This window comes from Stenotrophomonas sp. Steno-C15 (genome assembly GCF_056393265.1).
On the sequence record NZ_JBWJPF010000022.1, the window covers coordinates 1 to 57,091 of the forward strand.

A 57,091-nucleotide genomic window follows, 5' to 3' on the forward strand; every position below is an offset into this window, starting at 1 on the left:
GCTTCAGTGTCTCGGCATTGCCGTCGTTCGGCGCGGCTGGAACCCGCAGCAGGTGCGCCAGCAGCGGATAGACATCGACGTTGTCGAAGCCGTCGATCAGCAGCCCTTGACGGAACGACGGGCCGCTCGCCACGAACACCGCACGCATCGACGGCAGCGCCGGATCGTAGCCGTGCGAGCCGCCGTCGCGACGATCGCGCCTGGCGATCCAGTCCCGGGTCAGCGCGTCCCAGCCTTCATCCATCTGGCAGACGATGGCGGGTATGCGTGGATGCGTGCCGTAATGCCAGCGCGCAGGCAGGTTCTCCTTCTTCCAGCATTCGTAGTGGGCATGGCGGCCGAGCAGGGCACGTTCGGCCTCGGCTTCACGCCCCGCGACCGGCGCGAAGCCGACCGACTGGCCCTGGCTGACGTTGCGTGCGATGGCCGGGTCCACCATCGACTCGGTGGCGATCACCTGGCCGTCGCCCACCGCGGCCATGCCGTGATCGGAAACCACGATCACATTGGTGGTGGCTGCCAGGCCACGCTGCTGCAGTCCGTCGAGCACCTGGCCGACAACCTGGTCGGCCCGCACGATGGCTGCCGTGTACTGCTGCGACTGCGGCCCATGGTGATGCCCGGCCTTGTCGACGTGTTCCATGTACAGAGTGGCCAGGCGCGGCGCCTCGGCATCGCTGCGTGCCAGCCAGCCCAGTACGGTCTGCACACGTTGCTCGAACGGTTCCTTGTCGTTATACGCCAGCCACTGGCTGGGGCGCACGCCCTTGATCTCCGCTTCGCTGCCCGGCCAGGACCAGGTCGCGGAACGCACGCCGGCTTTCTCCGCGCTGACCCAGATCGGCTCGCCGCCCCACCAGTCGCTGCGGGTGACCGCCTCGCGGTTGCTCAGCGCGAAACTGCCCAGCGATGCGTCGTCCATCGCATTGTGGATGATGCCGTGATGGTCAGGGCGCAGACCGGTCACGATGGTGTAGTGGTTGGGGAAGGTCAGCGAGGGATAGGAGGGCGTCATCCAGCGTGCGCGCACGCCGCTGTCGATCATCCGCTGCAGGTTCGGAGTCAGCCCGCGGTCCAGCGCGTCGGCACGCAGGCCATCGATGGAGATCAGCAGCAGCTTCGGCGGTGCGGCCGTTGCCGCAGGCGTAGGGACGGTGGCGGTCGGGGCGGGTGCGGTGGTGCAGGCGGCCAACGGCAGCAGCAGCGCCAGCGCGCAGGTCAGGCGTACGGAAGTCATCCGCCCATCATAGTGCGAGGTAATGACGTGCCCAAGACACGGCGCGCCAGGACCGTCCGCGGTCAGATCCCTTTCCCACGGGAAAAGGGATCTGACCCCGATCTCCCATCAGGCGAACAGCGGTACCTGGCGTTGCTCAAGCCGCAGCAGTGCTGCCTTGGTCTCCAGTCCGCCGCCGAAACCGGTCAGCGCTCCGTTGCTGCCGATCACGCGATGGCAGGGCAGGATGATCGGCAGGGGATTGCGGCCGTTGGCGGCGCCGACCGCGCGCGTCGCGCTGGGCTGGCCCAGGTGCTGCGCCAACTGCAGGTAGCTCCAGGTCTGGCCGAACGGGATCAACGCCAGGGCGTGCCACACGCGCAGCTGGAACGGAGTGCCGCGCGGTGCCAGCAGAAGATCGAATGTGCTGCGTTCGCCGTGCAGATACTGCAGCAGCTGCTCGCGGGCCTCGGGCAACGCGCTGGGCGCATAGTGCCAGTCGCTGCGTCCGCGCGCGGGGTGGCGGTTTTCAGGAAACAGCACGTGGGCCAGGCCACGTTCGTCGCCGGCGATGGTGAGCTCGCCGATCGGGCTGTCAAAACGGTCGAACAACAACGTCATGTCGGTTCTCCAACGAACGTGCCGGACAGATGCCACAGATGCAGCACCGCATACGAGCGCCAGGGGCGCCAGTGCTGGGATCGCGCTTCGGTGGCGCGTTCGCTCAGGCGCTGCCCCTGGGCATGGCCGAGCACCTGCTGCAGCACCAGGTCACCTGCCGGAAACGCGTCGGGCTGGCCCAGGCCGCGCAGGGCGATGTACTGCGCCGTCCACGGGCCGATGCCGGGCAGTGCCACGCAGCGGGCGACGAATTCCTCCAGTGCCTGGCCGGGCCCGAAGTCGAGCTGGCCATTGACGCAGGCTGCGGCCAGTGCGCGCACGGTGGCGGCGCGGCTGCGTGGCAGACCGATCGATTCCAGAGGGGCGTCCGCCAGTACGGCGGGAGAGGGGAACTGGCGGTCGAACTCCGTCGGCATGCCCGGCAGGTGCGCGCCATGCGCGTCGACCAGACGGCGCGCGAAGGTGGTCGCCGCCGCGACGCTGACCTGCTGGCCGAGCACGGCACGCACCGCCACCTCGAAGCCATCCCAGCCGCCCGGCACGCGCAGGCCAGGGCGTTCGGCGATGCCGCGCGCCAGCAGCGGCTCTTCACCGAGCGCGGCATGCACCTGCTGCAGGTCGGCATCGAGATCGAATACCCGCCGCACGCGTCGCACGATGTCCGGTATCAGCCGCGGATCGACCGCACCCAACTGCAGGCGCAGTTCCGGCCGCTTCGGATCAGCCGTCACCCGCAGCAGGGTGGGTCGTTCAGGCGTGCCGAGCACGCGCTGGTAGCTGTCGTCGCCGATCAGTTCGATGCCCGGCAGGCTGCGCTTGCGCAGGAACGCCAGCATGCGCGGAAAATCCAGCGGAGGCCGGTAGCCCAGGCGCAGCACCAGGCCACCGTCATCGGCGGCCAGCGGGACGTGTTGGCGGCGCAGCGTGGTCGGTGCCATCCCGCAGCCCTGCAGGAAGGCGGTGTTGAAGCGGCGCAGGCTGTTGTAGCCCGCCGCGAGCGCAACGTCGGTGACCGGCAGGGTGGTTTCGGTCAGCAGCTGCTTGGCCAGCAGCAGGCGGTGGGTGGCGTGGATCTGGCCGGGCGTGGCGCCCAGGTGTTCCACGAACAGGCGCTGCAGCTGGCGTGCGCTGAGGCCGACCTTCGCAGCCAGGCCGGCAACCGGCTGCTCCTGCAGGAAGCCGCCGTGGATCAACGCCAGCGCCCGCTGCACGGCCTGGCCGGCCAGCGCCTGCTGTGCCTGCGGTGCCAGTTCGGGACGGCAGCGCAGGCAGGGCCGGTAACCGGCGGCAGTGGCTGCGGCCGCGCTCGGGAAATAGGTGATGTTGCGCGGCTTCGGCGGCGGCGCAGGGCAGACCGGCCGGCAGTAGATGCCGGTGCTGCGCACGGCGGTGAAGAACACGCCATCAAAGCGCGCGTCGCGGGCGAGGCGGGCACGGTCGCAGGCAGCGGTGTCGAGGACGAGGGCGGTGTTCATGCGCCCAGTCTAGGCCGCTCATGTCGCGGATACTCGCCGGATTCGGACATGGATGCAGCGGGTCGCGATCCGGGGTCAGAACCGGTTCAGTGCCACGTGCTGAATGCGCGCGCCGGGCAGGTAGACTGTGATCCTTGTTCCTGCGAAATCCGGTTGCCCGATGTCCGCCTTGATCCGCTGGTTGCCCCTTTTGTGCCTGGCCTTTGCGGGCTGCAGCCAGTTGGAGAATCCGGGCAACGTGACCGCGGCTGACAAGGCGGCACGGGCTCCGGCCAGTGATGGCGACAACATGGTGTCGATCAATGCCGCCGACGCCCCACCGCCGCCGTCCCCGCCGCGCAGCCGCGCGGATCGGCCGTGGCCGCAGGCGCAGCTGGAGAACGGCCGGGCCTGGGTCAGCTGCAGCACCGATTACGCGGCCGAAGGCGGCGACGGCGTGGAGCTGGAAGGGCTGCAGCGTGAGCAGATCAGCCAGGCGCTGCAGCCGTGTGCCGAACGGGGTCTGCTGCGGGTGCGCTACAACGGCAAGATCAATCCCGGGTTCGCCGAAATGATGTGGCGCCTGGCCGTGGTGGCCGACGCGCTGGAGATCCACAAGCGCATCCTCGATCTCGACTCCAGTGGTGGCCAGGTCGAATCGGCGATCATTGCCGGCGACAGCATCGGCGAATCGGGCTGGACCATCTGGGTGCGCGAAGGATCGATCTGCCACAGCGCCTGCGTGTTCGTACTCGCGGCCGGCGACAACCGCCTGCTGACCGGAAAGGTCGGCATCCACCGCATGATGCGCATCAGCTCCAAGGCGACCTCGCGCGCCGAGCTCAACCGCGAGCTGCACGAGGTCTACGACAACGTGAAGGATTATCTGCAGCGCAACGGTGTGGCGGTAGGCGTTGCTGATCTGATGATGACCGTGCCCAACCGCAGCCTGCGCCTGCTGACCCCCGAGGAACTGCGGCAGTTCGGCCTGGATGGCACCAATGCGGTGCAGGACGACCTGGAACGGATCAAGCAGATGCGCGCGTGTGGCGACGATTTCGTGCAGCGCAAGGACGCGTTCCTGATCGCCTTCGACCAGCAGTGCAAGCGCGACGGTGCGGACATGGAATCGATCAACAGCTGCGGCCAGTCGCTCAAGCAGCGGTTCGGTTTCCCCGATCCGGTCTGCCCCGAGGAGAGCCCGCTGTCGGAGATCGACGTGGCCACGCTGCCACCGTCTCCTCCGCCGCAGGTTCCGGTGGCGGAACAGCCGGCAGTGGAGACGGAGACCCAGGCCTCACAGGCCGATGCCGAAGCAACCCAGGGCAGCGTGCCGCTGCGCTGACAAACGCCTCACCCGGCTGGCGTAGACTGCGGTTCCTTCCGATGAACCGGTGGTGTCCATGAAGCGCGCGCTCCTGCTGCTGTCCCTGTTGCCGCTTGCTGCATTCGCCCAGGTGCCCGCGCCCGCCACGCCGGCTCCGGCGCCGGCGCGCCCGGCGCCGAGTGCGCCGGCCGCCGCGCCACCGGCGACAGCGGCACGGCCGCCCGCACCGGCCCTCAGCCCGGCACAGCAGGCGCAGGTGCAGAAGCAGGACGCGGAGATGGGGGCGGCCGCACTGAGGGCCGCGCAGATGGTCGACGCCAACCGCGCGGGCGAGTTGTGGGATGGCGCATCAGCCGTAGCGCGGCGCGCGGTGACCAAGCCGGCCTTCATCAGCCAGCTGACCGCCGACCGCACCCGTCTGGGGGCCTTGAGTGGTCGCGGCCAACCGTCCATTACCCGGGTGAAGTACGCGGCCGGCGCCGTCGTGCCCGAAGGCCTGTACATCAATGTCAGCTTCCCGACCCGCTTCGCCAACAGTGCGCAGCCCGTGCGCGAACTGGTCTCGTTCCGCTTCGATGAGGACCAGGTCTGGCGCCTGGCCGGTTACAGCCTGCGCGCACCCGGACCCTGAAGGAGAACAGCATGGCGGCCGAACTGACACTGCTGGCGTGGTCGACGCTGCTGGGGTTTGTCTACATCTTCGCCACCTCCACGGTGGTGACCCGCGAGCGGGGCATGAAGTGGAACGCGTCGGCACGCGACGAACAGGGCCGGCCACTCAGCCCGCTGGCAGGGCGGCTGCAACGGGCCCAGTCCAACTTCCTTGAGACGTTCCCGTTCTTCGCCGCCGCCGCGATCGCGGTGGTGGTGGCCGGTCGCAGCAGCGACACCACGGCACTGGCCGCGCAGGCGTACTTCTGGGCACGGGTGGTCTACCTGCCGCTGTACGCCGCAGGTGTGCCCTACGTGCGCAGCCTGGTGTGGCTGGTGTCGCTGCTGTCGATCCTGGCGCTGGTGTTCGCACTGCTGTGAGCCGGGCCTGATCCAGATCAAGGCCGGTCAGCTTTGCGGCGCTATGCTGGCTTCGACTGGATCGATGGCGGGAGCCGCGCATGCGCAGGATGGATGTGGTGGTGGTCGGCGCGGGGCCGGCAGGACTGTGCTTCGCACGCGCGCTGGCCGGCAGCGGGCTGCAGATTGGGCTGATCGAAGCGCAGCCACGCCAGGCGCTCGCCGAAGCGGCGTTCGACGGCCGCGAGATCGCGCTGACCCACGCGTCGCGGCAGAGCCTGGAGCAGCTGGGGCTGTGGGCACGGCTGCCGGAGGCCGAGATTTCCGAACTGCGCGATGCCAAGGTGATGAACGGCGGCTCGCCGTTCGCACTGACCTTCGCCAGCAGCCAGGTCGATGGTCAGCCGCTGGGTTGGCTGGTGCCCAACCATCTGATCCGCCGTGCGGCGTGGGACGCGGCGCAGCGCCAGGACGGCCTGGAGCTGTTCGACGGGCGCAAGGTGCAGGGCGTGCAGGCCGATGCGCAGGGCCATGTGGTCGCGCTGGATGACGGCAGCAGGCTGCATGCGCGGTTGCTGGTGGCCGCGGACAGCCGCTTCTCCGCAACCCGGCGCATGCTCGGAATCGGTGCGCAGATGCGCGACTTCGGCAAGTCGATGCTGGTGTGCCGCATGCACGTCGAACGCGACCATCACCACACCGCGTGGGAATGGTTCGGCTATGGTCGTACGATGGCGCTGCTGCCGCTCAATGAAGGCCAGGCATCTGCGGTGATCACGCTGCCCCCGCGTCGGATCGAGGATCTGCTGGCGATGGATGAGGTGGCCTTCGGTGAGGCCATCAGCGGCTTCTTCGAGCATCGGCTGGGGGGCATGCAGCCGGTCGCCACGCCGCAGGCCTATCCGTTGGTGGGTGTCTATGCACACCATTTCGCAGGCGAGCGCTCGGCGCTGATCGGCGATGCCGCGGTGGGCATGCACCCGGTCACCGCCCATGGCTTCAACCTGGGCCTGGCCAGTGCCCAGCGCCTGGCGCGGGGCATCGCCGGCCAGCAGCGCCGCGGCGCAGACATCGCTGCGGCCGGCATGCTGGCCAGCTACCAGCGTGGCCATCGGATGGCGGCGCGACCGCTGTACGAGGCGACCAATGCGATCGCCAGCCTGTACACCGATGATCGGCGCCCGGCGCGGCTGCTGCGTGCAGCGGGCCTGCGCGTCGCCCAGGGCGTGGCGCCGTTCAGGCAGCTGATCGCCTCGCACCTGACCCAGCGCGTGGCCTGAACAGGGTCAGATCAGCCGGCCGCCAGCACCCGGATCTGGCTGTCGGCGAATTCGACCACCTGGCCTGCGCGGATCTTGCAGGCCTTGCGCAGTTCAACTTCGCCGTCGACCCGTACCTGGCCCTCGCTGATGACCATCTTGGCCTCGCCGCCACTGGTGACCAGGTCGGCCAGCTTGAGCAGCTGCTTGAGTTCGACGTAGTCACCGTCGAGGTCGAATTCGAGAATCTGCATGGAGCGGGGGTTCCTGGGAAGGGGCGCAGGCCAGCGGCCGGGCCGGGAAGAGGGCGCGTATTGTGCGCCAGCACGGGGCCTGACGGCACGCGAAGGGAAAAACTGTACGCCTCGTTCAGGATCAATGCGGTATCATTCCGCTCTGAGCGAGTGAAATCTCCTCCGACCGAGCAGCGCCAGGGCACGCGATAAGAAGGGCGCCCAAAGCGCGGACCATCACCTTTTTTATCGCACTGCCAGGAAGACGGCAGTGCCTTCGGAGTTCCCCATGTCCCAAGATTCCCAAGCGCCGCTGCAGTTCGCGCAGCTCGGCCTGTCCGAGCCCGTGATGCAGGCGGTCACCGCCATCGGCTACGAAACCCCGTCGCCGATCCAGGCCGCCACCATCCCGGCGATGCTGGAAGGTCGCGACGTGCTGGGCCAGGCGCAGACCGGTACCGGCAAGACCGCCGCTTTCGCACTGCCCGTACTGTCCAACATCGACCTGCAGCAGATCAAGCCCCAGGCGCTGGTCCTTGCGCCGACCCGCGAACTGGCCATCCAGGTCGCCGAAGCGTTCCAGTCCTATTCGTCGAAGATCCCGGGCTTCCGCGTGCTGCCGGTGTACGGCGGCCAGCCGTATGGCCAGCAGCTGTCGGCCCTGCGCCGCGGCGTGCACATCGTGGTCGGTACCCCCGGCCGCGTGATCGACCATCTGGACCGCAGCACCCTGGACCTGTCCGAGCTGAAGACCCTGGTGCTGGACGAAGCCGATGAAATGCTGCGCATGGGCTTCATCGACGACGTCGAAGCCGTGCTGAAGAAGCTGCCGGAGCAGCGCCAGGTGGCCCTGTTCTCGGCCACCATGCCGCCGCAGATCCGCCGCATCGCGCAGACCTACCTGCAGGACCCGGTCGAGGTCACCATCGCGGCCAAGACCACCACCTCGGCCAACATCCGCCAGCGCTACTGGTGGGTGAGCGGCATGCACAAGCTGGACGCGCTGACCCGCATCCTGGAAGTCGAGCCGTTCGACGCGATGATCATCTTCGCGCGTACCAAGGCCGGTACCGAAGAACTGGCCAGCAAGCTGCAGGCCCGGGGCCTGGCCGCTGCCGCCATCAATGGCGACATGCAGCAGGCCCAGCGTGAGCGCACCATCGCCATGCTGAAGGAAGGCAAGCTGGACATCCTGGTGGCCACCGACGTTGCCGCCCGCGGCCTGGACGTCGAGCGCATCAGCCACGTGCTGAACTACGACATTCCGTACGACACCGAAAGCTACGTGCACCGCATCGGCCGTACCGGTCGTGCCGGCCGCAGCGGCGAGGCGATCCTGTTCGCGACCCCGCGCGAGAAGGGCATGCTGCGCCAGATCGAGCGCGCCACCCGCCAGCCGATCGAAGAGATGCAGCTGCCGAGCGTGGAAGCGGTCAACGATACCCGCATCAACAAGTTCACCTCGCGCATCAGCGAAACGCTCGGCGCCGGCGGCCTGGACTTCTACCGCCAGCTGCTGGAGCGCTTCGAGAACGAGCAGAACGTGCCGGCCATCGAAATTGCTGCCGCGCTGGCGAAGATGCTGCAGGGCGACACCCCGTTCCTGCTGCAGCCGCCGGTGCGTGCCCCACGGGAAGAGCGTGCGCCGCGCGAGCGCTTCGACCGGGGCGACCGTCCGGAGCGTGGTGATCGCTTCGACCGCAACGAACGTGGCCCGCGCTTCGAGCGTGGTCCCCGCCGTGACGACGCCGAAGGGGGTTTCGAGCAGCGTCCGCGCCGTGAAGTTCCGCCGCGCGGTGCGCCGGAGCAGGGCATGGAGACCTACCGCATCTCGGTCGGTCACCAGCATGGCGTGAAGCCGGCGAACATCGTCGGCGCCATCGCCAACGAAGCCGGCCTGGAAAGCCGTTACATTGGCCGCATCGACATCCACGACGACTTCTCGCTGCTGGACCTGCCGGCGCAGATGCCGCAGGACGTGCTGACCCACCTGCAGAAGGTGTGGGTGTCCGGCCAGCAGCTGCAGATGCGTCCGCTGGCTGCCGGTGAAGAGATCAATCCGGCACCGCGTCCGTTCAAGCCGCGCTTCGACAAGCGGGGTCCGGGTGGCCCGGGTGGCCCGCGTCGTGGCGGCCCAGGTGGCCCGGGTGGTCCGGGTGGCGACCGTGACGGCCGTCCGCCGCGTCGTGATGGCTTCAAGCCGCGCGGCCCGCGCAGCTACTGAGCCAGACCTGCCGTGATCGACAACGCCAGCCCCCGGGCTGGCGTTGCTCGTTTGTGGACCCCGGTTTCGCACCGCCCACACATTCAGGGTCATAGGCTGGGCCGGTTCGAAGGGAGGTTGTCACCGCAGCACATTCGGGGGGATCCGGGATGGGTAGGAGTGGCACGGACATTCACAGCCGCCGGGTACCCATGTCCCGTGGGCTGGGGCTGAGGTTTGCGCTGTTGACGGGCATGGCGATCGGGCTGGTCGCATTGTCGGCGCTGATCCAGGAACTGCAGGCGGCTTCGACGGCGTGGATCGCCGGCCAGGGCTACTGGTCGCGTGGCCAGCAGGACGCCACGGCCGCTCTCAGCCGCTACCTGGCGCGGGGGGATGCCCGCGATCTGGAAGACGCCCGCCAGGCCCTGCGCGTGCCGATGGGGGACCTGCAGGGACGCCTGGCGCTGGAGCAGCCGAGACCGGATATCGAGCGTGCCCGACAGGGCTTCCTGCAGGGCGGCAACGCGCGTGCCGATGTGCCGCGGCTGATCTTTTCATTCCGTCACGCCCGTGACCTCGGCGCCTTCCGTGAAGCGACCGCCCTCTGGCGGGCGACCGACGGCGACCTGATGGCCGTGCACCGGCTGGTCGATGAACTGCAGCATCGTCATGCCGACGGTCCACTGCCGGTCGCCGCGCGCGACCGGTACCTGCAGCAGCTCCGTGATCTCGACCGGCGGCTGCAGGTGCAGGCGCAGGCGTTTTCGCAGGCGCTGCTGCGGATGGCTGCCGCTGTAAGGATGGCGACCCTGGTTGTCGGCGGCCTGTCGGTGCTGGCGATCAGCCTGATGGCCGTCGCCCTGGCGCGACGGGTCGGCAAGGATCTGACGGAGCATGAAAGCCGCTTCCGCGCAGCCTTCTACCAGGCCAATGTCGGCATGCTGAAGCTTGATGCCGGCGGCCGGGTGCTGGAAGCCAACCAGGCGATGGCGGACATCCTCGACCATCGCCGTGACGCGCTGTTGCAGATGTCGCTGGGTGACCTGCTGATGGAAGGAGAGCTGGTCATCGACGGTGTTGGCCGGATCGACTGGGAGCGGCAGCTGCGGCCGAGCGAGCTGCGCTTCCGCCGTCGCGACGGCAGCCTGGTATGGGGGCGCTGGAGCGGTACCGGCGTGCGCAACACCGGTGGCGGGCTGTCGGTGTTCGCGATTGTCGAGGATGTCAGCCAGAACCATGCGCTGGCCCGCGAGATCGAACACCACGCCAGCCACGATCCGCTGACGGGCCTTATCAACCGGCGCGAGATCGAGCGCCTGCTCGAGCGTGCACTGCTGCAGGTGCGCAGCGAGGGGGGCACGCATGCGTTGTGCTACATCAACCTGGACCATTTCAAGCTGGTCAATGACAGCTTCGGCCATGCCGCTGGCGACCAGATGCTGCGCGGTTTCGCCGACTATCTGGTCGCCGCCGTGCGCGAGGGCGACTGGGTTGGCCGGTTGGGCGCCGACGAATTCGCGGTGTTCCTCGCCCATGCGGGCCAGGATGAGGCCAAGCGCGTGCTGCAGCGGGTGATCCGCAATCTTGGCCAGGCCACGTTCCCGATCAGCGAAGGCAGCCTGCAGCTGAGTTGCAGCATCGGCGTGGTCGAGGTCAGCCAGGAGGCACCCGATGTCAACTGGCTGATGAGCGCAGCCGACAGTGCCTGTTACGCAGCCAAGCAGGCCGGTCGCAACCGCGTGCACTGTTTCAACGAGGACCGCATGGCGCTGGACGAACGGCGGCTGGAGGCCGAGCGCCTGCAGGGCGTGAGCCGGGCGATGGCCGAGAACCGCATGCTGCTGTACGCGCAGCGCATCGCCCGGGTGGGTGACCCGGGCTATCTGCACTACGAGGTGCTGGTACGCATGCGCGACAGCGACGGTACGCTGCATCTGCCCGGCCAGTTCATGCCGGCGGTGGAGCGCTACGGCATGGCGGTGACACTGGACCGGCATGTGCTCGGCCTGCTGTTCCGGCACCTGCAGGTGTGCCCGGCGCATGTGCGCCAGCTCGGCCTGTGCAACGTCAACGTGTCTGCACAGTCGATCGCCGAACCCAGCTTCCTGGCTTTCGTCTGCGATCTGCTGGAGCGCAACCGCGTACTGGCGTCCAAGCTCTGCTTCGAGATCACCGAGACGGCCGCGATCAGCAATCTGAGCCAGGCGCGGGCGTTCATCGATGCGGTGAAGGCGCGTGGCTGCCGGCTGGCGCTGGACGATTTCGGCTCGGGTCTGTCCTCGTTCGGGTACCTGCGCCAGCTGCCGGCCGACATGCTGAAGATCGACGGCGCATTCGTGCGCGACATGGATGTCGATCCGGTCAGCCATGCGACCGTGCGCGCGATCACCGAACTGGGCCGCGAACTGCAGATGGAGGTCGTGGCCGAGTGGGTGGAGAGCAGCGAGGTGGCGGGGGCGCTGACCCGGCTGGGCGTGCAGGGGCTGCAGGGCTATGCGATCGAGCGGCCGCAGCCGCTGGAGCGGATGACCCTGACCGACCTGAGGCCGGTCAGGCTGAAGGCGGTGAAGGGCCCGCCGGCCGCAGGCTGAACGCTGGTCCGCGACGATTGTCTACACCTGCATGCCACGGACGGCTGCGATAATGCACGCCAGGGGCGACGCGCAGTGGGCGCGGGCGTAAGCAGAACAGGATGTGGCGTGGTCGTCAGGCAGTGGCAGTACGGAACTGGGGTGGTGCTGGTCGTGCTGCTGGTGTGGTTGGCAATGCCGTGGCCTGCGCAGGCCGGTGCGGCGATGCACGGTCGCGACTACCTGCTGGTGGGCGTTGCCACCGCCGAGCCTACGCCCCATCGCGCCTGTACTGCGCAGATGCTGGCCGGGCCACGCCAGCAGGTGCGGGTGCCGGCGCCGCCGGCGGGCTGGTCGGGCGAACCCCAGGCGCTGGATGTGTTCAATGTGTTCGCGGGCGAGGTCCAGGTACGGCACGGCGACCGCGAGATCTGCGGGGACATGCATGACGCGCGTACCCGCGACTCGCGTTTCCGTGCCGGCGTGGGCCTGGTTGCCGTGCCGCCGGCCGGCAGTCACGAGCCATTCCTGGTCTCGTGGCAGACGCCGCTGAAGGATCGTTGGGTACCGACGCTGCGGCTCGGCGCACCCAGCCCGGTGCAGCAGAACGACACTGCGCGGCTGCTGGTCCGCGCGGCCTGCATCGCGGTGGCGCTGGCCTTGGCGCTGTCGGCGCTGATGGCCTATCTGACCACCCGTGATCGCAGCTTCCTGGTGTACATCGCGGGTACCGGCGTGCTGGTGCTGTGGCAGGCCATCCTCGGGGGCCTCAGCGGCTATCCGGAGCCGTGGCTGCCGGTCGGCACGCGTGGCGCCTGGTGGCTGCTGGCGCTGACGGCAGCAAGCCAGGCACTGGTGCTGCCGGCCCTGTGGTGGCTGAACGGTGGCGACCGGTTGTGGCCGAAGTCACGCCTGCTCCAGCAGATGGTCCTGTGCGCCCTGCTGGGCGTAGCCGCGCTGGTGCCGTGGCTGCGCTGGGATCAGCTCGGATGGGTCGCGCAGGGGCTGCAGGTGACCTACCTGGCCGGCTGCGGCGTCTCCCTGCTGATGGGGATAGGGGCGCGGTGGCGTGGCGACCGCTGGGCACTGGCTGGATTGGCGGCGCTGGCGCCGATGCTGGTGCTGATCGGCGCCGACGCCTGCGCTGCGGAGTGGCTGCTGGAGTACCGGGTGGAGGCGCTGCAGCTGGCGATCACCTGGCTGCTGATGATGGCGGCCTACGCCCTGAACCTGCGGCTGGGACGCCTGCGCCAGCAGCGTGACGAGATGCGCCAGCTGGCCGAGACCGACGGCCTGACCGGGCTGCCCAACCGCCGCGCCGGTCTGCGGCAGCTCGGCCATCATCTGGAACGGGGGGATCGTGAGCGTGGCCCGATGGTGATCGGCTTCCTCGACATTGATCTGTTCAAGGACATCAACGACCGCCACGGGCATGAGGTGGGTGACCAGGTACTGGTCGCCGTGGCCCGTGCGCTGCGGGCCGCCGTGCGCAGCCAGGACCAGGTGGTGCGGATGGGCGGCGAGGAGTTCCTGCTGCTGATGCCGGGCATGCCGCGCGAGGCGGCGGCGGCGCGGCTGGATCGCCTGCGCCAGCGCATCACCGAGGCCTGCCAGGCCCTGCAGGTGCCGGGGCTGGAGGTGACCGCCAGCATCGGCCTGGCCCAGTGGCGGCCGGGCGAGGACGACCTGGCCGCGCTGCTGCGGCGGGCCGACCATGCCATGTACGTGGCCAAGCGCGCGGGCCGCAACCGGGTGTTCGACGGCGAAGAACTGGATCCACCCGCACCGGCATGAACCTGACAGGGCGGCGATGCCGGATAATAGGGCGATGACCACCCGACTCAACAAACATATCGCCGATACCGGCTTCTGCTCCCGTCGCGAGGCCGACCGCCTGATCGCCGCCCGCCGGGTCACCGTCAACGGCCATCCGGCCGGCACCGGTGCCGTGGTCGGCGAGGGCGACCAGGTGCTGGTCGACGGCCAGCCGCTGCGTGCCCGTACCGCACGCAAGCCGGGGGCGCGCCGCCACGTCTACATCGCGCTGAACAAGCCGGTCGGCGTCACCTGCACCACCGAAAGCTCGGTGAAGGGCAACATCGTCGACTTCGTCGGCCACGAGCAGCGCATCTTCCCGATCGGCCGCCTGGACAAGGAGTCGGAAGGACTGATCCTGATGACCAGCAATGGCGACATCGTCAACCAGATCCTGCGTGCCGAGAATGGCCACCAGAAGGAGTATCTGGTGGCGGTGAACAAGCCGGTCACCGACGAGTTCCTGCGCGGCATGGCCCGTGGTGTGCGCATCCACAATCAGATGACCCTGCCTTGCCGCACCTCGCGCATCGCCAAATTCGGGTTCCGCATCACCCTGGAGCAGGGCCTGAACCGGCAGATCCGCCTGATGGCGGCGGAGTTCGGTTACCGCGTCACCCAGCTGCGCCGCGTCCGCATCGACAACATCAAGATCGGTGCGCTGAAGCCGGGCCAGTGGCGCAACCTGACCGAGCAGGAACTGCACGGCCTGCTGCCGCAGCAGCAGGACTGGTGAACGACAGCGGTCGGACGTCGGCCCGGCCGCGCATCGGATAGACTCCGCCGAGACCTGCCGGAACATGACGCTGCATGATCAAGCCCGACAAGCCCGCCAATGAAGCGCTTCGCCTGGAAGCGCTGTACCGCTACCGCATCCTTGATTCGGAACGCGAGAGATCGTTCGACGATCTGGTGGTGATCGCCAAGGCGGTCTGCGGCACGTCGATGGCGGCCGTCACGCTGATCGACGTTGAACGGCAATGGTTCAAGTCGATCCAGGGCATCGATGCCACCGAGAACCTGCGCAGTGAATCGATGTGCGGCCATGCGATCCTGCAGCCGCAGGAGGTGATGGTGGTCGAGGACGCACTGCAGGACGTGCGCTTCCATGACAATCCGGTGGTGGTGGGCGATCCGCACATCCGCTTCTACGCCGGCGCGCCGCTGATCAGCTCCGACGGACTGCCGCTGGGGACGCTGTGCGTGTTCGATGCGCGCCCGCAGCATCTGGAACGGGCCAAGGCCGAGGCACTCAGTGCGCTGTCACGGCAGGTGATGCTGGTGATGGAGCTGCGCCGCTTTGCACTGGACATCCAGAAGCACATGCTGGAACGCGATGACTACGAACGCCTGTTGTCCGAGTATCACGATGTGCTGCTGGCACAGAACGCGGATCTGGCCGAACAGAGCCGTACCGATGCACTGACCGGGCTTCCGAACCGGCGGGCGATGGCGGTCGCGCTGGAAGAGTCCCTCGCCGATGCCGATGGCCAGCCACGACAGGTTTGCGTGGCATTGCTGGACATCGACCACTTCAAGAGCATCAATGATTTCCACGGGCATGCGACCGGTGACCGTGTGCTGGCCGAACTGGGGGCATTGCTGCGCGCGCATTTCGCCGGCGGCGGAACGGCGGCGCGGTATGGCGGCGAGGAATTCGTGGCGGTGATGCCGGACACGGATCTCCACGCGGCAGGCGTGCAGTGCGAGTTCCTGCGTATGGCCGTGGGCAACCTGCCGCTCGGCTTTCCGGTTACGGTCAGCATCGGCGTGGCCATGCATCGCGCCGGCGACAGTGTCGACCAGACCCTGGCCCGTGCCGACGCGGCGCTGTACCGGGCCAAGGGCAACGGACGCAACCGCGTGGAGTTCGCGGACTGAGCCGGCCGCCCGCAACCGGCGGCCCCATCGCTGCATGGCGCCGGGTCGCAGCGGGTGCGAATGCTCCGGGTCACCATGGTTGCCTTGTTTCCAAGGATGACCACCATGCTGCAGACCCTGGCCGTCGCCAATTATCGCTCGCTGCATACGCTGGTGCTGCCGTTGCAGCAGCTGAACGTGATCACCGGCGACAACGGCAGCGGCAAGTCCAGCCTGTATCGGGCGCTGCGCCTGCTGGCTGAAACCGCCCAGGGCGGGGTGGCCTCAGCGCTGGCGCGCGAGGGTGGGCTGGGCTCGGCGCTGTGGGCAGGGCCCGGCAGGATCGACCGCCGGGTAGCTGCAGGCGAGATTCCGCTGCAGGGAGGGCCGCGACAGGAGCCGGTAGGCCTCAGACTGGGTTTCGCCACCGATGACTACGGCTACGCCATCGACCTCGGTTACCCGCCGCCCAGCCTGTCGGCATTCGCCCTGGACCCGCAGATCAAGGTCGAAGCAATCTGGGCCGGTCCCTTCCTGCGCACAGCCAGTCAGCTGGTGGATCGCCGGGGCGGGATGGTGCGGCAGCGCCATGCACGTGGCTGGGATGTGCTGGACGACCGGTTGTCGCTGTTCGACAGCCTGTTCACCCAGGTAGCTGATCCGCAGCGCATGCCGGAGACCTTCGCCCTGCGCGAGTACATCCGGCGCTGGCGCTTCTACGATCACTTCCGCAGCGATGCCGATGCCCCGGCACGGCAGCCGGCGATGGCCACGCGTACCCCGGTGCTGCACCACGATGGCCGCGATCTGGCCGCAGCGTGGGTGACCATCCTGGAAAACGGTGACCCGGTCGCGCTGGCTCGCACGGTGGACGATGCCTTTCCCGGGGCTTCGGTGGGATTCGAGGTGCTGGATGGACGGATGGTGCTGCGGTTCCACCAGCCCGGCCTGCTGCGGCCGCTGTCGATGGCCGAACTGTCCGACGGCACGCTGCGTTTCCTGCTGCTGGCTGCTGCCCTGCATACGCCGCGGCCGCCGCCGCTGATGGTGCTCAACGAACCGGAAACCAGCCTGCATCCTGACCTGCTGCCTGCGTTGGCGCGGCTGATCGTGGCGGCCAGTTCACGCAGCCAGGTGTGGGTGGTGTCGCACGCCAGCCGCCTGATCGCCGCTCTGGAGCAGGCGCCCGCATGCCATTCCGTGCATCTGCACAAGGAACACGGCCGCACGCTGCTGAGCGGGCAAGGCCTGCTGGACGCGCCGGCATGGCACTGGCCGCGGCGGTGACGTGCCCGCTCAATCGGCGACGTTGCGGGCCTCCGCGGTGCCGAGGATTTCCGGATGCTGCAACGGCTTGCGGCGGTTCAGCAGCGGATGCAGGAAGACCGCACCGACGATGATCGCCACGCCCAGGTAGAACCAGGGAGTGACTTCGTGCTGCTCGCGCAGCAGCAGTACCGCCAGCAGCACCGCATACACCGGTTCCAGGTTGGTCACCAGCTGCACGGTGTAGGCGCTGAGGTGGCGCAGCGCGACCAGGGCGAGGGCGAACGGCAGCAGGGTGCAGATGCCCGCCAGTACCAGCAGCAGGATGCCGTCGTGCAGGTCCGGCACCACCCACAGCGGGCTGGCCAGGGCCGGCAGCAGGTAGGGCATCAGCGGCGCAAGCAGGGTCAGCGTCAGGGTGCCGGCCCCCAGTTCAAGCGCAGTCACCGTCAACGGATCGGCGTGGCTGACCATGCGCTTGTTGAGCGAGCCGAACACCGCCACCAGCAGTGCAGACAGCGCGCCAACCAGAACCCCCAGCCGCATGCCATCCGGCACGCCCCCCACCACCAGCGCCACGCCCGGCAGAACTGCCAATCCGAAGGCCAGTTCGCGCAGCTGGAACGGACGCTTGGCCACCCACGGCTCGATGATCGAGGTGAACACCGGCGCCAGCGCGATGCAGGTCGCCGCCACCGAGGCATTGGCCAGTTTCACCGCACCGTAGAACGTCAGCCAGTGCAGGGCAACCAGCGCACCGATGCCGGCGTATCCGGCCACCACCCGCAACGGCAGCGTGCGCAGGCCGCGCCACACCCGTGGCAGCAGTGCCAGCATCGCCGTCACCAGCAGCATGCGCCACCACACCAGCGGCAGCGCCGGCAAGGTGATCAGCTTGCCCAGGATGGCCGTGACGCCCCACAACAGGACACAGAAGTGGATCTGCCAAAGTGCTTTGCGGGTGTCGGGCGTGCTCATCCGCCTATTGTGCGGCAAGGCGGTGACCGCTGGGCGTCGGCAGCTCGATCCTGGCCGCGTTTACCGCCCCTGAGACCCGAGCAGGTCGTCCAGCCGCCGCTGCAGGGCCATCGCCGCGGCCGGATTGCGTGCCTTGCCGGCACCGATGCAGAGCAGGTACACCTCTCGTGGCGTCGATGGGGCGGATCCGGCAAGGCATGGCAGGTCGTCGACCGGCTCGCCGACGGCCCAGCGCCGGGCGCGTTCGGCCCAGCGCTGCTGCGTGGCGGCAGGCAGCCCCTGCAGCAGACGGGCCTGGCTGCGCTTGATGCGCGCGTAGACGAAGCTGGCGGTGACGTCGCCGTGCAGCGGGGCTTCGTCGCTGTCTTCGATGACCAGCGCCACCCCGTGCCTGCGCGCGGCAGTGACCAGGGATGCGCTGTGCACCTGCGGATTGCGGATTTCAACAGCGTGCTGCAGCGCCACGCCATCGAGCTGCTTCGGCAGCTGGGCCATCAGCGCGTCCAGTGCCCCGGCATCGGCAGGGTGGCGGGGATCGAACTGCCACAGCAGCGGCCCGAGGCGGTCGCCCAGGGCGATCGCTGCCTGCAGGAACGGCGCGGCGGCCTCCACGGTGCCGGACAGGTCGCGACGCTGCACCAGATAGCGGGGTGCCTTCAGGGAGAAGCGGAAGCCGGCCGGAGTCTGCGACGCCCACTGCGCACACTGGGCCGGGGTCGGCGTGCGATAGAAGGTGCCGTTGATCTCGATGCAGCGCAGGGCACGGCTGGCGTGCGCCAGTTCCTCCCGCTGCGGCAGGCCGGGCGGATAGAACATGCCGCCGCGCCATTCCGGAAACATCCAGCCGCCGATGCCGCAGCGGATGGGGGCGGGTGCCGGCGCGGTCACTGGCGGTGGTCCGCGCGCCAGGGATCGTAGCTGCCGAACCACCACACGTAGCCTTCCGGATCGGCACAGGCGTAGCCACGGCCGCCATACGCCTGGTCAGCAATGTCGATCACGATGCGCGCGCCGGCCGCCTTGGCCCGCGCATAGTGCGCGTCGGCGTCGCTGACGATCACGCAGGCGCTCTGGGTCTGGCGGTCCCCTGTTTCGTCAGGCATCACCGCCAGCTTCGACCACGCGCTGTCGTTGCTGGTCGAACCCAGCATGATCATGCCGTGCCCGAACACCAGCTGCGCGTGGAACACCACGTCGCCATCGGCGTACACCGCCTGCGCCTGGAAGCCGAACGCGCGCTGCAGCCAGTCGATCGCCGCCAGCGCGTCGCGGTAGCGCAGGCACGGAATGATGGTGGATCCACTGCTTGATCGGCCGTTCTCGTCCATGGCACCCCTCCTATGGCACAGGGCACGATGCGCCGGCGACCGTTACCATCCCGCGAAACCCCGGTGATGGCCTGCACATGGCCGCGACCCCTGCTCGGAGATGGTTCTGGATGAATACCTGGATTGGAGGAGCCGTGCTGCTGGCCTGCACGACCATGGCGAATGCTGCAACGCCCCCGCAGCTGCAGGATCTGGATGCGACCGTCGAGCGCGTGCGTGCGCAGTTCGACGTGCCGGGCATCGCCGTTGCCGTGGTCAAGGACGGCAAGGTGGTGCTGGAACGCGGCTGGGGCGTGCGTGAGCAGGGCAGGCCGGATCCTGTGCAGGCCGATACCCTGTTCGCGATTGCCTCCAATACCAAAGCGTTCACCGCCACCTCGCTGAACCTGCTGGCCGAGGACGGCAAGCTGAAGATGGACGACAAGGTGATTGACCACCTGCCGTCGTTCCGCATGTCCGATCCGTTCGTGACCGGGCAGATGACGATCCGTGACCTGCTCTCGCATCGCAGCGGCCTCAGCCTGGGCGCGGGCGACCTGCTGTTCTGGCCGGCCACCGCCTACAGCAATGCCGAAGTGGTGGAGCGGCTGGGCAAGGTGCCGTTGAAAGGGGGATTCCGCGAGAGCTATGCCTACGACAACATCCTGTACGCCGTCGCCCAGCAGGTGATCGAGCACGTTTCCGGCATGAGCTACCAGCAGTTCCTGCAGACCCGCATCTTCGACAAGGTGGGCATGGCGGGCACGCGCTACAACGCCGACCACCTGCGGCCCGGCGACAAGGCGGCCGTCGGACACGCCAAGTACGATTTCAAGGATCTGCGCACCGTCGCACCGCTGACCTGGTCGAACAATGCCGGGGCCGGCGGCATCTATTCCAGCGCGCACGACATGGCGCGCTGGATGCAGGTGCAGCTGGCCGAGGGCGCGCTGGCCGATGGCAGCCCGCTGTTCACCGCGAAGAGCCAGCAGCAGATGTGGCGCATGATCACGCCGCAGTCGATTCCGGCGCCGAGCGTGCCGGAGCTGGCACCGGCGCGGCCGAACTTCGCCGGTTACGGCGAAGGCTGGAGCCTGAGCGATTACCGCGGGCAGAAGCTGGTCTGGCACACCGGTGGCTGGCCGGGCATGGTCTCGCGGCTGACGCTGGTGCCGGGCGAGAAGCTGGGGGTCGTGGTGCTGACCAACCAGGAAGTGGGCGCTGCGTTCAACGCGATCACGCTGAGCGTGCTCGATGCCTATCTGGGTGCGGAGAAGCACGACTGGGTGGACGCCTATGCCAAGGCCGTGGCCAAGGGCCAGGACAAGGCCGATGAGGCCTGGGCCAAGCACCAGGCAGCGCGTGTCAGGGGCAGCACTCCCTCGCTGCCGCTGGCCGGTTACACCGGCACCTTCCGCGACCGCTGGTATGGCGACATGCAGATCAGCACGGAAGGCAAGGGGCTGCGCCTGCGCTTCATGAAGACCGCGCAGCTGAGCGGCCGGCTGGAGCACTGGCAGCACGACACCTTCATCGTGCGCTGGGACGACCGTTCGCTCAATGCCGATGCCTTCGTGAACATCAGTCTCGACCCGGATGGCAAGGTGCGCGAGGTGCGCATGCAGCCGATCTCCGACCTGACCGATTTCAGCTTCGACTTCCAGGACCTGCTGTTCACCCCGGTCAACTGACGCCGCATGATCGGTAGCGCCGGGCCATGCCCGGCGGACACGGGCCGGCGCTACCGGCACCGCGCATCGTCGGTTGGCGTACACATCCGGCATGGGATACTCCGTCGGTTGCAAGAGGCGAGGGAATGCGATGTTCCGTTGGTTTGAATCCATGATTCCGGTGTTCCCGCCCGTGGACGGGCGCATGCCGCCGCGCAGGGTGCTGCCGTTCTACCTGCACTACCTCCGGCCGGTGTGGCCGGTGCTCTTGGCCACGCTGATCGCTGGCCTGCTGCTGGCGCTGGTAGAAGTGGCGATGTTCGATTACCTGGGCCGCATCGTCGACATGGTCGCCGAGCAGCCCGGCGCCGGCTTTTTCAAACGTCACGCCAATGAGCTGGGCTGGATGCTGTTCATCACCGTGATCGCGCGCCCGGTGCTGGTCGGCCTGCACAACCTGCTGGTCAACCAGGCCATCGTGCCAGGCCTGAGCAATCGTTCGCGCTGGTTGATGCACAACTACGTGGTACGTCAGAGCCTGAGCTTCTTCCAGAACGACTTCGCAGGCAGCGTCGCCAACCGGGTGATGCAGACCGGCACGTCGCTGCGCGAATCCGCTGTGCAGATGGTCGACTCGCTCTGGTACATCGTGGTCTATACCGGCACCGCGCTGTATCTGTTCGCACAGGCCGACTGGCGATTGATGATGCCGTTGCTGCTGTGGCTGATTGCCTATGCAGTGATCATGGTCTACTTCGTGCCGCGCGCGAAGGAGCGGGCATGGATCGCCTCGGAAGCACGCTCCAAGGCGATGGGTCGCATCGTCGATGGCTACACCAACATTCCTACGCTGAAGCTGTTCGCCCATGGCGGCCGCGAGCAGGCCTACGTGGCCGAGTCGATCCAGGAGCTGGCGGTCAAGCACCGCGCGCAGACCCGGGTGACGACCGGCATGGACCTGGCCATCGCCATCGTCAACGGCTTCCTGATCGCCGGGACCTGTGGCCTGGCACTGTGGCTGTGGAACGGTGGCCACATCACCGTCGGCGCGATCACCTTGGCGACGGGCCTGGTCATCCGCATCCACAACATGTCGGGCTGGATCATGTGGACCATCAACGGCATCTTCGAGGACATCGGTACGGTGCAGGACGGCATCACCACCATCGCCCAGCCGCTGACCGTGCAGGACCGTGAGGACGCCGTGCCGCTGCAGGTCACCCAGGGCGGCGTGCACTTCCAGGATGTCCATTTCCACTACGGCAAGAAGGGCGGCGTGATCGCCGGCCTTGACCTGGTGGTGAAGCCGGGCGAGAAGATCGGCCTGGTCGGGCCCTCCGGTGCCGGCAAGTCGACCCTGGTCAATGTGCTGCTGCGGCTGTATGACCTGGAAAGCGGCCGCATCCTGATCGACGGCCAGGACATCGCGCATGTCACACAGGAGAGCCTGCGCCAACAGATCGGCGTGGTGACCCAGGACACCTCGCTGCTGCACCGCTCGATCCGCGACAACCTGCTGTACGGGCGCCCGGATGCCACCGATGATCAGTTGCGTGCTGCGGTCGCCAAGGCGCGTGCGGAAGCGTTCATCGACACGCTGGTGGACGGGCAGGGGCGCCGTGGCTACGACGCACATGTCGGCGAGCGTGGGGTGAAGCTGTCCGGCGGCCAGCGCCAGCGAATCGCCATTGCCCGCGTGCTGCTGAAGGACGCGCCGATCCTGGTGCTGGACGAGGCGACGTCGGCGCTGGATTCGGAAGTGGAAGCCGCGATCCAGGACAGCCTGGACGAATTGATGGGAGGCAAGACGGTGATCGCGATCGCGCATCGGCTGTCGACCATCGCGCGCATGGACCGTCTGGTGGTCATGGACCAGGGCCGGATCGTGGAAACCGGCAGCCATGCCGAGCTGATCGCGGCCGGCGGCCTGTATGCGCGGCTGTGGGCACGGCAGACCGGCGGGTTCGTGGCGGCCGACCAGTAGCCGTTTCGGCTGCGGCCGTTCCGCGCAGGGCGTGGATGCGGCGCAAAGAAGAACGGCCCGGTTGCCCGGGCCGTTCATCATCCACATCCAGCGCAGCCGCTTACTCGATCGGCTGATCCAGCATCAGCTGGCGGGCGAAGCGCACCGGCGGTGCGCCGTAGGACAGCATCTGGTCGTGGTAGGCCTTCAGGTTGAACGTGTCGCCCAGCTTGTCCTGCATCGCCTTGCGGGTGTCGAAGTGCTCCTGCGCGCCCACGAAGTAGGTCGGCAGCTGCGCCGAGGTCAGCTGCGCGCGCACCCACTTGCCGGCCGCTTCGCTCTCCTGCTGGAACGCGTCGTGGGTCATCAGGTGCATCGCCTTCTCGCGATCCCAGTTGTCCACGTGCACGCCCTGGTCGAGGATGGCGTTGGAGATCGTGCGCAGGTAGAACTTCAGCTGCACCAGGTGGAACAGCGGATCGTTGTCGAGGTAGCCCTGCTCCTGCATCATGCGCTCGGTGTAGACCGCCCAGCCTTCGGCGAACAGGCCCGAACGCAGTACCGCGCGCAGGGTCGAGGGGAACTTGGCCGAATGCCAGCCTTCCAGGTAATGGCCCGGCGTGCCCTCATGGATGCTCAGCAGGTGGATCATGCGCGAGTTGTACTCACGCAGGAAGGAATCGACCTGCTTGTCGTTCCAGTCGTCGGGAATCGGCGACACCGCGTAGAAGGTCTTCAGGTTCTTGTCCAGCGGGCCCGGCGAATCGCAGTAGGCCACGGCCACGCCACGCTGGAATTCCGGCATCAGGATGATGTCCACCGGCGCATCCGGCAGCGTCATCAGGTCGTGCTCGCGCACGAACGCGGTGGACTGGTCCAGCGCGGCCTTGGCGTCGTCGACCACCTTGTCACGTGCCGGCTTGTCGGCGTAGGCCAGTTCCAGCGCGGCCTCGATGGCCTTCTGCTGCTGCTCGTCGGTCGGCTGCGCCGGCATCTCCGGCGCGCCCGGCTTGTCCTTCAGCACCGTCTGCGCGATGCCGTACATGTCCTCGCGCACGCGCTTGAGCTCGGCACGCGCGCGCTCACCGATCTCCTGCCGCGACAGCGAAGAACTGAGGGCGAACTTGAGCTTCTGGTCGTACTTCTCCGCACCGATGCGGAAATCACCCTTCGCGTTCGGCACGAGGGTCTTGTCCAGCCAGGTCTGCTGCTCGTCCACGGCCTTCTTCAGGCCATCGATGGCGGCCTGCAGGCGCTGCTGGTCGGCCTGCGGCAGTTCGCCGATATGCGGGGTGATGAAGGTATCGACGATGCTGAGAATGCCCTTGTTCTGCTTGGCCACCGTCTCGGCATGGATCTTCGGCACACGCGCCGGATCGAGGTTCTCGCGGGCCTGGGCGAAGATCGCCGGCAGCTTTTCCATGCGCGCGGTGGCCGACTTCAGCCGTTCCGGCAGCGGCGCGAACTCGCGTGCCATCAGGCCGTAGATCGCGCTGCCGGCGATGCCGTTGTACAGCTGCGGATCCCACTTGCCGGACTGCAGCACTTCGGCGTTCCAGATTTCCGACTGCAGCTGGTTGCGCAGGATGGCGGCATCGACCTGGTTCTCCCGGCCCAGCTTGGCCACGTCGATCCTGTCCAGCTCGCCCAGCAATGCCTTGTAGGCGGCGACAGTCTTCTGCTGGCCGGCCGCACTCAGGTCGTCGATCTCGCTGTCGTAGCGGTGGTCGCCGATCTGGGTGGCGCTGACCGGGGACAACTGCATCCAGGTGTCCAGGGCGCGCTTGGACAGATCGGCAAAGGCCGCATCGGCTGCCGCGTCACCGGCCTGCTGGCTGGCGGCGGAGGTGGAACCGGCGGTCGGGGCGTCGGCCTGCTGGCAGCCGGCGAGGGCGGCGACCAGGGCGAGGGCAAGAAGATGCGGGCGCATCGGCATTCCTGTACGGGGTCAAACCCCGAGCATAGGCCGCCAGGGCTGCTTTGTCCCCGTGCCATAGGATTACCATTGGCACCTACACGGACCCGCCAGCGGAGAAAAGGACATGGAATACCAGGGAAGCTGCCATTGCGGCAGGATCGCATTCACGGTGCAGGCCGAGGCCCCGATCAGCGACGTCATCGACTGCAACTGCTCGATGTGCCGCCGCCGCGGCAGCCTGCTGTGGTTTGCGCCGCGCGAGGCATTCCAGCTGCAGACCGATCCAGCCGATGTGGCCACCTACCAGTTCAACAGGCACCACATCGACCACCACCATTGCCGCGAGTGCGGCACTGCACCGTACAGCGAGGCCGTGGATCCGCGCAGCGGTGCGGCGATGGTGGCGGTCAACGTGCGCTGCCTGCCGCAGGTCGATCTGGCCGGCCTGTCGGTGACCTCCTACGACGGAGCCGCAGCGTGACGGTCCGGCATGGATGGGTGGGCGCATTGACCGTGCCGGCACTCGTGCTGGCCCTGGCGGCCTGCGCGAAGGTGGAGCACGCGGCCGGCGGCGGTGGTGCCACAGCCGAAGCCGTGGCGTCGCCCGAAGGCGCCTTCCTGGCCTATGAACACGACGTACAGGTACAGCTGGACGCGGAAGCGATCGCGCCGCGCATCCAGCAGGTCGCGCAGGCCTGCCAGAGTGCGAAGTTCGGCGACTGTGCGGTGCTGCAGGTGGACCAGCGCAGTGGCGATTCGCCCAGCGGCGAGGTCCGTGTGCGCATCGCGCCGAAGGGCGTGGAGCCCCTGATCGGCCTGGCGGGCGAGGGCGGCACACTGCAGTCGCGCACCACCCGCGCCGAGGATCTTGCACAGCAGGTGGCCGATACCGCGTTGACCAAGGCACGGTTGGAGAAGGAACACGCACGCCTGCTCGCCTACCAGGACCGTGGCGGTCTGAAGATCGAGGATCTGCTGGCGATCAGCACGCGCCTGTCGGAGATCGAGGCGGGGGTGGAGCAGGCCAGCAAGGACGCCGCGCAGCAGCGTCGCCGCATCGATACGCAGCTGCTGACGCTGCACTTCGGTACCACCTCCGGCGAGCGCGGCCGCAGCGAGATCGGCGATGCGCTGAGCGAGTCTGGCAGCATCCTCAGTACCAGTATCGCCTTCCTGATCCGTGCGGCGGCTGCATTGCTGCCGGTTGCGGTACTGGCATTGATCGCAGGATGGGGTGTGAGGGCGGGGTTGCGTCGCCGCCGTCGGACGCCGTAACGCGCGGGTTCGCCGGGCCACGCCCGGCGATGCTCAGCCTTCGTCGGTCTCGTATTCGACGAACACGTCCAGCTCCAGCGCAAGCTCCTGCACCGCGTCACGAACCTTCTGCGCGGTGCTTTCGTTGCCCACCTCCACCTCCAGTTCGTGGATGCCCGGACCGATGTCATCGGACAGTCCTGCCGAACTGGAGTCATCGTCGTCCATGTGTGGCATCAGATCGTCGGTTTCCTCGACATGTTCGATGCCTTCCAGGCCCAGCAGCAGGTCGCTGATCGCACGGGCGTCGTCTTCGGTTCCAGTAATGCGCATTCGCAGCAGGGCCATGGCAGATGCAGGTCGTTGTGGAGGTATCCGCAGCGTAGCCAGCGATGGGCAAAGACCGGGTGAGGGCCTGGTCAGCCGGGCGTGGGCGCGCGGCCGAGCAGACTGTCGGGCAGTGCCGGGATCGGTGTGCGGTCGTCCTGTGCCTGGCCCAGCAGCCAATCGATGAACAGGCGTGCGGCAGGACTGGGCGGCTGGCCTTCGGCATGCACCACGTAATACGCATAGCGGGCCTTCAGGGCGGGCCCGGGCAGCCGCACCACCTCGTAGCGCTGCAGGTAGGGTTGGGCGATGTGGGTGCGCGCCAGCACCGCACCCATGCCGTACACCGCCGCCCGCATCGCATCGGTGCTGTCGGCGAAGGTGTGCATCGGCGGCAGCGGCGAGGGCGGGCGTACGCCCGCATGACGGAACCAGTCGCGCCAGCCCTGCGGCGAGAGATCGGTCAGCAGCGGCAGTTCGGCGATGCGCGCCGGATCGTGCAGGGCTTCCACGCCCGGCAGCGCCGGCGAGGCGACCGGGAACAGGCTGTCGTCCATCAGGTGTTGCGCATGCAGCCCCGGCCACTGGCCCAGGCCATAGCGGATGCCCACCTCCGGTCCGTTGTCGTCGTAGCGGTCCAGGCCGCTGCCGGTGTGCAGTTCCACCCGGATGTGCGGATGCGCCTGGGTGAAGCGCGGCAGGCGTGGCAGCAGCCAGCAGTACGACAGCGAGCGCAGGGTGGTGATGCGCAGCGGCACGCTGTCCGCATCCGGATGCAGATTGTGGGCGACGGCGGCGACATCGGTGAACGCCGCACTGGCCGCGTCGGCCAGCTGCCGGCCTTCGGCGGTCAGCCGCACGCCGCGGGCATGGCGCAGGAACAGGCGGGTTTCCAGAACCTCTTCCAGGCGGCGGACATGGTGGCTGACCGCGCTGGCGGTCAGGTGCAGTTCCTGCGCAGCCTGGGCGAAGTTCTGGTGGCGCGCGGCGACCGCGAACACGGCCAGGGCAGGGAGCAGGGAAGGGCGTAGCTGCATGTCCAGCCTCAAAACATACTTGTGGCTGGCAGCGATACTACGCGCTTGTGCGGCGGGCGTCTGCGTCTGATCCTGTTGTACCAACCGAGGAGTGGATGATGGACGGAGGCAGGGCATGAATGCGGTCCCACAGGCGGCCGAGCGCGACTGGCGCACACCGCTGGAGTTGACCCTGCTGGGCGCCATCTGGGGGTGCTCGTTCCTGTTCATGCGGGTGGCGGTGCCATCGTTCGGCCCGTTCGCCCTGGTCGAGGTGCGTCTGCTGCTGGGGGCACTGGTACTGCTGCCGTTCCTGTGGCGCGCGCGGGCGCAGTTCCCGCCGCGGCGCTGGCTGTGGCTGGCGCCGATCGGCCTGGTCAACTCGGCGTTGCCGTTCGTGCTGTTCGCCTACGCCGCCGAGCACGCACCGGCGGCGATCGGTGCGATCTGCAATGCGATGACGGTCCTGTTCGCCGCGCTCATCGCCTTCCTGTTCTTCGGCGAGAAGATTGGTGTGCGTCGCGCGGGTGCGTTGCTGGTCGGCTTTGCCGGCGTGGTGGTGCTGGCGACGGCCAAGGTCTCGGGCCTGGGCATCGGCACGGCCGTGCTGGCCGGCGCCGCGGCATCGCTGCTGTACGGACTGGGGGTGAACCTGGTGAAGCGGCACATGGCAGGCCTGCCGTCCGCTGCCGCAGCGGCGGCGACGCTGTCCTGCGCCTCGCTGTGGATGCTGCCGATGGCGGTGAGCCATTGGCCGCAGGCCGCGATTCCGCTCAAGGCGTGGGGCGCGGCGATTGCCTTGGGCGTGGCCTGCACCGGGCTGGCGTTCCTGATGTTCTACCGTCTGATCGGCCGCATCGGCCCGTCGCGTGCATCCACGGTGACCTACCTGATTCCACTGTTCGGTGCGGCGTTCGCGTGGTTGTTCCTGGGTGAGCCGGTGACGCTGCAGATGCTGATTGCGGGTGCGTTGATTCTGGGTAGCGTGGCGGTGAGTCAGAAGGGCTGAGGCGTTGGCGTTTTGCGCGTGGCGCGTGCTGAAGGTGCTTCACTGTTCATGGGCGTTACTTTTCTTTTCGCGCGAAAAGAAAAGTAACCAAAAGAAACGCGCCGCCAAGCCGCGAGCCGCCGTGCTTCGCACGTCGGTCCCCTGCGCTTCTCGGTGAATCAGGGGACGGTGCCGAACTCGCTGCGCTCAGACATCGGCACCTCTCCGCCCCTGATTCCCCTGCGATGCTCGGCTCGCTCAAGGCGGACTGAAGGTCAAGATCACCAGCAACAGCAACAGCAACAGCAACAGCATCCACGCTTGACGTGGATCTGCTGGGTGCAGCTGTGGACTTTGATCTGGGTCCGCCTTGAGCGAGCCGAGCACCGCAGGTCCGGCGAGGGCGAAGAGGCGCGGGTGTCTGAGCGCAGCGAGTTCCCGCGCCGTCCCTCGACGGGCCGAGGAGCGCAGGGTACCGATGCGCAACGCGCATCGGCTCGCGGTCGGCGGAACGTTTCTTTTGGTTACTTTTCTTTGCGTACAAAGAAAAGTGACGCCCATGAACAGTGAAGCACCTTCAGCACGGGTCACGTGCAGGAACCCATCACCGCACCGGCACCGGAACATTGCACAGATCGATATGCCCAGCCGGACGCTTGTAGAAATCATCCACGCGATTGCGTCGCGCCTCCACCGTATCGGCGAAAGTCTTTGAATCAGTACGCAACACCTGGATCGGCGTGCGTTCGGCGGCCGCCACGTCGCCGGCACGGCGGATCGAAATGATCGGCGTGCGCAGTTTCGGGTCTTCATAGAAGCCCATCGGCGCCGGGCCGCGCGGGATCGCGCTGAGCAGTTCCATGCCCTTCAGGACGCGACCGACCAGGGTGATGTTGCGGTCCAGCTGACGTGGCGACTGCCCGGTCACCACGTACAGTTCGGCACCGATGCTGCTGTCCTCGTCGTTGTTGCGACCGGCCCCCAGCATGCCGTAGCAGTGCGCCAGCCAGGCCTTGCCGGCCTGCGGATCCTGTCCGACCGGGAAGCCATCGACGAAACCGGTCTGCGCCGCCCAGCCATCGCGGTCCGGCAGCACGCTCACCTTCAGGCCGGCGCTGGCACGCTCGAACTCGGCCGGCAGCTTGCGCGCGCCATTGCCGAACGGCCTGGCCTTGGCCGGGTCATCGGCGTCGGCATCGCCGAACTGCACGACGAAGTTGTCCTGGGAACGGTAGATGCTGGTGCCGTCCCAGAAGTGCTCGTGGGCGAACGTCTGGATGTTGGCGACATGGCGTGGTGCGAACTGGGGCGCCAGTTCGATGATCACCCGGCCGGCAGGCAGATCCATGTACAGCAGGTTGGCCGGGTCGGGGGTGCGCCAATCGCTGGCGGCCGAGGCGTCAAGGATCTGCTGCGGGCTGCGGTAGGGCGTCGCTGCGCTGGCCAGCGAGGGCAACAGGCAGGCCAGGGCGAGGGCGGTCAGGGCAAGGCGACGACGGTGCGGCATGGAAACCCCGGAACATGAACGAGCCCTCGATTCTGCGCGAGCCGCAGGGCCACGCCAACCGGCAGGATGACTAACGACACATTCGCTATACCGAACTTCGCACTACTGTGGACTTCAACGTAGTGGAGGGCCGGGCATGTCGGAAGACGACATCCACCTGAAGAAGTTCCAGAAGGAGCTCAGCGCCGGAACCGTGTCGCTGGCCCTGCTGGCGGTGCTGGCCCGTACCGGCGAGCCGCTGTACGGGTACCTCATCGCCAAGGAGCTGGAGCGCGTGGGCGAGGGCGTGCTGAGTGGCAAGCAGAGCGCGCTGTACCCGGTGCTGCGCAACCTGGAGAGCGGCGGCCTGCTGGAGAGCCATGTCGAGCCCTCCAGCAGCGGGCCGCCCCGGCGCTACTACCGCATCAATGACCGTGGCCGCGAAGTGCTGGCGCAGTGGCGCCAGGCCTGGCAGGCCACCCGTGATTCCGTCGATTCCGTGTTGGAGGGGGTACCGCAATGAACGACCCGAGCCTGGCAGGCCGCGCCCTGCCGACCACCATCCCGCAGTACCTGGCGCAACTGCGCGAGGCGCTGCAGGGCGCCGATCCGGCGATGGTGCAGGACGCGCTGTATGACGCCGAGGAATACCTGCGTTCCGAGCTGGCCGCCCAGCCCGGTCGCAGCGAGGCGGAGGTGATTGCCGATGTGGCCGGCAGCTACGGTGCGCCCGATGAAGTGGCGGAGATCTACCGCGAAACGGAAGTCACCGTGAACCGCGCATTGCGCACGCCGCGCGCCGACACCGCGCCGGTGCTGCGTGTGGCAGCCGAGGCCAGTGGTGTGGAACCGGCCGCGGCACCGCCGGTGCCGCGGCCGCGCTCTCTGCTGTCGCGCTTCTTTGGCGTGGTGGCCGATCCGCACACCTATGGCGCGCTGTTCTACATGCTGCTGTCGCTGGCCACCGGCATCTTCTTCTTCACCTGGGTGGTGACCGGCCTGTCGCTGTCGCTCGGCCTGCTGATCCTGATCATCGGCGTGCCGTTGACCGTGCTGTTCTTCGGTTCGGTGCGCGGGCTGGCACTGCTGGAGGGGCGCCTGGTCGAGGCGCTGCTGGGCGAGCGCATGCCGCGGCGGCCGCGCTATACCGACCGCAGCCGCAGTTGGCTGCAGCGTATCGGCGACATGTTCACGGACGGCCGCACCTGGCTGACCCTGTTGTACTTCGTGCTGATGCTGCCCTTGGGCATCGTCTACTTCACCATCGCGGTGACGCTGCTGTCGCTGTCGCTGGGACTGATCTGGGCGCCGGTGGCAGCGATCTTCAGCGGGGAAATCCCGGGCGTGTACGTTGATGGCGTGAACGTGCTGCCGATGGCTGCCTCGCCGCTGGTCGGGATCGTGGTCGCCGCGGCGGGTGCCCTGCTGCTACTGCTGACGCTGCACCTGGCACGCGGCATCGGCAGGCTGCATGGCCTGATCGCCAAGAACCTGCTGGTGCGCCTGTAAGCGACGAGGGGTCGGATCCCTGTTCGCAGAACAGGGCTCTGACTCCGTTCGAGCGGGGTGCCGGGGTCAGAGCCCTTTCTGTTGGAAAGGGATCCGACCCCCGGCGCGGGGTCAGCCCGCCTTGCGGCGCAGCGGGGTGACGTTGCTCTTCTTCTTCGCTTTTGCCGCTGGCGCTTCTGCGTGCGCTGCGAAGAAGTCGCGTACCTTCGGGTACACCACCTCGCGCCAGCGGCGGCCGCTGAAGATGCCGTAATGGCCGGCACCTTCGACGATGAAATGCTCGCGGCGCTCGGCCGGGATGCCCGTACACAGCGCCTGCGCAGCTTCGGTCTGGCCGAGGCCCGCGATATCGTCCAGTTCGCCTTCGATGCTCAGCAGCGCGGTATCGCGGATCGCCGAAGGGTCGACCTTTTCGCCGTTGACCACCCACTCTCCGCGCGGCAGCAGGAAGTCCTGGAAGACCACGCGGATGGTGTCCAGGTAGTACCTGGCAGGCATGTCCAGCACCGCGTTGTACTCATCATAGAAGCGGCGGTGCGCGTCGGCATCTTCCAGATCGCCCTTGACCAGGTCGGCGTAGAAGTCCCAGTGCGAGCTGAAATGGCGGCTGGGATTCATCGACAGGAAGCCGGCGTGCTGCAGGAAACCCGGGTACACGCGACGGCCTGCACCGGGGTAGCCGGCCGGCACGCTGTGGATGACGTTGTTCTCGAACCAGGACAGCGGGTTCTGGGTCGCCAGATTGTTCACCGCGGTGGGGCTGCAGCGTGCGTCGATCGGACCGCCCATCATCACCAGCGTGCGCGGGGTGGGCTCGCCACGGCTGGCCATCAGTGACACTGCGGCCAGCACCGGTACGGTCGGCTGGCACACGCTGACCACGTGCAGGCGCTCGACGCCAAGGTGGCGGATGAACTCCTGGATGTAGGCGATGTAGTCGTCCAGGCCGAAATCACCTTCGCTGGCCGCAACCATGCGCGCATCGACCCAGTCGGTGACGTAGACACGATGGTCGCGCAGCAGCGTGCGCACGGTATCGCGCAGCAGCGTGGCGTGATGGCCGGACAGCGGCGCCACCACCAGCACGAAGGGCTGGTTGAGCATGGTGTGCAGCTGGTCGGCTTCGTTGCTGTGACGCTTGAAGCGCAGCAGCTTGCAGAACGGCTTGCTCACTTCCTCGTGCACGACGATCGGCACGCGCTCGCCTTCGACCTCGATTTCGTTGATGCCCCACTCGGGCTTCTCGTAATCCTTGCCGATGCGATGGAACAGTTCGTTGACCGCCGCCAGGCGTTCGGCACCCGGCATCTGCGACCACCAGTGGCCGGGATTGGCGAAGAACTTGGCGTTGGCCTGGGCCTGGTGCACCCAGGGGGCGAGCAGGTTGCGGGTCAGTTCGTGCAGTTGATAGAGCATGACGACCGAATATGTATGGTCATATGTTGCCGCGCAGCATATCCCATCCGGGTGTCCCGCAGGTTAAGTTGGCTCAAAATAATGAATCCGGATTCACATCCGTTCCAGCGCGGCCGCATCGCCTGCCAGGGCGGGGCCGAGCCAGCAGTGCGACCCTGCCGGCTGCAGGCCGTGCCGGGCCAGCGTCCGGCGATACCAGCCTGCCGGGCGGGACTGGAAGCCCTCATGGTCGCCCTCGAACGCGTCCTCGGCTGCGAAGGTCTCCAGGAACGCGATGCCGCCGGTCAGCTCGGCCACGCCCGCCAGGCCGGCGCGCAGCTCGCGGTCGGGCACGTAATGCATCACGTCCGAGCAGACCAGCAGGTCCACCGGCGCGCACGGCCGCAGCCAGGCGAAGTCGCCGAAGCGGGCCAGATGCAGGTTGCGGGTCCGGCCATAGCGACGCACAGCGTACTCGCTGCTGTCGAAGCCCAGATACTCGACCTTCGGACGCAGTTTCCGCAGCGGCGCGCGCCAGGCCCCCTCGCCGCAGCCGATGTCCAGCACGCTGCGGATCGGCCGCTCCAGGTAGTACTCGGCAGTGGCCACCGCCACTGCCACCTTGCGGGCGAGGCGGGCGCTGCCGCCGATGTCGGCCCGGCGGTACCAGCGCTGGAAGTAGGCGGCGTCGTAGGTCTTGTCCACGCAGAAGGAGGTTTCGTTGAAAACGGCGCCTATCGTACGGCGTTGCCGCTCGCCGTGCGTCGATCGGTCGCGCCGACCGCAGCCGGTACACCGGCACGCCATGCGAGAATGGCCGCCACCTACGCCAGCCGCTGGAGCGAGCGCATGCAGAGCTACTACTGGGTCAAGACCTTCCACATCGTGTTCGTGGTGGCGTGGATGGCGACGGTGTTCTATCTGCCGCGCATCCTGGTGAACCTGGCCGAGGCGGCGGGACAACCCGCAGTGGTCGAGCGCCTGCAGCTGATGGGCCTGCGTCTGTACCGTTTCGGCCACTCGATGTTCGGCCTGGCCTTCGTCCTGGGACTGGTGTTGTGGCTGGGCTACCGGGTCATTCCGGACTTCCCGACGATGGTCGCGCCGGGCGGTGCCGGCTGGCTGCATGCCAAGCTCGGCCTGGTGGTGCTGCTGCTGGTCTACTTCGGCTGGACCGGCCGCCTGCTCAAGGGCGTCGCCAAGGGCCGGCCTCTGCCGTCCTCGCGCGCGCTGCGCTGGATCAACGAAATCCCGCTGCTGGCCTTCATTCCGATCGTCTGGCTGGTGCTGGCCAAACCCTTCTGAGCCGGCGCACATCGCGCACCTCCAGATGAATCGCCGCGTAACCTGACGAGCGGCGCGGCGCGCCTTGCAACAAATTGCATGGGCCCCGCCCGTGCGTCTCCAGATACTGCGCGCCTTCGACACAGCGGCTGCCTGCAGCAGTCCCGCCATCGCTCCACGTGGGCACAGGCTGGATTGCGAGGTACTGCACGCACGCTGTGCCGCTTACGTGCCCCCCTCTGGAGATCCATCATGAAACATGCCCATCGTTCCGCCGCAGGCGGGCATTCCCTTGCCCTGCGTCCGCTCTCGCAGTGCCTGCTGCTGGCACTGGCCCTGCCGTTGGCGCAGCACGCGTTGGCCGGCAACCTCAACGACGAGGACCACGAGGTGGTGCAGGGGGATCCGATCGAGGCGTGGCACGTGACCAATGGGTCCAACCTGACGGTGACCGACGCGTCCACTTACGGCATCAATGCGACCTACGGCTCCAATGTCGTGCTCACGCGTGCGGATGTGCTGGTCCGCAATGCCAATCAGAACATTCACGTGCAATCGGGTTCCAGCCTGATCGCGCGGGACAGCCGTTTCGATCTGGGCATGACCCAGTTCAACATCTCGGTCGATTCGTCGGCACGCCTCTACAACACGCGGATCGATTCCATCGGTGGTGCCATCGCCTTGTACCCGGACCGCCGCGGTGGACAGGGCGACGTGTACCTTCTGATGGACAATTCCCACCTGGCGGTGGCACACCGCGACAGCACTGCCTGGTACCACAACGTCGGTCTGAGTATGGGCGCGGGCAGGGCTGACATCGTCAACGGTTCGACGATCCGGGCCAGCCGCAACGGCGCCGTCATGTACTTCGAATATCGGGGTGCGGACAACCCGGTGTTGAACGTCGACAATTCCACCCTGGAGTCGCAGACCGGCCCGGCGATCTGGGTCAATCCCGATGCCGACGTCGACGGCGAATCCGCCGAGATCAACATCCGCAACGGTGCGCGCCTGATTGCCGGTGACGGCACGCTGCTGCTGGTCAAGCACGGCGAGGAAGGGCAGGTCGGCAACGCCGCGGTGCGCTTCAACGTGGAGAACGCGGCGCTGACCGGCGACATCATTGCCGATCGCGCCTCCTACACGGGCCAGCTGGATGTCTCGCTGCGCAACCGCGCCACGCTGATCGGCCGCATCGTCGATGCGAGCTCGGTGGCGGTGGGGGAGCAGAGCACCTGGCAGCTGACCGGCGACAGCAGTGTCGGCCGTCTGCAGCTGGATGCGGGCAGCATGGTCAAGCTGGGCGACGGCGCGGGCGGCTTCAACACGCTGTCCCTGGACGAGTTCGTCGGTAACGGCGGCACGCTGGTATTCAACACGGTGCTTGGTGAGGACGACTCGCAGACCGACCGCCTGGTGATTGCCGGTGATGCGACCGGCCAGGCCAATGTGCGCGTGCTCAATGCCGGCGGCCAGGGCGCGCAGACCGACAAGGGCATCGAGCTGATCGAGATCAACGGCGCGTCCGACGCGCAGTTCGACCTGGTCGGCCGTGCGGTCGGCGGGCAGTACGAGTACTTCCTGTTCAAGGATGAGGCCGACGGCAACTGGTACCTGCGTTCGGAACTGCCGGTGACGCCGCCGGATCCCTGTGACCTGGATCCGTCGCTGCCCGACTGCGACCCGACCGGTCCGATCAATCCGGATCCGAAGCCGGTGCTGCGCCCGGAGACCGGCGCGTACCTGGCCAACCAGTACGCCGCAGGGCAGTTGTTCCGCCTGCAGCGCAGTGATCGCGACGGCAATGCGGCCGTTGCCGAGGGTGTGCACGGCTGGGCACGCGTGGACAGCCAGCAGGCGCGCCTGGGGGCCATGCAGGAGCAGCTGGATCTGCGCACGCAGCGCCATGTGGTGCAGGTGGGCGCAGACGTGGGGCTGTTCGATGAAGGGCGTGGCCGCCTGGGCGTGATGCTCGGTAGTGGGCGTGCTGACAGCACCAGCACCTCGGCGCTGACCGGCTTTGCGGCACGCGGCAAGGTCGCCGGCGTGGCCGCAGGGGTGTACGGCAGCTGGAACACTGGTCGTGCCTATGTGGACAGCTGGGTGCAGCACGGCCGCTTCAACAACCGGGTGGAAGGCGATGGCCTGGCCGCGGAGCGCTACGACAGCGACCTGTGGCAGGGTTCGCTGGAGGCGGGTTACCGCTTCGGCGTCGGCACGCTGGGCGACAGCAGGGTCAGCCTGCAGCCGGAGCTGCAGCTGGTCTACACCAACGTCAGCACGGATCGACATACCGAGCAGAACGGCACCGTGGTGCGTGGCCTGGGCGAAAGTGGCCTGTCCGGCCGCCTCGGCCTGCGCCTGGAAGCGGAATCGACCAGCACGCATGGCGCCGTGGTGACCCCGTACCTGACCGCCAACTGGTATCGCGACGCCCGCACGGGTGGCATGGCGTTCGATGACGTGGCCATGGACAGCGACGCGCCGCGCAACCGCTACGCGCTGGGTGCAGGCGCGCGGGTGGAATTCACCAAGGGCTGGACGGGCTGGGGCGGTCTGGACGTGAGCCGCGGTGACTCCGGCTACCGCGAAGTCAGCGCCACGCTGGGCATGTCCTACAACTGGTAAGCAGATCGGCGTACGGCGGGCCCGTACGCGCAGGAACAGGGACGTATCGCCACACGGATGTGGCACTGAAGCCGGGCATTGCCCGGCTTCAGGCGTTACCGTGCAGCGGAAGCAGCGATTACGCCGCCTCGTAGGTGCCGTAGCTGCGCAGGCGCTTGTAGCGCTGCTCCAGCAGTTCCCCGGTGGACAGCTTGTCCAGCGCGTCCAGCTCGTTCAGCAGCACGGCCTTCAGGCGCCGGGCCATCTGCGTCGGGTTGCGGTGGGCGCCGCCGGTCGGCTCGCGCACGACCTTGTCGACCAGGCCCAGGCTCTTCAGGCGCGGGGCGGTCAGGCCCAGCTGTTCGGCCGCGTCCTTGGCCTTGCCGGCGTCCTTCCACAGGATCGAGGCGCAGCCTTCCGGGGTAATGGTCGAATACACCGCGTACTCCAGCATCACGGTGCGGTCGCCCACGCCCAGTGCCAGCGCGCCGCCCGAGCCGCCTTCGCCGATCACGGTGCAGATCACCGGCACCTTCAGTTCGGCCATTTCCATCAGGTTGCGCGCGATCGCTTCGGACTGGCCGCGCGATTCGGCGTCGATGCCCGGCCAGGCGCCGGCGGTGTCGATCAGGGTCAGCACCGGCAGGCCGAAACGCTCGGCCATCTTCATCAGGCGCAGCGCCTTGCGGTAGCCCTCGGGCTTGGGCATGCCGAAGTTGCGCTTGATCTTCTCCTTGGTGTCGCGGCCCTTCTGGTGGCCGATGACCATCACCGCGCGGCCATTGATGCGGGCCAGGCCGCCCATGATGGCCTTGTCGTCGGCAAAGGCGCGATCACCGGCCAGTTCCTGGAACTCATCGAAGATGATGCGGATGTAATCGGCGGTGTAGGGCCGCGACGGGTGGCGGGCCAGCTGCAGCACCTGCCAGGAGGTCAGGTTGCGGAAGATCTGTGCGGTACGCATGCGCAGCTTGTCCTGCAGCGCGTGCACTTCGGCCTCGACATTGACCGCCGGACCGGCACTGGCGTTGCGCAGCTCCTGGATCTTCGCTTCCAGGTCGGCGATGGGTTGCTCGAAGTCGAGGTAGTTCGGATTCATCGGAAGCCGTCGTGTAAAGAAGGAGGAAAGTGTAGCCGAACCCGGTGAAATTCCCCGTACGCCCCTGTCTGGAGCGTACGGAGGGGCTGGCCGGCAGGCAGCGCGCTGCCTTGGCCGCGCCAGCTGGACGCGGGACCTGGCGGGGCGGGATCAGCTGGCCCAGGGCGGGCTGTAGCGCACCTTCAGGGTGCGCACGGCCGGGTCGGCGCGCAGCGCTTCCATCAGCTTCGAGTCGATGCGCACGGCGCTCTGTCCGGACACGTCGAGCATGCCGGCGATACCGCCGTGCGGGCCCTTCAGCAGCAGGTCCAGGCGCAGGGGCGTGCGGCCGGGGCGATGGCGGTCGAGCAGGGCATCGATGCGCTCCCACACCGGCCGCTGCTGGCGCAGGTCCAGCCGCAGCGACAGGCGCGTAGCGTAGTTGGCGCAGACCTCATCGAAATCCCAGCACTGGCGGATGCGCAGGGCGTAGCCACCGTTGAATTCGTCTTCACGCAGGCCGCCCTTGACCACCAGGATGCGGTCCTTGGTCATCAGGTGGCCGAACTCGGCCATGGTGTCGGAGAACGCGCTGCACTCCACGCGTCCACGCCCGTCCTCGAGCTGGATGAAGATCTGGCTTTCGCCCTTGCGGCGAACGCCGACCACCTGGCCGGCCAGCACGGTCTGCACTTCCGGGCGCCAGCGCTTCTCACCGCCACCACCACCACCGCCGCTGCTGGCGCTCCAGATCTTTTCCACCGCGCCCAGATCGTTGCCGACCAGATCGCGCACGTCGTCGCGCCACGGATCGAATGGATGGCCGCTGAGGTAGAAGCCCAGCGTGTCGCGCTCGCCGTTCAGGCGCTGCAGCAGGGGCCACTCTTCGGCCTCCGGCAGGTCCAGCTGGATCGTCGCCGCGCTCGGGTCCGGCCCACCGAACAGCGAGTTCTGCCCGGAGGCGCGCTCGCGTGCCATCTGCTCGGTGGCCTTGATCACTTCCGGCAGCTGCAGCATCAGCGAGGCGCGGTTGCGGCCCAGCTCATCCAGTGCGCCGCAGTTTATCATCGCTTCCAGGGTGCGCCGGTTGAGCTTGGCCGAGCCGACGCGGGTACAGAAATCGAGCAGGTCGGTGTAGTTTCCGCCCCGCAGCCGCTCGTCCACCACCGCTTCGCAGGCACCCTGGCCGACACCCTTGATCGCACCCAGGCCGTACTGGATGGTGTCCGGCGTGGCTGCCTCGAACATGAAGGCGGACTGGTTCACCTTCGGCGGCAGCACGGTCAGGCCGAGGTTGCGCACCTCGTCGAGGAAGCCGACCACCTTGTCGGTGTTGTCCATGTCCGAAGACAGCGTGGCCGCCATGAACTCGGCCGGGTAATGGCGCTTGAGCCACGCGGTCTGGTAACTGACCAGCGCGTAGGCAGCGGCGTGCGACTTGTTGAAGCCGTAGCCGGCGAACTTCTCCATCAGGTCGAAGATCTCGTCGGCCTTGGGGCCGTCGACGCCGCCCTTGGCCGCGCCCTCGCGGAAGATCTCGCGGTGCTTGGCCATTTCCGCCGGCACCTTCTTGCCCATCGCACGACGCAGCAGGTCGGCGCCGCCCAGCGAGTAGCCGCCGACGATCTGCGCCATCTGCATCACCTGCTCCTGGTACACCATGATGCCGTAGGTGTCCTTGAGGATGGCTTCGGTGCGCGGATCGGGATAGATGATCTCTTCCTGCCCGTGCTTGCGCGCGTTGAAGGACGGAATCAGGTCCATCGGGCCGGGGCGGTACAGCGACACCAGCGCGATCAGGTCTTCGAAACGGTCGGGGCGTGCGTCCTTCAGCAGGCGGCGCATGCCGGAGGATTCGAACTGGAAGACCGCACCGGTGTTGCCGTTGGCGAAGATGTCCTTGTAGGTCGGCGCGTCGTCCAGCGGGATCGCCGCGATGTCCACCGGCGGAATGCCGGCGCGCGCGTGGCGCTTGTTGATCGCCTTCACTGCCCAGTCGATGATGGTCAGCGTGCGCAGGCCAAGGAAGTCGAACTTCACCAGGCCCACTTCTTCGACGTCGTTCTTGTCGAACTGGGTGACCGGATTCTTGCCGATGCCGTTCTCGTCGTGTTCGGCGTACAGCGGGCAGAACTCGCTCAGCGGCTCGGGGCCGATCACCACGCCACCGGCGTGCTTGCCGGCGTTGCGGGTGAGGTCTTCAAGCTGCAGCGCCAGATCGATCAGGTCACGGACATCGTCTTCGGTTTCGTAACGCTGGATCAGCTCGGCCGATGCCATCTCCGAGCTCGGGCCTTCCTTGCCCTTGCCGAGCGCATCCTTCAGGTGGATGCCGAGGATGTTCGGGATCAGCTTGGAGACGCCGTCAACCAGGCCATAGGGGAAACCGAGCACACGGCCGGAATCGCGCACCACGGCCTTGGCGGCCATGGTGCCGTAGGTGATGATCTGGCTGACGCGTTCGCGTCCGTATTTTCGCGCGACGTAGTCGATCACTTCGTCGCGGCGGTCCATGCAGAAATCGATGTCGAAGTCGGGCATCGACACGCGTTCCGGATTCAGGAACCGCTCGAACAGCAGGTTGTAGGGCAGCGGATCCAGGTCGGTGATCTTCAACGCCCACGCCACCAGCGAACCGGCACCGGAACCACGGCCCGGGCCGATCGGGATGCCCTGGTTCTTGCCCCACTGGATGAAGTCGGCCACGATCAGGAAATAGCCGGGGAAACCCATCTTGATGATGGTATCGAGCTCGAATTCGAGGCGCTCGAAGTACTCCTCGCGGGTCTTGCCCGGCGCCAGCGGGTTCTTCTGCAGGCGTTCTTCCAGGCCGTCGCGCGACATCTTCTGGATCCAGGTATCCAGGGTCTCGTCGTCCGGCACCGGGTAGTTGGGCAGGAAGTAGGTGCCCAGCCGCATCTCGATGTTGCAGCGCTCGGCCAGCGCCAGCGTGTTGTCGATCGCATCGGGGATGTCGGCGAACAGCGCGCACATCTCCTCGGCCGACTTCAGGTACTGCTGGTCACTGTACTCGCGCGGCCGCTTGGGATCGTCCAGCACGCGGCCGGTCGAGATGCACACACGTGCCTCATGCGCGCTGAAGTCCGACGGTGCAAGGAAGCGCACATCGTTGCTGGCCACCACCGGCAGGCCGCGCTGGCCGGCGGCCATCAGCGCGAAGCGGTTGAAGGCCTCCTCGCCATCGCGGCCGGTGCGGGTCAGCTCCAGGTGCAGGCCATCGCCGAACACCCGCTGCCAGTCGGCCAGATGCTGCTCGGCAAGGTCGTGCTTGCCGTCCAGCGCCAGGCGCCCGGCCAGGCTCTCGCGCCCGGCCAGCGCGAACAGGTTGGCGTTGCCCGCCTTCAACCAGTCCGGATGCACGGCGACGCCGCCTTCCGGACGATGGCCCTCCATCCAGGCACGGGTCAGCAGCCGTGACAGGCTCAGGTAGCCTTCGCGGTCGCGGCACAGCAGGGTCATCCGCCACGGGTCCTGGCCCTCCTCGGCGATCATCACGTCGGCGCCGGCGATCGGCTTGATGCCCACGCCTTCGGCTGCCTTGTAGAACTTGATCAGGGCGAACAGATTGTTGAGGTCGGTCACCGCCAGCGCGGGCAGGCCCAGCTCGACCGAGCGTGACAGCAGGTTGGCCTGCTTGGCCTTCTTCGGGTCGGCCTGGTCCGGCTTGGCCGGCACACGGATGGTCGAGTCCGCCAGCGAGAACTCGGTGTGGACGTGGAGATGTACGAAGCGGGAGTTGGACATGCCGGACCAGGTTGGAGCGCGGGGGCCCCGGGTGCCGACGGGAGTTCGTCGCCGGGGTCGGGAAGCGCTGGAATGCCCGGTCAGGGTAGCGAGGGCAGGGGGAGGCGACAAGCTCTTGACGGCGCGTCGATTGCGCGAACATGCCGCCGGGCACGGCCCGGCGCTACCGCGGCAATGTGGGCGCACGATGCCGCCGGGCATGGCCCGGCGCGACCACGGCAATGTGGGCGCATGGTGCCGCCGGGTTTTCCAGGCATTCACGCACCGGGGCGAAACTGCGCCGGTGCTCGCCACAGGGGCCGTGTTCACGCAGTGCCGCCAGGTGGGCCGGAGTGCCGTAGCCCTTGTGCTGGTCGAAACCGTAGTGCGGATGCTGTAGGTGCAGGTCCTGCATGTACCGGTCGCGCGACACCTTGGCCAGGATCGAGGCCGCCATGATCGCGCGGTCGATGCCATCGCCACCGACCAGCGCCTGCGCCGGCAGCACCAGCCCCTTCGGAACCACGTTGCCGTCGATGCGGGCGAAGCCGGCCACATGGGCCACGGCCGCCACCACGTCGCGCATGCCCTGCAGGGTGGCCTGGTAGATGTTCAGGCGGTCGATCGCTGCCACGTCCACCAGCACCACATGCCAGGCCAGGGCGCGGTCGAGGATGCGGTCGTACAGCTGCTCGCGGCGCGCGGCGGTGAGCTGCTTGGAGTCATCCAGGCCGTTGATGCGCGGGCGGGCAGGATCGAATACCACCGCCGCGACGGCGACCGGCCCGGCCAGCGGGCCACGGCCGGCCTCATCGACACCGGCGACCAGGCGGTCCGGTTCAACCCGCAGTGAACCGTCGAACAGGGCCAGGCTGGCTGCGGCGGCGTGGCGGCGGCTCATGCCTTGTCCAGCTCGCGTACCAGCAGCTCGCCGACAGCGTCGGCGGCGCGTGCCGAGGCATTGCGGCGCAGGCGTTCATGCAGGCGCGAATAGGTTCCCTGCAGGTCGGCGGCCCGTTGCGGATGGTCGAACCACTGCTGGATGGCGGCGGCCAGCTTGTCCGGCGTGCAGTCGTGCTGCATCAGCTCCGGTGCCAGGTCCTGGCCAGCCAGGATGTTGGGCAGGGCGAAGCGGTCGACCTTGATCAGGCCCAGCGCCTTGACCAGGCGGTAAGTCAGTTCGTTGACGCGATAGCCGACCACCATCGGCCGCTTCACCAGCATGGCTTCCAGGGTCGCGGTACCGGAGGCGAGCACCACCACGTCGGCGGCGATCATGGCGTCGCGGGCCTGGCCATCAAGCACATGCGAGTAGGCGACCGGCAGCGCCGAACGCGACAGCTGTTCCTCGATCAGGCGACGGCAGGCGGCATTGGCGGCAGGCACCACGACGTGCAGCCCCGGAATCCGTTCGGAAACCTGCCACGCGGCCTCGAAGAACGGTTCGCCCAGACGCGAGATCTCGCCCAGGCGGCTGCCCGGCAGCACCGCCAGCACCTTGGCCGTGGCCGGCAGGCCCAGCGCGGCACGGGCTTCGTCGCGGTTGCCCTGCAGCGGAATGTCATCGGCCATCGGATGACCGACAAAGCGCGCGTCGATTCCGTGCCGGGCGTAGATGGGGGGTTCCATCGGGAACAGGCACAGCACGAGGTCGGCACTGTTGCCGATCTTCTCGGCGCGCTTCTCGCGCCACGCCCAGACCGAAGGGCTGACGTAATGCACGGTGCGCACGCCACGCTGCTTCAGCCAGCGCTCGATGCCCAGGTTGAAGTCCGGCGCATCGATGCCGATGAACACGTCCGGCTGCCACTCGAGCGCGCGCTGGCGGAAGGCCGAGCGCAGCTTCAGCAGGCGCGGCAGGTGGCGCAGGACTTCGGTCAGCCCCATCACCGCCAGTTCGCTGGCGTCGTGCCAGGTCTGGCAACCGGCATTGCGCATGGCATCGCCGCCGATGCCGGCGAACTCGGCGTTCGGGAAGCGGGCCTTCAACTCGCGCACCAGGCCGGCACCGAGCAGGTCGCCGGAGGCCTCACCGGCCACCAGTGCGATCCGCAGCGGCCGCTCGCTGAGCACCCGCTGTGCAGGCACGCTGCCGGCCAGGGAGGCCAGCGGAATGACAGCGGCGCCGGCCGGCGCCTGGCCGGACGTGCTGCTCATCGCAGCAGGGGCCTCTCTGCGTGTTCGATGAACTCCAGCATGGACTTCACGTCCTCGCTGTCGCGCGCCTGTTCCACCAGCTGCTGCTTGGCTTCGGCCAGCGGCAGGCCGGCCACGTACAGGGTCCGGTAGGCACGCTTGATGGCGGAGATGCGTTCGGCATCGAAACCGCGGCGCTTCAGGCCTTCACTGTTGATGCCGCGCGGGCGGCCCAGCGAATCGGAGCCCACCATGGTGAACGGCGGAACATCGCCGTTGGTCAGCGCACCCATGCCGAGGAAGGCGTGGGCGCCGATGCGGCAGAACTGGTGGGCACCGGCGAAGCCGCTGATGATCACGTAGTCGCCGACAGTGACGTGGCCGGCCAGCGTGGTGTTGTTGGAGAACACGCAGGCGTTGCCGACGTGGCAGTCGTGTGCCACATGCGTATAGGCCAGCATCCAGTTGTCGTCACCGATCGTGGTGATGCCACCGCCGCCGCCGGTACCGCGGTTGACGGTGACGAACTCGCGGAACACGTTGCGGTCGCCGATCACCAGTTCGGTGCGTTCACCGGCGAACTTCTTGTCCTGCGGCTCGCCGCCGATGGCTGCGTGGCCGATGAAGCGGTTGTCGCGGCCGATCCGGGTCGGTCCGAGAATGCTGCAGTGTGGGCCGACGACCGTGCCTGCGCCGATGTCCACATCGGCACCGATCAGGGTGAAGGCACCGACCTGCACATCGTCGGCCAGCCGGGCGGACGGGTCGATGACGGCGGTGGGGTGGATCCGTGGGGCGTTGTCAGTCATTCCTGGCTCCGTTATGGCTCAGCCCTTGGCACCGGCGCACATGACCTCGGCAGAGGCCACCACTTCGCCGTTGACCTTGGCTTCGCCGTAGTACCAGCCCATGTTGCGGATCAGCCGCTTCATCTGCACGTCCAGCAGCAGCACATCGCCCGGCACCACCTGCTTGTTGAAGCGGGCGTTCTCCACCTTGACCATGTAGAACAGCTTGGACTGCGCATCGCGGCCGAGCGAGAGCTGGGTCATCACACCGCCGGCCTGCGCCAGTGCCTCGATGATCAGCACGCCGGGCATGATCGGGCGGCCCGGGAAATGGCCCTGGAAGAACGGCTCGTTGATGCTCACGTTCTTCTGGGCAAGGATGCGCTTGGCGTCCACATCCAGCTCGAGGACCTTGTCCACCAGCAGGAACGGGTAGCGGTGCGGGATCAGCTCCTGGATCTGGAGGACATCGATCGGAAGCTGCAGCGTGTCGTTCATTCTTTCTCCTTGCTCACAGCCAGGATGCGCCGGGCCAGCGTATCGAGCTGCTTGAAGCGCGCGGCGTTCTTGCGCCACGTGCGGTTGTCGGTCAACGGGGTGCCGGACGAATACTCGCCCGGCTCATGGATGGAGTTGCGCACCACCGATTTGCCGGTGATCACGACCTTGTCGCAGATCTCCAGGTGGCCGACCACGCCTACGTGGCCGCCGAGCAGGCAGTAACGTCCGATCTTGGCGCTGCCGGCAATGCCGGTGCAGCCAGCGATGGCCGAGTGCGCGCCGATCTGCACGTTGTGTGCGATCTGCACCAGGTTGTCCAGGCGCACGTCTTCGTCCAGCACGGTGTCTTCCAGCGCGCCGCGGTCCACGCAGGTGTTGGCGCCGATTTCGCAGTCGTCGCCGATGCGCACGCCGCCAAGCTGCGGCACCTTGATCCACCTGCCCGCGTCCATCGCCAGGCCGAAGCCATCGGCGCCGAGCACGGCGCCGGGGTGGACCCGCACACGCTTGCCCAGCCGGACGCGGGTGACCAGGGTGACCCGGGCGATCAGTTCGCAGCCGTTGTCCAGGCTGCAATCCTCGCCGATCACGCTGCCGGTGCCGATGATGCAGTTCTCGCCGACCACGCTGCGGGCGCCGATGGACACGAACGGACCGATATGGGCGCTGGCTGCGACCTGGGCGGTGGGATCGATGACGGCGCTGGGATGGATGCCCGGCGGGCGCGTCGGTGCGATGTCGAACAGCGCGGCGATCTTGGCGAAGGTGGTGTACGGGTCCTTGGCCACGAGCGCGGCGCCGGGAGCCGCCTCGGCATCGTCGGCACGCAGCACCACCAGCGAGGCCTGGCTGTCGGCCAGCTGGGTGCGGTAGCGCGGATTGGCGAGGAAGGTCAGCTGGCCAGGGCCGGCATGGGCGAGGGTGGCCACGCCATGGATGGCGGTGGCGGGGTCGCCATGGACCTGCAGGCCGAACTGCTCGGCGAGTTGCTGGGCGGTGTAGGAGGGAGTATTCACGGCGGGAGTTTAACGTGTGACGCCATTGCGGTCATGCGGGGGGCAGTTGTGCAGCCAACGGCGGGGCCCCTCGCGGCCGGCAGAGCCAGGCTCATGGGCTGGGTCGGACGGGTCGGGGCTGCGGGGGACGGCGCAAGTACGTCCCTGTAGCCTTGATCGCCGCATCCATGCGGCTCACACCCCCGCAGCCCCGACCCGCCCGACCTCTGACAGCGTGGCGCGAGTGCCAGCCGCGGAAAACAGAAAAGATCAAAAGCAGATCGTGCGCTTCAGCCATCCGGGTTAAACGAAAACGCCGGGCAGAGCCCGGCGCTTCGTACCCCGTCTGGTGGAGAGCCCCCCTTCTGTTAAGGGGGGCGCGCCAGCGGCGCGGGGGATAGGGGGTAGGTCGGGACCCGCTGCTTGCGCAGCAAGCCGCGGCGCACCTTCGGTGGTCAGTTCTTAGAACTGCCCACCGAAGGTGAATTGCAGGCGCTCGATCTTGTCGTCGTCTTCCTTCTTCAGCGGGAACGCATAGCTGATCGAGATCGGGCCGACCGGGGCGCGCCACAGCAGGGCCACACCGGTGGACACACGCAGTTCGTTGGCCTTGAAGTTGTCGGCGCCGTTGTAGACGTTGCCGAAGTCGACGAAGGCAGACACGCGGGCCGACGGGCTGTCGAACAGACGCGGGAAGTAGGCTTCGATCGAACCGACGGTCTTCAGCGAGCCACCCAGCGGCTGGCCCTCCGGATAGCCCATGGTGACTTCGCGCGGGCCCAGCGTGTTGTCCTCGAAGCCGCGCACCGAGTTGGTACCGCCGGCGTAGAAGTTCTCGTAGAACGGCAGGCCGCTGGCGGTGACCGTCTTCCTGTAATCCGGTGAGCCCGGGTTGCAGTTCACGGTCTGCACCGGGTTCGGGTTGGCCTCGGTCGGCGCGGTGTAGCAGAGATCACGCGAGGTGTCCTTGCCGTAGCTGTCGCCGTAGCCGATTTCCGCACGCGTGTTGATCACCAGCGACGGCATGATCGGCCAGTACTTGGAGATCTGGTAGTTCAGCTTGTAGTACTCGACGGTCGAACCCGGCAGCGTGGTCTCCAGGCCGATGCGCTGGTAGGTACCGCGGGTCGGCATGAAGTAGTCGTTGCGCGAGTCGCGTGCCCAGCCGAGCTCGGTGCGCCAGGCATGGAAGGTGCGGCGGCCGACGGCGTTGATGTAGTCGATGATCGATTGCGGCGTCGCGTTCTGGTACGTCGAGATCTGGTTGCTGTCGATGCCGAACATCAGCGAGACCGAGTCGGTTTCGGTCAGCGGCACGCCGAACACCACCTGCGCGGCACCGTTGGTGCTGTTGTACTGCGCGGTGTTGAAGTCGGAGTAGTCCAGTTCGCGCCAGGACAGGTTGTAGCCCAGCGACACGCCGTCATCGGTGAAGTACGGGTTGGTGTAGCTGAAGCCATAGCGCTGCAGGTAGCTGCTGCGCGAGGCTTCCACCGACACGCGGTTGCCGCCGCCGAGGAAGTTGTTCTGCGACAGCTGCACGGAAGTGGTCATGCCGTAGGACTGCGAGTAGCCCAGGCCGAACACGAAGCTGCCGGAGGTGGTTTCCTTGACGTTGTAGACGACGTCGACCTGGTCGTTGCTGCCGCTGACGGCCGGGGTTTCCACATCCACCGATTCGAAATAGCCCAGGCGCTGCAGGCGGATCTTGGAGCGGTCGATCGCGGCCTGCGAGTACCAGCTGTTCTCGAACTGGCGCATTTCGCGACGCATCACCTCGTCGGAGGTGCGGGTATTGCCGCGGAAGACGATACGACGCACCGACACGCGTGGGCCCGGCACCACCTGCATGTTGATGGCAACGGTCTGGTCAGCACGGTTGGTGGTCGGGATCGGGTTCACCTTGGCGAACGCGTAGCCGATGTTGGACAGCGAGTTGGTGATCGTGTCCGAGCTGAATTCCAGCAGCGCCCGCGAGAAGGTGTCGCCGGACTTCTGGATCACCATGCGCTCCACGTCCTCCTGCGGGAGGATGGTGTCGCCGCTGACCTTGATCTCGGAGATCTTGTACTGCTCACCCTCGGTCACGCCGGCGGTGAGGAACATGTCGCGCTTGTCGGGGCTGATCGACACCTGGGTGGAGTCGATGCTGAAGTCGACGTAGCCCCGGTCGAGGTACCACGAGTTCAGCTTTTCCAGGTCGCCGGACAGCTTTTCCTTGGAGTACTGGTCATCGCGGCGGTACCACGAGGCCCAGTTGTGCTCCTTGGATTCCCAGGTTTCCAGGATGTCCTTGCTGTCGTACTTCTCGGTGCCGACCAGGTTGACATGGCGGATCTTGGCCGCCTTGCCTTCCTTGATCGCGATGGCGATGTCCACACGGTTGCGGTCCAGCGGGCTCACCGTCGGGGTGATCTCGACGTTGTACTTGCCGCGGTCGTTGTACTGGCGGCGCAGTTCCTGGGTCACGCGGTCCAGGCTCAGGCGATCGAACGTGCCACCTTCGGTCAGGCCGATGTCGGACAGGCCCTTCAGCAGCTGGTCGGACTTGATGTCCTTGTTGCCGGTCACGGTCAGCTTGTTGATCGCCGGGCGTTCCTTGACCGTCACCACCAGGATGTTGCCCTGGCGGTCCAGCTGCACGTCCTCAAAGAAGCCGGTCTTGTACAGGGCGCGGATGGTTTCGCCGACCTTGCTGTCGGTGACCGTCTCGCCACGCTCCACCGGCAGGTAGGTGAATACCGTACCCGAGCTGATGCGCTGCAGGCCGTCGACGCGGATATCGCTGACAGTGAAGGGCTCGGCTGCCTGGGCCAGGGCGGGAGCGCCGGTGACGGCGGCGAGGGCGAGGGCCAGCAGGCGGCGATTGGGGAGTCGCGTCATGTCACGTCCGGTAGGAAGGTCGATTTCATTGGTGCGGGATGCCGACGCTGTAGACGGCAACAACGTGGAAAAGTTCATCGCGGGACCAGGCCGAGGATGTCGTTGTAGAACGCCAACCCCATCAGCCCGGCCAGCAACGCCAGGCCGATGTATTGGCCGGCGGCGATGGCACGCTCGCTCAGCGGGCTGCCCTTGACCAACTCGATAAGGTAATACAGCAGGTGGCCGCCGTCCAAGATCGGGATCGGCAGCAGATTGATGATGCACAGGCTCAGCGACAGCAGCGCGAGGAACTGCAGGAACCAGTCGAGCCCACGTTTGGCCGATACATTGGCCACACGGGCGATGGTGACCGGGCCGGAAACGTTCTGCAGCGAGGCCTTGCCGGTCACGATGCGGGCCATCATGCCCAGCGAGTCGGCGGCCAGCCGGCCGGTTTCACGCACCGCCACGGTGACCGCGTCCAGGGGCCCGTAACGCAGCAGGGTGTCGTAGGCCGGGCTGTAGGTGGTGGGGAAACCGACGCCGATCTGCCAGACCGGCTCGCCCTTGCCGTCCTTGCCCTGGCGCGGAGTCACTTCCAGTGCCAGCCGCTCGCCGCCACGCAGGACTTCGATCATGCCGGGGCCGCCGGTGCGGCCCAGGGCCTGGATTTCGCCGATCACCTGGTCGACGCTGTCAATGCGCTGCCCGTCGATGGCCACGATGAGGTCGCCCGGCTGCAGCTGGCCCGCAACAACGGAATCCGGTGTGAGCCTGTCGACCAGGGCGGGCTGCAGCCATGACTGCCAGTACAGGCCCGCCAGGATCGGCACCCGCCGTTCATCGAAGCCTGCCGGCAGCTGCGACAGCGGCAGGGTACGGGCATGCACCTGATCGCTGCGGTCGATCACGTCCAGCGTGACATCACGACGGTCCATCGCTGCCGCGGTCAGGGCCATGCTGGCCTCGCCCAGGGTGCTGACCGGGCGGTCGTCCACGCGCAGCACGCGGTCACCACTGTTGAGCCCCGCCGTCGCCGCGATGCCGCTGGTGCGGCCGAGGGTGGGCGAATAGTCCTGCTTGCCGATCACGAACATCGCCCACAGCAGCAGGATGCACAGCAGCAGGTTGGCGACCGGCCCGGCAGCAACGATGGCGATGCGCTGCCAGACCGTCTTGTGGTTGAACGCCTGGCCGCGTTCCTGCGGATGCACCTCGACTTCGCGCTCGTCGAGGAATTTCACATAGCCGCCCAGCGGAATCGCAGCAATGGCGAATTCGGTTCCATGCCGGTCGCGCCGCGACCACAGCGGCCGGCCAAAGCCGACAGAGAAGCGCAGCACCTTGACTCCGCACAGGCGGCCGACCCAGTAATGCCCGAGCTCGTGGAAGGTGACCAGCAGCCCCAGGCTGACAATCATCCACCAGACCGATCCGATGAAGTCAGTCATGCAGGCTCACGTTGGCGGGCAGGGGCGGCGGCGTCATGCAGGGCTGGGCAGGCGGGCGGTTCAGGCGGCGTCGATGGCGTTCAGGGTCAGCAGGCGTGCGCGCTGGTCGGCGGACAACAGGACCTCCAGTGTATCGGCTGGCTCGGTCGGCAGTGTTGAAAGAGCGTTAGCAACCAGCGCCGGGATGGTCAGGAAACCGATCCGGCCCTGAAGAAACGCTGAAACGGCCTCTTCGTTGGCGGCGTTCAGCATCGCCGGGGCGGTGCCACCGGCGCGCATCGCCTGCCAGGCCAGCGCCAGGCAGGGGAAGGCCTCGGTATCGGGCGCCTCGAAATCCAGCCGACCCTGCGCCAGCAGATCCAGCCCGGCCACGCCCGAGGCGATGCGTTGCGGCCAGCCCAGGCCAACGGCCAGGGTGGTGCGCATGTCCGGCAGGCCCATCTGCGCCAGGGTCGAGCCGTCGACGAATTCGACCAGCGAATGGACCAGGCTCTGCGGATGGACCAGCACCTCGATGCGTTCACCCGGCACGGCGAACAGGTGGTGGGCCTCGATCACTTCCAGGCCCTTGTTCATCAGGGTCGCGGAATCGACCGAGATCTTCGGCCCCATCGACCACTTCGGGTGGGCCACGGCCTGGGCCGGGGTGACCTGCGCCAGTTCGGCGCGGCTGCGGCCACGGAACGGGCCACCGGAGGCGGTGAGCAGGATCCGGCGCACCCCGGCGCCTTCGAGGCTGGCGTCGCGCGAGCGCAGGCACTGGAAGATGGCGCTGTGCTCGCTGTCGATCGGGATGATCTCGGCCCCGGCACGTTCGGCGGTACGGGTCAGCAGTTCGCCCGCCAGTACCAGTGATTCCTTGTTCGCCAGCAGGATGCGCTTGCCCGCGGCGGCGGCGGCCAGGGTCGAGGACAGCCCTGCCGCGCCGACGATGGCGGCCACCACGGTGTCGCAGGCGTCACTGGCGGCCAGCTGGTCAAGCGCTGCCTGGCCGGCGTGGGCCTGGGTCGCCAGGCCGGCCTCGCGCAGACCGTCGCGCAGCGCAGGGTACAGGGCCTCGTCGGCGATCACCGCGTGCAGGGGCTGATGCTGGCGGCACAGCGCAAGCAGCGCCTGCACCTGGCGGCCGGCGGCAAGCACGGTGGCCCGGTAGCGCTGCGGATGGCGCGCGATCACATCCAGGGTGGAGGCACCGATCGATCCGGTGGCGCCGAACACGGCGACCCGGCGCAGGTCTGCTGCTGCATGCATGGTCAGAATCCGAAGATTTCCTTGCCCAGCGCGAACACCGGCACGGCTGCCAGGACGCCGTCGACACGGTCGAGCACGCCACCATGGCCCGGGATCAGGTTGCCCGAGTCCTTGGCACCGGCATGGCGCTTGATCAGGCTCTCAAACAGATCGCCCAGCACCGAGGCCAGCACGGCGACCACGGACGTGATCAGCAGGCCCGGCAGGTGGGCCAGGTCGATACCGGCCAGCCAGCCCAGGCCGACGGCCACGGCCACGCCGGCCAGCAGGCCGCCGACCAGGCCTTCCCAGGTCTTGTTCGGGCTGATGCGCGGGGCCAGCTTGTGCCTGCCGAAGCGGCGGCCGGCAAAGTAGGCGCCCGAATCGGCGGCCCAGACCAGCGCCAGCGCGGCCAGCAGCCACAGATGCCCCTGCTGGCCGGGCGGGTCGCCGCCGGCGTGGATCAGCACCAGTGCGGCCCAGGCCGGCACGATGGCCAGTGTGCCGGCCAGCAGCTTGAGGATGCGCGCGGGGCTGCCCGGCTGTGCACCGAAGTTGAAGAAGCGCAGCCAGACCAGCGCCGCCAGCCACCAGGCGACGCCGACCAGCGTGGTGATCTGGAACAGCACCAGGGTACTGCCGTCGGCCCACACCAGCAGCACCATCAGCAGCAGGTTCAATACCAGCAGCACGGTGCGCGCCAGGGTGTCTTCGACGTCGGCCAGCTTCAGCCATTCCCACAGGCCGATCAGCAGGACGGCGGCGGCCGCGGCGGCCAGCCATTGCGTCGGCAGCAGCAGGATCGCGGCAATGGCGACCGGCGCCATGATCAGCGCGGCGAGGACTCGGGTCTTGGTCATGGGCTGGACGTCTCGGTGGCCAGGGCGGCGATCTGGGCGCTGGTCAGGCCGAAGCGGCGCTCACGGCCCGCATAGGCATCCAGCGCCTGTTGCAGCATCGCGGCGTCGAAGTCCGGCCACAGTGCCTCGGTGAACCACAGCTCGGTATAGGCCAGCTGCCACAGCAGGAAATTGCTGATGCGGGTGTCGCCACCGGTGCGGATGAACAGGTCCGGTGCCGGCAGGTCGGCCAGGGCCATCTGCCGGCCCAGCAGCGCCTCGTCGATCTGTTCGGGCAGCAGGCGACCGGCCGCCACTTCGGCAGCCAGTGCGCGCGCCGCGCGGGCGATGTCCTGGCGGCCGCCATAGCTGGCGGCGATCGACAGGGTCAGCGTGGTGTTGCCGGCGGTGCGCTGTTCGGCCAGCTGCATGCGGCTGACCAGCGAGGCGCCGAAGCGCTCGCGCTCGCCGATGAAGCGCACGCGCACGCCGCGGCGGTGCAGCTCGTCCACTTCGCGGTCGAGCGCACCCAGGAACAGCTTCATCAACGCATCGACTTCGTCCTGCGGCCGGCCCCAGTTCTCGCTGGAGAAGGCGAACAGGGTCAGCGCCGGGATGCCCAGTTCAAGGCAGCGCTCGATGGTGCGGTTGACCGCGCGCGCGCCGGCACGGTGGCCGATCACGCGCGGGCGGCGGCGCTGCTGTGCCCAGCGTCCGTTGCCATCCATGATGATGGCGACGTGGCGGGGCAGGGCGGCCGGCAGGGGAGGCGGGACTGAAGGCATCGACTTCAGACCGACAACAGTTCCTTTTCCTTGTCCGCGACGACCTTGTCGACATCCTTGATGTTGCTGTCGGTCAGCTTCTGGATATCGTCTTCGCCGCGCTTCTTCTCGTCTTCGCTGATCGCCTTGTCCTTGACCAGCTTGGCGATTTCCTTGTTCGCGTCCTGACGGATGTTGCGGATCGCGATCTTGGCGCCTTCGCCTTCCTTCTGCACCTGCTTGACCAGTTCCTTGCGGCGCTCTTCGGTCGGCGGCGGCATGTTGATGCGGATCGCGGTGCCCAGCGTATTCGGGGTGAACTCGGCGTTGTACAGCCCCTTCTCGATCTCCTTGATCATGCTCTTGTCGAACGGCGTGACCAGCAGCGAGTGGGCGTCGGCGTTGGAGATCGAGGCGACCTGGTTCAGCGGGGTGCTGGCATTGCCGTAGGCATTGACGGTGACGCGGTCCAGCAGGGCCGGAGTAGCACGCCCGGTGCGGATCGAGGTGAGGGTGTGCTTCAGAGCGTCGATGCTCTTGGCCATGCGCGTCTGCGCGTTGTTCTTGATGTCGTTGAGCATCGCCCGGGTCCTGGATGTAACTGGAATCGGGCGATTATAGGCGAATACAGGACGCTGCCGGGCCTGGATCGGCCCGGGCGTCGCCTTGCGCTCAGGCTCAGGCCGGGTCGCGGCCCTGGACCAGGGTGCCGATGTTCTCGCCGCTGAGGATCTTCAGCAGCTCGCCCGGCTGGCCCATGTCGAACACCCGCATCGGCAGATCGCTGTCGCGGGCCAGTGCGAAGGCGGCGGTGTCCATCACTTCCAGGCCGCGGCGGATCACCTCGTCGTAGCTCAGGCTGTCGAAGCGGACCGCGTCGCTGTGCTTGTTCGGATCCTTGTCGTACACGCCATCGACCTTGGTGGCCTTGAGCAGCAGGTCCGCACCGATCTCGATGGCACGCAGGGCTGCGCCGGAATCGGTGGTGAAGAAGGGGCTGCCGACGCCGGCGGCGAAGATCACCAGCCGGCCTTTTTCCAGGTGACGGATGGCGCGGCGGCGGATGTAGTCCTCGCACACGTCGTTGATCTTGATCGCGCTCATCACGCGGGCCTTGGCGCCCAGCTTCTCCAGGGCGTCCTGCATGGCCAGCGCGTTGATGACGGTGGCCAGCATGCCCATCTGGTCGCCGGTGACCCGGTCCATGCCGCCGGCAGCGAGGCCGGCGCCGCGGAAGATGTTGCCGCCGCCGATCACCAGTGCCACTTCGGCCCCTGCCTGCTGGGCCTCGATCACTTCACGGGCCAGGCGGTTGATGACCTTCGGGTCGATGCCGTAGTCCTCGTCTCCCATCAGCGCCTCCCCGGAGAGTTTCAGCAGGATGCGGCGATAGGCGAGCTTGGACATGGGGACCTCGGGTGCGTGGAAATCGCGGGCGATTCTACGCGCATGCGGCGCCCGGCCAAAGTGTTTTGTGCACTGCGGCGCAAAATCGGCTGGATCGCCCCGCTCATCGGGGCGTCCCGTTCAGCCCGCTTCGAGGCCGGCAGTGGCGGACAGTTCGTCGTGGCCCAGCGCGCCGGGGGAGCGGGCGATCACCCGGTTGCGGCCCAGGTTCTTGGATCGATACAGCACGTCATCGGCGGCGCGCAGCAGGTCCTGCACGTCGGCGAAGCGTTCGTAGCCCCCCTGCGTGGCCACGCCGGCGGAGAAGGTGACGAACAGCGGCCCTCCCTCGAGTTCGGCCATCGGCGTGGCGACGATGTTCGCCAGTACGCGCCGGATCACCTCCAGCGCTACCGATTCGCTGGTATTGGGCAGCAGCGCCACGAACTCCTCGCCACCGAAGCGGGCGACGGTGTCGCTGTTGCGCAGCTGGCCCTGCAGTTTGCCGGCGAAGGCGCGCAGCACCTCGTCGCCGGTCAGATGACCGTGAGCGTCGTTGATCTTCTTGAAGTCGTCCAGGTCGATGAAGGCCACCGAAAGCGGCCAGCCATGCCGGCCGGCGCGCAGGAATTCCTGCTCCAGCACCGCTTCCAGCTGGCGCCGGTTGAGTACGCCGGTCAGCGCGTCACGGTGGGCCTGGTCGGCCAGCCGCTTGGCGCGCGCCTCGAATTCATCGGCGCGTCGCCGTGCCTGGTCGGCATCCTGCAGTTCGCGCAGGTTGCGCAGGGTGGCCAGCTCCTGTGCGTGATCGATCAGTTCGTGCACCCGCGCCGGAGAATTCAGGCCGGCTTCGAACAGGCTGGCGATATCGGGCAGGGCATCGCTGATGCGGGCCAGGACCTGGTCGAAGCGGGCGCTGTCCAGATCCAGGCGGTCATGCACCTGCTGCAGCGCCCGTTCGCGGGCCGCGTCGGCGTCGCCGTCCAGCCAGATGTCGGCGACCGCGCCGGACAGTTGCACGCACGCCTGGAAGGGCGAATCGGCGGCGTCCTCGTCTTCGCTGTGGCTGATGCTCTCCACCAGGTAGCGCGGCAGGCCCCACTGCTCGGCCACCCAGGCGCCGACATCGGCGTGGCTGCAGCCCAGCACGTTGCGCTCGCGGGCAACCAGGTCGAGGTTGTCGCGTGCTTCACGCAGCAGGGGCAGGTAGCGCTCGGCTTCGGCCTGGGCCAGGCACAGCACGCCCATGTCCTGCAGCAGTCCGGCCAGCATCAGTTCTTCCAGGCGGCGCAGCCCGCGCGCCTGGCCAAGCTGGCTGGCAGCCAGTGCACTGAGGATGCTGCGCTTCCAGGCCCGCTGCCGCAGGTCGTGATCGGCACCGCTTCCGGTCAGTCCCTGGGTGACCGTGAAACCCAGCGCCAGACTGATGGTGGCGTTGAGGCCCAGCATGGTCAGTGCCTGGCCGAGATTCTCGATGCGCCGCCGGCTGGCATACAGCGGCGAGTTGGCGATGCGCAGCATGCGGGCGCTGAGCGCCATGTCGATGGCGATGATGTCGGCGGCGGTGGCGATGTCCGCTTCCGGATCCTGGGCCAGTTCGATGATGCGCAGGGCAATACCGGGTGGCGAGGGAAGGTTGCGGCAGAGCGCCAGGGCAGCTGTCAGCTCGGGAGGCATGGCGGATCGTTCAATTCCATTAGGGCAAGAATACCTAGGAATTCATCACAGTCTGCGACTTTCTATCCTGCTATGTGACTGAGGATTCCCTGCGCCGAGTATCGGCCTGATTCGCGCGCAACGCAAAGTTCACCGACGGCATAAAAAAAGAGCCGCGGTTCCCCGCGGCTCCTTGTGGTCGCTTCACAGCCGGAAGGCTGGACTCAGACCTGCATCGCCTTGGCAACTTCGGCGGCGTAGTCTTCCACCACCTTCTCGATGCCTTCGCCGACGACCAGCAGCTGGAAACCAGCGACGTCGGCACCGGCGGCCTTGACCACCTGCTCGACGGTCTTGTCGCCGTCCAGCACATAGGCCTGGCCGTACAGGGTCACTTCGCTGACGATCTTGTTGATCTTGCCGCTGATGATCTTTTCCAGGATATCGGCCGGCTTCGACTTGTCCTTCTCGGACATCTTGGCCAGTTCGATTTCCTTTTCCTTCTCGACGAAGTCGGCCGGAACGTCGGCGGCCTTGTTGTGCGGCGGCTTCAGCGCAGCCACGTGCATGGCCAGGCCGCGGGCCAGTTCGGCGTCGCCGCCGACCAGGTCCACCAGGACGCCGACCTTGCCATTGGTGTGGACGTAGGCACCCACGGTGTTGTTGCCGTCGACCTTGGCGATGCGGCGGATCTGGATGTTCTCACCCAGCTTCTGCACGGCCAGGGCGCGGGCTTCTTCGACGGTCTCGCCGGAGGCCAGCTTGGCGGTCTTCAGCGCTTCGACGTCGGCAGCGCCCGATGCCAGGGCGGCAGCGGCAACGGCGTCGACGAAGGTCTTGAAGTTGACGTCGTTGGCGACGAAGTCGGTTTCCGAGTTGACTTCGACCAGCACGGCCTTGCCGCCGTCCTGTGCCAGGCCCAGACGGCCTTCGGCGGCCACGCGGTCAGCCTTCTTGTCGGCCTTGGCAGCGCCGGACTTGCGCAGCAGTTCCGCCGCAGCGTCGATGTCGCCGGCGGCTTCGGTCAGCGCCTTCTTGCATTCCATCATGCCGGCGCCGGTGCGCTCGCGCAGTTCCTTGACCAGGGAAGCAGTGATTTCCACGGGATTACCTCACGA

49 protein-coding genes are annotated in these 57,091 nt (G+C 67.5%); 19 read left to right on the forward strand and 30 right to left on the reverse strand.

The genetic code is table 11. The features are described from left to right. The 3 genes from AC06FB_RS15065 to AC06FB_RS15075 form a co-directional block, all read right to left on the reverse strand. Positions 1–1,237: alkaline phosphatase family protein (locus tag AC06FB_RS15065; RefSeq protein ID WP_478053845.1), on the reverse strand; the 1,237-nt coding region annotated here is incomplete at its 3' end. A gap of 108 nt (positions 1,238–1,345) precedes the next feature. After that, positions 1,346–1,837: a methylated-DNA--[protein]-cysteine S-methyltransferase gene (locus AC06FB_RS15070; protein ID WP_478053846.1), complete on the reverse strand. Its 492-nt coding sequence runs from the start codon at positions 1,835–1,837 to the stop codon at positions 1,346–1,348. Beyond that, on the reverse strand, positions 1,834–3,312 hold the full coding sequence (locus AC06FB_RS15075) for a DNA-3-methyladenine glycosylase 2 family protein (protein ID WP_478053847.1): 1,479 nt from the start codon (positions 3,310–3,312) through the stop codon (positions 1,834–1,836). Before AC06FB_RS15075 ends, AC06FB_RS15070 begins: the two co-directional genes overlap by 4 nt. Positions 3,313–3,472: 160 nt before the next feature. On the opposite strand from AC06FB_RS15075, the gene AC06FB_RS15080 reads away from it, so the two are divergent. The 4 genes from AC06FB_RS15080 (at position 3,473) to ubiM (ending at position 6,909) form a co-directional block, all read left to right on the forward strand. After that, positions 3,473–4,636: a COG3904 family protein gene (locus AC06FB_RS15080; RefSeq protein ID WP_111185819.1), complete on the forward strand. Its 1,164-nt coding sequence runs from the start codon at positions 3,473–3,475 to the stop codon at positions 4,634–4,636. A gap of 58 nt (positions 4,637–4,694) precedes the next feature. Beyond that, positions 4,695–5,249 carry a DUF4019 domain-containing protein gene (locus AC06FB_RS15085; protein WP_065174673.1) on the forward strand — a complete coding sequence of 185 codons (555 nt, stop codon included), beginning with the start codon at positions 4,695–4,697 and terminating at the stop codon, positions 5,247–5,249. A gap of 11 nt (positions 5,250–5,260) precedes the next feature. After that, on the forward strand, positions 5,261–5,650 hold the full coding sequence (locus AC06FB_RS15090; protein ID WP_263177850.1) for an MAPEG family protein: 390 nt from the start codon (positions 5,261–5,263) through the stop codon (positions 5,648–5,650). 80 nt (positions 5,651–5,730) lie between these two features. After that, positions 5,731–6,909, forward strand: a complete 1,179-nt coding sequence (ubiM, locus tag AC06FB_RS15095) for a 5-demethoxyubiquinol-8 5-hydroxylase UbiM (RefSeq protein WP_478053848.1) — start codon at positions 5,731–5,733, stop codon at positions 6,907–6,909. A gap of 11 nt (positions 6,910–6,920) precedes the next feature. Here ubiM and AC06FB_RS15100 read toward each other — a convergent pair whose 3' ends face one another. After that, a complete protein-coding gene (locus AC06FB_RS15100) occupies positions 6,921–7,142 on the reverse strand; it encodes an RNA-binding S4 domain-containing protein (protein WP_014036469.1) in 222 nt (73 codons plus the stop codon). Between the two features lie 268 nt (positions 7,143–7,410). Here AC06FB_RS15100 and AC06FB_RS15105 point away from each other — a divergent pair, with 268 nt between their 5' ends. The 6 genes from AC06FB_RS15105 to AC06FB_RS15130 all read left to right on the forward strand — a co-directional run bounded on the left by AC06FB_RS15105 (position 7,411) and on the right by AC06FB_RS15130 (position 16,859). Further along, a complete protein-coding gene (locus AC06FB_RS15105; RefSeq protein ID WP_111185813.1) occupies positions 7,411–9,345 on the forward strand; it encodes a DEAD/DEAH box helicase in 1,935 nt (644 codons plus the stop codon). 149 nt (positions 9,346–9,494) lie between these two features. After that, positions 9,495–11,918 (forward strand): putative bifunctional diguanylate cyclase/phosphodiesterase, encoded by a 2,424-nt coding sequence (locus AC06FB_RS15110; RefSeq protein ID WP_065174677.1) that lies wholly within the window; start codon positions 9,495–9,497, stop codon positions 11,916–11,918. A gap of 174 nt (positions 11,919–12,092) precedes the next feature. Then, positions 12,093–13,691, forward strand: a complete 1,599-nt coding sequence (locus AC06FB_RS15115) for a sensor domain-containing diguanylate cyclase (RefSeq protein WP_478053862.1) — start codon at positions 12,093–12,095, stop codon at positions 13,689–13,691. 34 nt (positions 13,692–13,725) lie between these two features. Further along, entirely contained in the window at positions 13,726–14,448 is a 723-nt protein-coding gene (locus tag AC06FB_RS15120) for a pseudouridine synthase (protein WP_053518769.1), read from the forward strand. Positions 14,449–14,522: 74 nt separating this feature from the next. Continuing rightward, complete coding sequence (locus AC06FB_RS15125; protein WP_193395611.1) at positions 14,523–15,593, forward strand: sensor domain-containing diguanylate cyclase; 1,071 nt, start codon at positions 14,523–14,525, stop codon at positions 15,591–15,593. Between the two features lie 105 nt (positions 15,594–15,698). Continuing rightward, positions 15,699–16,859, forward strand: a complete 1,161-nt coding sequence (locus AC06FB_RS15130; RefSeq protein ID WP_111185809.1) for an AAA family ATPase — start codon at positions 15,699–15,701, stop codon at positions 16,857–16,859. A 9-nt stretch (positions 16,860–16,868) separates the two neighbouring features. Here the strand turns inward: AC06FB_RS15130 and AC06FB_RS15135 are convergent, their stop codons facing one another. From AC06FB_RS15135 to AC06FB_RS15145, 3 genes are read right to left on the reverse strand one after another with little or no spacing between them, the layout of a single operon-like run. Continuing rightward, on the reverse strand, positions 16,869–17,816 hold the full coding sequence (locus AC06FB_RS15135) for a DMT family transporter (protein ID WP_053518775.1): 948 nt from the start codon (positions 17,814–17,816) through the stop codon (positions 16,869–16,871). Between the two features lie 60 nt (positions 17,817–17,876). Next, complete coding sequence (locus AC06FB_RS15140) at positions 17,877–18,656, reverse strand: DUF72 domain-containing protein (RefSeq protein ID WP_478053849.1); 780 nt, start codon at positions 18,654–18,656, stop codon at positions 17,877–17,879. 44 nt (positions 18,657–18,700) lie between these two features. Further along, positions 18,701–19,144, reverse strand: a complete 444-nt coding sequence (locus tag AC06FB_RS15145; protein ID WP_478053850.1) for a VOC family protein — start codon at positions 19,142–19,144, stop codon at positions 18,701–18,703. Between the two features lie 110 nt (positions 19,145–19,254). On the opposite strand from AC06FB_RS15145, the gene AC06FB_RS15150 reads away from it, so the two are divergent. Both AC06FB_RS15150 and smrA read left to right on the forward strand, forming a co-directional pair. Continuing rightward, positions 19,255–20,814 carry a serine hydrolase gene (locus AC06FB_RS15150; protein ID WP_065174683.1) on the forward strand — a complete coding sequence of 520 codons (1,560 nt, stop codon included), beginning with the start codon at positions 19,255–19,257 and terminating at the stop codon, positions 20,812–20,814. Positions 20,815–20,944: 130 nt separating this feature from the next. After that, positions 20,945–22,777: a multidrug efflux ABC transporter SmrA gene (gene smrA, locus AC06FB_RS15155; RefSeq protein ID WP_478053851.1), complete on the forward strand. Its 1,833-nt coding sequence runs from the start codon at positions 20,945–20,947 to the stop codon at positions 22,775–22,777. Positions 22,778–22,877: 100 nt separating this feature from the next. Here the strand turns inward: smrA and AC06FB_RS15160 are convergent, their stop codons facing one another. After that, on the reverse strand, positions 22,878–24,686 hold the full coding sequence (locus AC06FB_RS15160; protein ID WP_111185803.1) for a DUF885 domain-containing protein: 1,809 nt from the start codon (positions 24,684–24,686) through the stop codon (positions 22,878–22,880). A 112-nt stretch (positions 24,687–24,798) separates the two neighbouring features. Between AC06FB_RS15160 and AC06FB_RS15165 the strand changes: the two genes are divergently transcribed. After that, on the forward strand, positions 24,799–25,155 hold the full coding sequence (locus tag AC06FB_RS15165) for a GFA family protein (RefSeq protein ID WP_053518787.1): 357 nt from the start codon (positions 24,799–24,801) through the stop codon (positions 25,153–25,155). After that, positions 25,152–25,949, forward strand: coding sequence for a DUF4349 domain-containing protein (locus AC06FB_RS15170; RefSeq protein WP_231107709.1), 798 nt, complete (start codon positions 25,152–25,154; stop codon positions 25,947–25,949). The genes AC06FB_RS15165 and AC06FB_RS15170 overlap by 4 nt, the downstream gene beginning before the upstream one ends. 33 nt (positions 25,950–25,982) lie before the next feature. Here AC06FB_RS15170 and AC06FB_RS15175 read toward each other — a convergent pair whose 3' ends face one another. Continuing rightward, a complete protein-coding gene (locus tag AC06FB_RS15175; RefSeq protein WP_053518791.1) occupies positions 25,983–26,276 on the reverse strand; it encodes a hypothetical protein in 294 nt (97 codons plus the stop codon). 71 nt (positions 26,277–26,347) lie between these two features. Continuing rightward, the gene (locus AC06FB_RS15180; protein WP_180875677.1) at positions 26,348–27,292 is read right to left on the reverse strand and encodes a LysR substrate-binding domain-containing protein; all 945 of its coding nucleotides are present in this window, start codon (positions 27,290–27,292) and stop codon (positions 26,348–26,350) included. 115 nt (positions 27,293–27,407) lie between these two features. Between AC06FB_RS15180 and AC06FB_RS15185 the strand changes: the two genes are divergently transcribed. Continuing rightward, positions 27,408–28,280 (forward strand): DMT family transporter, encoded by an 873-nt coding sequence (locus AC06FB_RS15185; RefSeq protein ID WP_065174688.1) that lies wholly within the window; start codon positions 27,408–27,410, stop codon positions 28,278–28,280. A 237-nt stretch (positions 28,281–28,517) separates the two neighbouring features. On the opposite strand, the gene AC06FB_RS15190 is transcribed toward AC06FB_RS15185, so the two are convergent. Both AC06FB_RS15190 and AC06FB_RS15195 read right to left on the reverse strand, forming a co-directional pair. Then, the gene (locus tag AC06FB_RS15190) at positions 28,518–28,850 is read right to left on the reverse strand and encodes a hypothetical protein (RefSeq protein ID WP_478053852.1); all 333 of its coding nucleotides are present in this window, start codon (positions 28,848–28,850) and stop codon (positions 28,518–28,520) included. A gap of 13 nt (positions 28,851–28,863) precedes the next feature. Then, positions 28,864–29,766 carry a peptidylprolyl isomerase gene (locus AC06FB_RS15195; RefSeq protein WP_478053853.1) on the reverse strand — a complete coding sequence of 301 codons (903 nt, stop codon included), beginning with the start codon at positions 29,764–29,766 and terminating at the stop codon, positions 28,864–28,866. A gap of 136 nt (positions 29,767–29,902) precedes the next feature. Here AC06FB_RS15195 and AC06FB_RS15200 point away from each other — a divergent pair, with 136 nt between their 5' ends. Continuing rightward, entirely contained in the window at positions 29,903–30,268 is a 366-nt protein-coding gene (locus tag AC06FB_RS15200) for a PadR family transcriptional regulator (RefSeq protein WP_111185797.1), read from the forward strand. Beyond that, positions 30,265–31,254 carry a sensor domain-containing protein gene (locus AC06FB_RS15205; protein WP_478053854.1) on the forward strand — a complete coding sequence of 330 codons (990 nt, stop codon included), beginning with the start codon at positions 30,265–30,267 and terminating at the stop codon, positions 31,252–31,254. Before AC06FB_RS15200 ends, AC06FB_RS15205 begins: the two co-directional genes overlap by 4 nt. Positions 31,255–31,365: 111 nt before the next feature. Here AC06FB_RS15205 and AC06FB_RS15210 read toward each other — a convergent pair whose 3' ends face one another. Together AC06FB_RS15210 and AC06FB_RS15215 are read right to left on the reverse strand one after the other, a co-directional pair. Next, the gene (locus AC06FB_RS15210) at positions 31,366–32,670 is read right to left on the reverse strand and encodes a polyhydroxyalkanoate depolymerase (RefSeq protein WP_053519900.1); all 1,305 of its coding nucleotides are present in this window, start codon (positions 32,668–32,670) and stop codon (positions 31,366–31,368) included. Between the two features lie 93 nt (positions 32,671–32,763). Continuing rightward, positions 32,764–33,354, reverse strand: a complete 591-nt coding sequence (locus tag AC06FB_RS15215; RefSeq protein WP_478053855.1) for a class I SAM-dependent DNA methyltransferase — start codon at positions 33,352–33,354, stop codon at positions 32,764–32,766. Between the two features lie 144 nt (positions 33,355–33,498). On the opposite strand from AC06FB_RS15215, the gene AC06FB_RS15220 reads away from it, so the two are divergent. Both AC06FB_RS15220 and AC06FB_RS15225 read left to right on the forward strand, forming a co-directional pair. Then, complete coding sequence (locus tag AC06FB_RS15220) at positions 33,499–33,954, forward strand: CopD family protein (protein ID WP_053519905.1); 456 nt, start codon at positions 33,499–33,501, stop codon at positions 33,952–33,954. Between the two features lie 231 nt (positions 33,955–34,185). Next, entirely contained in the window at positions 34,186–36,561 is a 2,376-nt protein-coding gene (locus AC06FB_RS15225; protein WP_478053856.1) for an autotransporter family protein, read from the forward strand. A gap of 118 nt (positions 36,562–36,679) precedes the next feature. On the opposite strand, the gene AC06FB_RS15230 is transcribed toward AC06FB_RS15225, so the two are convergent. From AC06FB_RS15230 to tsf, 16 genes are all read right to left on the reverse strand, one after another. Then, positions 36,680–37,639: an acetyl-CoA carboxylase carboxyltransferase subunit alpha gene (locus AC06FB_RS15230; RefSeq protein WP_053519898.1), complete on the reverse strand. Its 960-nt coding sequence runs from the start codon at positions 37,637–37,639 to the stop codon at positions 36,680–36,682. Between the two features lie 150 nt (positions 37,640–37,789). Further along, positions 37,790–41,383: a DNA polymerase III subunit alpha gene (gene dnaE / locus AC06FB_RS15235; RefSeq protein ID WP_478053857.1), complete on the reverse strand. Its 3,594-nt coding sequence runs from the start codon at positions 41,381–41,383 to the stop codon at positions 37,790–37,792. A gap of 163 nt (positions 41,384–41,546) precedes the next feature. Beyond that, complete coding sequence (locus AC06FB_RS15240) at positions 41,547–42,263, reverse strand: ribonuclease HII (RefSeq protein WP_478053858.1); 717 nt, start codon at positions 42,261–42,263, stop codon at positions 41,547–41,549. Beyond that, positions 42,260–43,519, reverse strand: coding sequence for a lipid-A-disaccharide synthase (gene lpxB / locus AC06FB_RS15245; protein WP_053519895.1), 1,260 nt, complete (start codon positions 43,517–43,519; stop codon positions 42,260–42,262). The genes AC06FB_RS15240 and lpxB overlap by 4 nt, the downstream gene beginning before the upstream one ends. Then, positions 43,516–44,307, reverse strand: coding sequence for an acyl-ACP--UDP-N-acetylglucosamine O-acyltransferase (lpxA, locus tag AC06FB_RS15250; RefSeq protein ID WP_053519894.1), 792 nt, complete (start codon positions 44,305–44,307; stop codon positions 43,516–43,518). The genes lpxB and lpxA overlap by 4 nt, the downstream gene beginning before the upstream one ends. An 18-nt stretch (positions 44,308–44,325) precedes the next feature. Beyond that, a complete protein-coding gene (gene fabZ, locus AC06FB_RS15255) occupies positions 44,326–44,784 on the reverse strand; it encodes a 3-hydroxyacyl-ACP dehydratase FabZ (RefSeq protein WP_053519893.1) in 459 nt (152 codons plus the stop codon). Continuing rightward, positions 44,781–45,803: a UDP-3-O-(3-hydroxymyristoyl)glucosamine N-acyltransferase gene (gene lpxD / locus AC06FB_RS15260; protein WP_053519892.1), complete on the reverse strand. Its 1,023-nt coding sequence runs from the start codon at positions 45,801–45,803 to the stop codon at positions 44,781–44,783. Before lpxD ends, fabZ begins: the two co-directional genes overlap by 4 nt. A 441-nt stretch (positions 45,804–46,244) precedes the next feature. Continuing rightward, a complete protein-coding gene (gene bamA, locus AC06FB_RS15265; protein ID WP_065181175.1) occupies positions 46,245–48,665 on the reverse strand; it encodes an outer membrane protein assembly factor BamA in 2,421 nt (806 codons plus the stop codon). A gap of 74 nt (positions 48,666–48,739) precedes the next feature. Further along, a complete protein-coding gene (rseP, locus tag AC06FB_RS15270; protein ID WP_053518305.1) occupies positions 48,740–50,098 on the reverse strand; it encodes an RIP metalloprotease RseP in 1,359 nt (452 codons plus the stop codon). A 60-nt stretch (positions 50,099–50,158) separates the two neighbouring features. After that, positions 50,159–51,349 (reverse strand): 1-deoxy-D-xylulose-5-phosphate reductoisomerase, encoded by a 1,191-nt coding sequence (dxr, locus tag AC06FB_RS15275; protein ID WP_065174697.1) that lies wholly within the window; start codon positions 51,347–51,349, stop codon positions 50,159–50,161. 2 nt (positions 51,350–51,351) lie between these two features. After that, entirely contained in the window at positions 51,352–52,188 is an 837-nt protein-coding gene (locus tag AC06FB_RS15280) for a phosphatidate cytidylyltransferase (RefSeq protein WP_074900963.1), read from the reverse strand. Continuing rightward, positions 52,185–52,952 (reverse strand): polyprenyl diphosphate synthase, encoded by a 768-nt coding sequence (gene uppS, locus AC06FB_RS15285; RefSeq protein ID WP_065174698.1) that lies wholly within the window; start codon positions 52,950–52,952, stop codon positions 52,185–52,187. The genes AC06FB_RS15280 and uppS overlap by 4 nt, the downstream gene beginning before the upstream one ends. Positions 52,953–52,957: 5 nt before the next feature. After that, a complete protein-coding gene (gene frr / locus AC06FB_RS15290) occupies positions 52,958–53,512 on the reverse strand; it encodes a ribosome recycling factor (RefSeq protein ID WP_053518312.1) in 555 nt (184 codons plus the stop codon). 97 nt (positions 53,513–53,609) lie between these two features. Continuing rightward, positions 53,610–54,338, reverse strand: coding sequence for a UMP kinase (gene pyrH / locus AC06FB_RS15295; RefSeq protein WP_053518314.1), 729 nt, complete (start codon positions 54,336–54,338; stop codon positions 53,610–53,612). Between the two features lie 120 nt (positions 54,339–54,458). Beyond that, entirely contained in the window at positions 54,459–55,994 is a 1,536-nt protein-coding gene (locus AC06FB_RS15300) for a sensor domain-containing diguanylate cyclase (RefSeq protein WP_111185787.1), read from the reverse strand. A gap of 203 nt (positions 55,995–56,197) precedes the next feature. Further along, positions 56,198–57,076, reverse strand: coding sequence for a translation elongation factor Ts (gene tsf, locus AC06FB_RS15305; RefSeq protein ID WP_053518318.1), 879 nt, complete (start codon positions 57,074–57,076; stop codon positions 56,198–56,200). Positions 57,077–57,091 lie beyond the last annotated feature (15 nt).

Bases quoted from the DNA above. Each gene is read 5' to 3' on its own strand.
- AC06FB_RS15070 (WP_478053846.1), bottom strand. From the start codon at position 1,837: ATGACGTTGTTGTTCGACCGTTTTGACAGCCCGATCGGCGAGCTCACC.
- AC06FB_RS15075 (WP_478053847.1), bottom strand. From the start codon at position 3,312: ATGAACACCGCCCTCGTCCTCGACACCGCTGCCTGCGACCGTGCCCGC.
- AC06FB_RS15080 (WP_111185819.1), top strand. From the start codon at position 3,473: ATGTCCGCCTTGATCCGCTGGTTGCCCCTTTTGTGCCTGGCCTTTGCG.
- AC06FB_RS15085 (WP_065174673.1), top strand. From the start codon at position 4,695: ATGAAGCGCGCGCTCCTGCTGCTGTCCCTGTTGCCGCTTGCTGCATTC.
- AC06FB_RS15090 (WP_263177850.1), top strand. From the start codon at position 5,261: ATGGCGGCCGAACTGACACTGCTGGCGTGGTCGACGCTGCTGGGGTTT.
- ubiM (WP_478053848.1), top strand. From the start codon at position 5,731: ATGCGCAGGATGGATGTGGTGGTGGTCGGCGCGGGGCCGGCAGGACTG.
- AC06FB_RS15100 (WP_014036469.1), bottom strand. From the start codon at position 7,142: ATGCAGATTCTCGAATTCGACCTCGACGGTGACTACGTCGAACTCAAG.
- AC06FB_RS15105 (WP_111185813.1), top strand. From the start codon at position 7,411: ATGTCCCAAGATTCCCAAGCGCCGCTGCAGTTCGCGCAGCTCGGCCTG.
- AC06FB_RS15110 (WP_065174677.1), top strand. From the start codon at position 9,495: ATGGGTAGGAGTGGCACGGACATTCACAGCCGCCGGGTACCCATGTCC.
- AC06FB_RS15115 (WP_478053862.1), top strand. From the start codon at position 12,093: ATGCCGTGGCCTGCGCAGGCCGGTGCGGCGATGCACGGTCGCGACTAC.
- AC06FB_RS15120 (WP_053518769.1), top strand. From the start codon at position 13,726: ATGACCACCCGACTCAACAAACATATCGCCGATACCGGCTTCTGCTCC.
- AC06FB_RS15125 (WP_193395611.1), top strand. From the start codon at position 14,523: ATGATCAAGCCCGACAAGCCCGCCAATGAAGCGCTTCGCCTGGAAGCG.
- AC06FB_RS15130 (WP_111185809.1), top strand. From the start codon at position 15,699: ATGCTGCAGACCCTGGCCGTCGCCAATTATCGCTCGCTGCATACGCTG.
- AC06FB_RS15135 (WP_053518775.1), bottom strand. From the start codon at position 17,816: ATGAGCACGCCCGACACCCGCAAAGCACTTTGGCAGATCCACTTCTGT.
- AC06FB_RS15140 (WP_478053849.1), bottom strand. From the start codon at position 18,656: ATGTTTCCGGAATGGCGCGGCGGCATGTTCTATCCGCCCGGCCTGCCG.
- AC06FB_RS15145 (WP_478053850.1), bottom strand. From the start codon at position 19,144: ATGGACGAGAACGGCCGATCAAGCAGTGGATCCACCATCATTCCGTGC.
- AC06FB_RS15150 (WP_065174683.1), top strand. From the start codon at position 19,255: ATGAATACCTGGATTGGAGGAGCCGTGCTGCTGGCCTGCACGACCATG.
- smrA (WP_478053851.1), top strand. From the start codon at position 20,945: ATGTTCCGTTGGTTTGAATCCATGATTCCGGTGTTCCCGCCCGTGGAC.
- AC06FB_RS15160 (WP_111185803.1), bottom strand. From the start codon at position 24,686: ATGCGCCCGCATCTTCTTGCCCTCGCCCTGGTCGCCGCCCTCGCCGGC.
- AC06FB_RS15165 (WP_053518787.1), top strand. From the start codon at position 24,799: ATGGAATACCAGGGAAGCTGCCATTGCGGCAGGATCGCATTCACGGTG.
- AC06FB_RS15175 (WP_053518791.1), bottom strand. From the start codon at position 26,276: ATGGCCCTGCTGCGAATGCGCATTACTGGAACCGAAGACGACGCCCGT.
- AC06FB_RS15180 (WP_180875677.1), bottom strand. From the start codon at position 27,292: ATGCAGCTACGCCCTTCCCTGCTCCCTGCCCTGGCCGTGTTCGCGGTC.
- AC06FB_RS15185 (WP_065174688.1), top strand. From the start codon at position 27,408: ATGAATGCGGTCCCACAGGCGGCCGAGCGCGACTGGCGCACACCGCTG.
- AC06FB_RS15195 (WP_478053853.1), bottom strand. From the start codon at position 29,766: ATGCCGCACCGTCGTCGCCTTGCCCTGACCGCCCTCGCCCTGGCCTGC.
- AC06FB_RS15200 (WP_111185797.1), top strand. From the start codon at position 29,903: ATGTCGGAAGACGACATCCACCTGAAGAAGTTCCAGAAGGAGCTCAGC.
- AC06FB_RS15205 (WP_478053854.1), top strand. From the start codon at position 30,265: ATGAACGACCCGAGCCTGGCAGGCCGCGCCCTGCCGACCACCATCCCG.
- AC06FB_RS15210 (WP_053519900.1), bottom strand. From the start codon at position 32,670: ATGCTCTATCAACTGCACGAACTGACCCGCAACCTGCTCGCCCCCTGG.
- AC06FB_RS15220 (WP_053519905.1), top strand. From the start codon at position 33,499: ATGCAGAGCTACTACTGGGTCAAGACCTTCCACATCGTGTTCGTGGTG.
- AC06FB_RS15225 (WP_478053856.1), top strand. From the start codon at position 34,186: ATGAAACATGCCCATCGTTCCGCCGCAGGCGGGCATTCCCTTGCCCTG.
- AC06FB_RS15230 (WP_053519898.1), bottom strand. From the start codon at position 37,639: ATGAATCCGAACTACCTCGACTTCGAGCAACCCATCGCCGACCTGGAA.
- dnaE (WP_478053857.1), bottom strand. From the start codon at position 41,383: ATGTCCAACTCCCGCTTCGTACATCTCCACGTCCACACCGAGTTCTCG.
- AC06FB_RS15240 (WP_478053858.1), bottom strand. From the start codon at position 42,263: ATGAGCCGCCGCCACGCCGCCGCAGCCAGCCTGGCCCTGTTCGACGGT.
- lpxB (WP_053519895.1), bottom strand. From the start codon at position 43,519: ATGAGCAGCACGTCCGGCCAGGCGCCGGCCGGCGCCGCTGTCATTCCG.
- lpxA (WP_053519894.1), bottom strand. From the start codon at position 44,307: ATGACTGACAACGCCCCACGGATCCACCCCACCGCCGTCATCGACCCG.
- fabZ (WP_053519893.1), bottom strand. From the start codon at position 44,784: ATGAACGACACGCTGCAGCTTCCGATCGATGTCCTCCAGATCCAGGAG.
- bamA (WP_065181175.1), bottom strand. From the start codon at position 48,665: ATGACGCGACTCCCCAATCGCCGCCTGCTGGCCCTCGCCCTCGCCGCC.
- rseP (WP_053518305.1), bottom strand. From the start codon at position 50,098: ATGACTGACTTCATCGGATCGGTCTGGTGGATGATTGTCAGCCTGGGG.
- dxr (WP_065174697.1), bottom strand. From the start codon at position 51,349: ATGCATGCAGCAGCAGACCTGCGCCGGGTCGCCGTGTTCGGCGCCACC.
- AC06FB_RS15280 (WP_074900963.1), bottom strand. From the start codon at position 52,188: ATGACCAAGACCCGAGTCCTCGCCGCGCTGATCATGGCGCCGGTCGCC.
- uppS (WP_065174698.1), bottom strand. From the start codon at position 52,952: ATGCCTTCAGTCCCGCCTCCCCTGCCGGCCGCCCTGCCCCGCCACGTC.
- frr (WP_053518312.1), bottom strand. From the start codon at position 53,512: ATGCTCAACGACATCAAGAACAACGCGCAGACGCGCATGGCCAAGAGC.
- pyrH (WP_053518314.1), bottom strand. From the start codon at position 54,338: ATGTCCAAGCTCGCCTATCGCCGCATCCTGCTGAAACTCTCCGGGGAG.
- AC06FB_RS15300 (WP_111185787.1), bottom strand. From the start codon at position 55,994: ATGCCTCCCGAGCTGACAGCTGCCCTGGCGCTCTGCCGCAACCTTCCC.